Source organism: Synechococcus sp. BO 8801, assembly GCF_002252675.1.
In the GTDB taxonomy this organism is placed as follows: Bacteria; Cyanobacteriota; Cyanobacteriia; order PCC-6307; family Cyanobiaceae; genus Cyanobium.
This window is the reverse complement of record NZ_NQKY01000001.1, coordinates 79,315-135,578: the sequence shown is the minus strand read 5'-3', so window position 1 is coordinate 135,578 and position 56,264 is coordinate 79,315. Positions and strand designations below refer to the sequence as shown.

Genomic DNA, 56,264 nt, shown 5'->3' with positions numbered 1-56,264 from the left:
GCCGCCAGCAGGCACGCGAGCCTTCCCTGACGGCCCTGCCCCTGCCGCCGCTGAGCGCCCTGCCGCCGCCTCCGCCGATGGATCTGCCGGCGCAACCACGCCGCGGGGTCGCCGGCCCCCGGCGCGGCGATGGCGGCACGGCAGGGAACCGGGAGCGGGCGGCGGCGGCCACCCCGGCGCCACCGGGAGCCCCCCAGGAGCGCGCCGGCTCCGGGCCGGGCGCGGAGCTGGCAACCCGGATGCTCGCCCTGGCCCTGCAGGCCCGGCCGCTCGAGGCGGCCGAGGCCACTGCCGTTGCGGCCCTCTGGGAGCAGGCGACGCCCACCCGCGAGGTCCCCTCCGGGATGGTCCCCGCTCCGGACGGGATGGAACTGCGGCGGTTGCCGCTGGCCAGGGTCCGCAGCGCCGGCCTGCCGTTCAGCGATCCCCTCGCCGTGCTGGCGGGCGGCAAGATGCTGCTGCTGTGGCCCGACGGGAGCACGCTCTGGATGCTGGCGGCCGCCGGGGACAGCCGTGCCGCCAGCGACAGCCGTACCTCCAGCGCCAGGCCCTGAGCGGGGGCAGGGCTCAGTCGCCGCTGGCCTGCAGCACCGCCAGCGCCTCGAACAGGCGCCCCAGGGCCTCCGCCAGGGCGGTGGCGTCGAGCATGCCGTAGCTGAGCCGCAGCAGGGCCTGGCCGCCGGCCGGCGGCAGGCCGAAGCTGTCACCCGGCAGGGCGGCCACCCCGTGCCCCAGCACCAGATGGCGCATCAGCGGCTCACCCCCCAGAGCGCAGGGGAACCGCAGCAGGCCATAGAAGGCGCCGTCGGGGGGGCCCAGCAGCTCCAGCGCCTGGCCGCCGGCACGGGCCGCCGCCACCGCCTCGAACAGCTGCCGGCGCCGCTCGCCCAGGGCAGCGATGTGGGGCCGGCACCAGGCCGGACCGGCCTCCAGGGCCGCCAGAGCCGCCTGCTGGCTCACCTGGGGCGGACAGATCAGCACCGTGTCCTGCACCTTGGCCAGGGCCCCCATCAGCTGGCGGGGAACCGCCGCGTAGCCCACCCGCCAGCCGGCCATGCCGTAGGCCTTTGAGAGGGAGAACAGGGACACCGTGTGCCCGCCGCTGCCTGGCAGCCGACCGGGGCTTCCGTGGGGCACCGTCCCATGGATGAAATCGGCATAGGCCTCGTCGCTCACGTGCACCAGCCCGTGGCGGTGGCACAGGGTGTTGATGGCCGCCAGCACCTCCGGCGGCGCCACCAGGCCGCTGGGATTGCTGGGGGAGATCGTCACGATGGCGCGGGTGCGGGGGGTGATCGCCGCCGCCAGCCGCTCGGGGTCGGGCACCAGCCCCGCCGCCACCGGCACGGGCACGCCACCGGCCAGGCGGATCGCCATGGCGTGGTTGAAATAGAAGGGCAGCGGCAGCAGCACCTCGTCGCCCGGGTCGCAGAGCACCTGGGCGATGGCGTGGAAGGCCATGTTGCTGCCGGCGGTCACCAGCAGGTCGCTGCCCTCCAGATCCAGCCCCCGCACCTCGGTGAGCTCCCGCCGGACCGCCTCCAGCAGGGCCTCCTCGCCCTGCACCGGCCCGTAGCGGTCGAGCCGCCGGTCGGCCTCCAGCAGCGACCGGCCGACGGCCTGGCGCACCGCCTCCGGTGGCCCCCAGCTGACCATGCCCTGCGCCAGGGAGAGGGCGTCCGGGCGCTGGCGCATCAGGGCCCCCACCTGGGCGATCACCGGGTCGGCCACCGCCGCCATCCGGCCCGCGGCTCCGGGAGCTGTCCTTCCCATCTCAGGCCACCCCATCTCAGGCCACCGCAGGGAGCAGCAGTTCCATCAACGCCCCGCCCCCGGGATGGTTGGACGCCTGGATGCGGCCGCCATGGGTGACGGCGATCTGCTGGACGATCGCCAGACCCAGCCCGCTGCCGCCCCGGTCGCTGCGCACCCGGGACGGATCACCGCGGTAGAAGCGCTCGAACATGTGCTCGAGGTCGTCCTCACTGAGCCCGGGGCCTTCGTCGCGCACCGACAGCAGGCACCAGCCCGCCGTCGCTTCGATCTCCACCCACACGGTGCCCTCCTCCGGGCTGTAGCGCAGGGCATTGTCCAGCAGGTTGAGGACGGCCCGGTGCAGCCGGGAGCCATCCCCCAGCACCGCCAGTTCGCCCTCGGCAATGAGCTCCAGGCGGATGGAACGCCGCTCGGCCAGGGGCCGCAGACCGAGCCAGACCTGCTGCACCAGCTGGGGCAGATCGACACGGCTGCGCAGGCGCACCCCCTCGGGCAGGGTGTTCTCCAGCCGGGAGAGCTCCATCAGGTCGCCCACGAGCCGCTGCAGCCGCAGCAGCTCCCGCTGCAGCCGTTCCACCAGCACCACATTGGCGTCGTTGACGTGGGCGGCCAGGCTGTCACCCACCAGCAGCAGGGCCGTCAGGGGCGTCTTGAGCTCGTGGGCCACATCGCTCACCCAGCGCTCCTGCTGCTCCAGCTGGGCTTCGAGGGAACGACGACTCTGGAGCAGCAGCGCCACCCAGCCATCGTCCCCGGGCAGGACGAACACGGCCAGCTGCTGCTCGCCAAGCTCCCAGTCGAGGCGCTGGGGACGCTCCCGCCGGCGGGCGTTGCGGACCACCTCCAGCAGCTCGGGCGAGCTGCAGACCCGATCGAGGGGTTCCTGGCGCCGCAGTCCCGCTCCGGGGGCCTCCAGCAGCCGTTCGGCCCGCTGGTTGATGAGCTGGATGCGGTCGCCGCTGTCGAGGATCAGCCAGCCATCGGGGGCCTCCCCGATCCAGCGCAGCAGCTGGCGGTGCCACAGGCCGGAACGGGCCCGGCCGGGCCGGCTGGTGCGGCGCGCCAGCAGCCAACCCAGGGCCAGCCCCAGCAGCCCCGCCAGCAGAACCCCCATTCAGCCGAAGCGGTAGCCGAAGCCCCGGACGGTGATCAGGTGCTCGGGCGCCGAAGGGTTGGCCTCCAGCTTCTCCCGCAGCCAGCGGATGTGGACGTCGACGGTCTTGCTGTCGCCGAAATAGTCGTAGCCCCAGACCCGCTCCAGCAGCTTGTCGCGGCTCCAGACGCGGCGGGGGTGCTGCATGAACAGCTCCAGGAGCCGGTATTCCTTGGGCGAGAGGTTGACCTCGAGGCCGTCGCGGGTGACGCGGCATTCCTCGGGGTACAGGCTGAGGTTGGCGTGCTGGAGCACCTTGGCGGCCACCTCCACCGAACGGCTGCGGCGCATCAGGGCGCGGCAGCGGGCCACCAGCTCCCGCAGGCCGAAGGGCTTGATGAGGTAGTCGTCGGCCCCCACCTCCAGCCCCAGCACCCGGTCGGTCTCGCTGTCGCGGGCGCTGACCACCAGAATGGGGGTCTGGTTGCCGGCGGAGCGCAGCTGGCGGCAGAGATCCAGGCCCCCCAGCCCGGGCAGCATCAGATCAAGCACCACCAGGGAGAATTCCTCCCCCGGAGGGCATTCCTGGAGGGTGCGCAGGGCCTCCCGGCCGTTTCCGCAGGCCGTGACCGAAAACCCCTCCAGAACGAGGACGTCGCGAATGGTCTCGCGGATCGTGTCGTCGTCCTCGACGACCAGGAGAGGGGGGTGCATGACGGCATTATCGGCGTCCGCAGCGGGCAGACCCCAGAACTGTCTCAACGCCGTGGCAGATAGCTGACCACCAGACGCCGCTGGCTGTCGAGCTGCAACCAGCCCTCGTCGCGCAGGGTGCCGATCACGCGCGTGACGGTGACCCGTGTGGTCGCCAGGGCGCTGGCCACCTCCTGGTGGGTGAGGCGCAGGTTGAGGCGCAGGCCCGATTCGCAGGGCTGGCCGTACTCGCTGGCCAGCAGTTCGAGGAAGCCACGCACCCGTTCATCGACGCGTTTGAGACCCATCAGGGCGAGCAGGGCCTGGCTCTGCTGGATGCGCTGGCCGAGGGCCTCCAGCATGGCCACGGCCAGGGTGCCGTCCTGGCGGATCTCGCTGCAGCTGAGGCAGAGCAGGTCGGTGTCGGCCAGGGTGGTGGCGGCGTAGGCCTCGACGCCATTGAGGGGATCGCCGAACGGCTCGTTGGGGCCGGCCAGACCGAGCAGCATGTCGTCGCCGTGAATGGTGATGGCGCTGAGCTTCACCATGCCGCGAACGACGAGCCAGACGTTGTTCTTCAGCAGCGGTACATGGCTCCCGGCGCTGACATGAACCAGACTGCGTTTCTGGTAGTTCGCTTCAAGAAGTTCTCGGAATCCATCCTTGCTGCCGGATTCACGGGAGGGCGTGAATACCATCGGGGAAAGCGCATCGGATGCAGCGAACTGTATGCAGCGACACCCGCCGGACGGGCAAAGGGCTGGTAGTGCTTTGGTTAAGAGCTCGGTAAGGCGAGGGCCAGCGGGGGCGCTTCCGGGTGGCTGTCGGAACGACGTTCGAGCCAGAGCGCCATCGAGAGGCTGCGCCGGCGTTCGGGGAGGATCAACCCATCGGCTCGCTGCCGCCACTGGTCCCAGCAGACCTGGGCCCTCCGGCGCAACAGGGCCTCCAGATCCGGCAGGCTCCTGGCCAGTCCGGCCGGCAACTGATCATCGATCGCCCTCTCCAGGACATGGAGATCGTTGAGTTCTCCGAGCAGTTCCTGCAGCTCCCTCAGTTCAGCCACCCACTGCCGGCAGCGTGAGCCGGTGACGGCCCCGAGATTCTCGAGTCCGTAACGGGCGGTCTTGAGTCGTTTGCGCAGGTCGTGGACCCGCTCCATGTCCCCCTCCTGTTTGAGGATGAACCAACCCGGATGCTGGAACAGCCCGGCGATCATCGGGGCCTGCCACTCCAGGGTCCAGGCCAGCAGCGGCAGCTCCCCCAGCCGCGTGAACTCGGGATGGCGCAGCCAACCCTGCAGCTGGGACAGCAGCTTCAGGTAGCCGCTGCTCTGGAGGGTGGTGACCACCTGCTCATAGGCCAGGGCCCGTTCACGCCGGAGTTGCTTCAACACGGGCTTGAGAGCCCGTTGTTCCGTCTCGGGAAGCTCGGGCATCAGATCCTTCTCCAGCCGATCCCTGAGCACATCCAGGTCCCGCGCCATGCCGAGCCGGCGCACGGTCTTGGCCAGGCGGGGGTCAGCGACGGCCTTGGGCAGCTGCAGGGCGGGGCCGAACTGGTGCAGGCAGGTGCGCAGCCGCCGCAGCGCCACCCGCATCTGATGCAGGGGTTCGGGATCGTTGTCGGCGAGCACGGGCCCCTGCAGCGACGCGAGCTTGTGGGTGAAGCGCCCGATCAGATCGACGGCAAACGCTCCATTGCTGAACGGGTGATCATCGTGCGGGCTGGCCATGGGAGGGGCCGGAGGCCTCAGCGGGGTGTTTTCGAACGGATCTGCTGGAAGCTGCGCCGGATCGCTTCGTTGATCGAGAGCCCGACGGGCAGATCGCCCCCGAAGGAGGTGCCGATCAAGTGGCGATAAAGCTTGGATTCAACAACACGATAGGTGTCCGGAGGCAGGGGGATCACACCGGCCCGCTCGCTGAAACGCAACCCACCCTGGACCGTGAAGGTGATGAAGCGACGCACCTCGGGCCGATCCCTCAGATCCTTGTCGTTGATGTAGACGAACAAGGGTCGCGAGAGAGGCACGTAGCGCTCCTGCTGCACGTTGTCGACGGTCGGCGGCCAGGTTCCCTTGGGACCCGTGATAGCGAGCGCCTTCAACCTGGCAGCCTGAGCACGATAATAGGAAAAGCCGAAATAGCCCAGCGCCAGAGGATTCTTCTCAACACAACTTACCAGAACGTTATCATCTTCACTGGCGGTGTAATCGGTGCGGGAATTGCGAGAATCCCCATTGATGGCCTTGTTGAAGTAATCAAACGTTCCTGAGTCAGCCCCCGGGCCACACAGATTGATCGGCCGATCCGGCCAGGAGGCGTTCACCTGCTTCCACCGCTTGATGCGTCCCTGGGCCTTGCGGTTCCACAGGGTGGAGAGCTCGGCCGTGCTGATGCGGCTGGCCCAGCTGTTGCTGGGATGGACCACCACCGAAATGGCATCGAAGGCCAGCGGCAGTTCAATGAAGGTGACCCCCTTGGCGGCACAGGCCTTCAGCTCCCTGGAGCTGATCGGACGGGAGGAGTTGCTGATCGGAATCTCGCCGCGGCAGAACCTGCGCATGCCAGCCGAGCTGCCCGTCTCCTTCAGGGCGATGGACACCGGCGAACCCTGGCGTTTCTGGAAGGCCTTGGCGGCCTCCTCCAGGATGGGGAACACCGTGCTGGAGCCCTCGATGCGCACCACCGGAGCCGTCCCCGTCTGGGCCTCGGCGGGCACCAGGGCCAGCCATGGCGTCAGCCCGACGCCGAGGAGGGCACCCAGTCCACTGAAAGCCATCACGCCCCTCGACCGGACTGTCGCAGGAAGCTTCAGGACCATGGTTCGAGACCAGCGAAGAAAGGACGCTGCGCCGATCCTGCACCAGCAAGCCGAGGGGTTGGGTTAAGGACAGATTGTGGGCGCCAGCTCAGCCCTGGCCCGTCCAGTCCTGGAACCAGCCCCGCCGCCACAACCACCAGGCCTGCACCGTGGCGATCAGGAGCATCAGCAACATGACAAACGCGTAACCATGGCGCCATTTCAGCTCGGGCATGAACTCGAAGTTCATGCCGTAGACGCCAACGATGAACGTGAGCGGCGCGAAGATGCTGGTGAGGATGGTGAGGGTCTTCATCACCTGGTTCATCCTGTTGCCCACACTGGCCGCATAGGACTGGGTGATGGCATCGCACTGACCCCGCAGCGACCCGCAGGCCTCGAACAGCTGATCCACCAGTTCGGCCATATCCCGGAAGCCCTCCAGGGCCTCGGTGCCCAGCAGCCGCTGGCGCTGGCGGAGCAGCAGCCTGATCTGATGGCGCAACGGCCAGATCAAGGTGCGGATGATGCGCAGATTGCTCCTGAATTCGTAGGAACGGCGCAGGATCAGGGGGCGGGGATTGCGCAGGGAGGATTCCTCCAGCGCATCCAGCCGCTGGGACATCGCCTCCAGCATCGGGAACAGATCATCGAGCAGGTCATCGATGACGAAGTGCAGGATGTCGTCCAGGTCCCGGTCGGCCAGGGACCCCGACTTGGACAACAGCCATTCGGTGAGATCCGGGAAGGGATCCCCGCCGCAGCCCTCCTCCAGGGTGATCAGCAGGCCGGGCAGCAGCACCAGACCCACCTGCTCACTGACCAGATGGGCCGGGTCCTTGGCGAAGCTGAGCCGGTGCAGCACCACCAGCAGCACATCCTCCAGTCCGTTCACCTGGGGGCGCTGGGGCACCTCCAGCAGGGGGGCCAGCAAGACCGCCGGCACCTCGAGGCGATCGAGCAGCTGCTGGATGTAACGGCGATCACCAAGCCCCTGCAGGCGCAGCCACAGGGGGGTGCCGGCCTGGCGCAGGCTGGCCAGCCGCTCGATGGCGGGGGAGGGGGTGCGCACCGGCCCGGAATCCAGGAACAGCACCGCATCGGCCCGGGTGGGCCCGAGCCCGCCATGGACATAGAGATGGGTGGGCAGACCGGCCGGACGCTGCTCCAGGCGCTGGGAATTCAGCGCCCCTGGGGTGAGTCGCACCACGGGACTTCCGGTTGTTGCCACGATTCAACCGCAACGGCCCGATGGTGGGTATGGCAGGCGTGGCTGGGGTTTTGGGGCTGGCCCCTGGCCTTTACGGAGTCTTAAGGCTGGCTGGCTAGGTTAAGCCATTGCTCTTGACGATTCGTTGACCAACCAGCCCTCCACGGGATCATCCAACCCCGAACTCGGCCGGCAGGAACGGGATGTCCAGTCGCCCATGGAAGCCCATGGCAGCTACCGCGGCAGCGACTGGAGCCCGGAGCGGCTGATGTTTCATCAGAATCTGGAGTCCTTCGCCGACCAGGTGGGGTTGATCGTCGGCCTGCAGGCCAACGGCAAGATGAGCCAGGACGAGGCCTACGCGAAAATCAAGAAGATCTGGAAAGGCCTCAAATTCACCCGCAGTTCCCTCTTCGACGAATCCACGGACTGAATCCTTTCCGCTGATTCCCAGGGGCAGGCTTCCCAGGGGCAGGCTCACGGCAGCGGGTTGCCCCCTTCACAGTTGCTCCGGAACGCCAGGCAGGTGAGCAGGGGCTGGCTGGGGTCGCCGGTTGTGCGGGCCCCGATCCCCTCCAGCACCGTCAGGGTGGTCCAGAGGCAGGGCACGTGCGCCGCGCCGCAGATCCGCAGGATCTCCTCCTGAATCGGAGCCAGGGACTCCCAGCCGCACTCGATCGCCAGATCGCTCCGGGCGATCATCACGGCCACCGGGGCGCCGTGGGCCATGGCCGCCAGCAGCAGACCGGGCAAGTTGAGAAAGGCCTGGCGGGTTTCGATCCTGAGCATCACCGCCAGATCACCCCGGCCACGGTCCTCCAGGCACTGGCGCAGGGTCTGGATGTCGGACTCCCGGTGCACGAAGGACGAGTTGACCATGTCGGCGTGCCGTGTCACGAACGCCAGATCCTCGATGTCCTTGGCGGTGAGGGCCGGCGTGCGCAGGTCACTGTCGGGGAAATGGATCCTGTTGTCGGAACGGAGCCGGCTGCCCCTGGCCCGGGCCGTGGTGACCTTGAGCCGCACCTCCCGGGCTGACACCCTCCGGACCACGGCGCCGATGCGGCCATCGTCGAAGAGCACCCGCTCACCGCGGCGCAGATCGACGAACACCTCCGGCAGGGTGCAGGGGAGCGTGCCGGCGCCCTGGTCCGGCTCAGGCGTCAGACGGATGGCATCGCCCGGGCGCAGCAGCCGTTCGCCGCTCACCGGCGCCAGCGGACCGACCCGCAGCCGGGCTTTGCCATGCCGCTGGCGGAACACCAGGCCGGAGGTGAAGTGGCAGGTCTTGTCGGCCTGCAGCAGCAGAACCCCATCGGGGCCACGTCGAACCACCTGGAGGGTGCGGCGGCGGCCGGAGGCATCCCGCCCCTGCAGGCGATTCCCCTGCTTCAGCCGCTTCGCCTTCGACAGTCGCGCCGGCAGCAGCACGGCGTCCGTGTCCTGCAGCCGGGGCAAGGCTCCCGGCGACACCGCCAGGATCCGCACCGGTTGGGTGGGGCGCCCCATCCGGTCGCGGGGGGGACGGGCGCGGATCACCGCGGGCTGGAGGGCCAGCTGGCCGGTGCGCAGCTTCGGGCCCGCCAGATCCATGGCGATCGCACAGGGGCGGCCGCTGGCCGCCCGGGCCGCTCTGAGCGCGTCCACCATCCGGCCCCAGACCACGGGGTCGTCATGGGCGCAATCGATGCGGGCGATGGTCATCCCCGCCGCCAGCAGATCGGCGACCAGGGCAGGGCGCTTGGCCGCCTCCGCCGGCAGGGTGACCATGGTTCCAGCGCCGCCCGCCGCGGCCAGGGCTCCGAACAACCGGTCGCAGCGCCGCCCCAGCAGATCGGGACCGCCCAGGCCAGGGGGGCCGCCCGGCTGGTCCTGCGCCGCCGCCGCCGAGGGGCCCAGACCTTCGAGCGCTTCGAGGGCGGTGATCACCGCCTCCAGGCTGGCCAGCAGGGGGGCATCGCCATCGGTGAGGGGAGACAGGCCCCTGTGCCGCAGCGCCTTCGGCAGGCCCGGATGGGCATGGCGATGGAAGGCCATGGCGTGCAGCAGGTTGCGGGCACTGGCCCGGTGGTCGGGGTGAATGGCCTCCAGGCAGGCGGCCTCCTCCACTTCGATGCGCTCAAGGGTGGCCCTGAGGTCCCGCAACGTCTCAAGCAGCCAGGGGGCCGGGGCAGCCGTGGGGTCCTTCACGGCCGCAGGCCCTCGCTGGCCACAGCGTCACCCACGGCAACCGCTTCCACAGCGCAGTGCAGGCCCTGGCGGCGCAGGTCCTCCGCCAGCTGTTCGGCCAGCTCCCTGTCGAGGGCCGGGGTGAGGTGCTCCCCACCGTCCAGCAGCGGGGCCATCGCCCCGGGGGCGCCCCCCAGGTGCCGGGCCAGGGACTGGAGCGCGGTGAAATGGCCCTCCGGCCGGGGGGAGCCCTGGAGGCGCAGGCGCCATCGGGGCGGATCCGGGCAGCCCAGCTCGATCCGCCGCAGCTGGCGCAGGGTGGCCAGCACCACCAGTTCATCCCCCGCCGCCAGGACCAGATCGAGGGACGGCAGCACCAGGGGGGATCGGCGGCCGCGACGCAGCAGGTGGATGGTGGTGACGCCGTAGCCCTGCTCGACCCGGCTGAGGTTCAGCCCCAGCAGGCCATCGCCCTGGCGGATCCGGTACCGCACCAGCAGATGGTTGGCCCCATCAATCCGGCAGATCTCCTCCACCCGTTCGCCGAACGCCGTGGCCACGACCGCATCGGCCACCAGGTCCATGCTGGAGATCACCGCCACGCCGCCCAGCAGGTCCCCGAGACGCTCGGCCGCCTCGACCGCATGGGAGAGGATCGCGTAACGGGCGTCGGGCCAGGACTTCTGCAGCTGGAAGGTCTCCTGCAGGTTGGCCAGCAGATCGACGGAGAGCAGGCCGATCCCCTCCAGCCGGCAGTGCTGCAGCGCGGCGAGGGCCGCCTCCCAGCGCTGGACGATCACCAGGCCCGGCCGCTGCAGCGCCGGCCCGGGTCGCGGATCGATCCGCAGCACCTGCAGGCCATCCCTGACCAGGTTGTCGGCCACCCGCGCGGCAAGTTCCTCCCCCTCCGCCAGCAGGATCCAGCGGCTGCCCCGCCGGAAGCGTCCGGGACGGCCCAGGCCGAAGCGCTCCCGCAGCAGCCGTTCCAGGATCACGGCCACCAGGGCGGAGGTGAGCAGCGTCCCGATCAGGGAATACAGCAGGGTGACGCCGATCAGCCAGGGGGCCGCTGCGGCGATGCCGTCCCCCGGGGGCAGCATCACGTTGACCGGATCGACGAACTCCCCCAGCAACAGCGCCAGGGTGACAAACACCCCCTGCCTCCAGCCGCCACCAGCAGAGAACAGGGCCAGCCCCAGGGCCATCAGGGCCAGGATCACCAGCAGCCCCGCCTGCTGGAGCGGGCTGCACTGCCGCCACCGCCGCAGCGGGGCCCCCAGGCTGCGCCCCAGGGCCAGCCAGCGGCCCTGGACCCGGGCGGCGGGAACGGCCTCGGCGGCACGGTGGTGGTGCGAGGCCATCGGCACCACCTGCAGGGGCCGGACCGGATCCGCGCCGTCCTGGCGCAGGCTGCGCCGCTGCCGGCGGGCCGGGTCGTTTCCCTCCACCACCAGATAGGACTCACCATCCACCCGGAAGCAGGCCTCCTGGTCGCCGGGCCGGAGGGCCTCGGTGATGGCCCCGGCCGTGAGCAGCAGGGGATCGACCACGGCCACCCCCGGCAGGCGCTCCTCAAGCAGGGCCCCGAGGCTGGCCAGCTGGCCGGAGGAGCGCACCACCAGGTCCGCCGTGGGATTCAGCAGCCTCACCTGCAGGGCCGCCTCCACGTTCACCGTGCTCTCGGTGCTCAGCAGCAGCACGGCGCGGGCCGACGCGACCCCGGCCTGCGCGAGCACGTGGGGCAGGCGCATGTCACCCAGCACCAGGGTGGAGCCGAAGCGTTCCTCCAGGCGCGGATCGCGCCAGTCCGGTCGCTCACGATCCAGACACCGCAACGGCACATCGAAGGGCAGCAGGCGCAGCAGGCAGGCCTGGCCCAGGGATCCGAGGCCACAGATCAGCACCGACCCCTCCCGCTGGCTGGACGCCCCGGGAGCGGACAGCGGCGCGGGGGCCACCCCGGACTGGGCTGCAGGGTCGGAAATGGGAGCTGGGCAGGCCCCCCCATCTTCCCAAGGTGAGGGGATTCCTGCGTTCCCCGGGTCTTAACCCTCCCTGGTGATGGTCGAGGGGTGCCGTGACCATCCAGCATGACAAGCACCCTGGCCAACGTGATGGGTCTCCCCGAAGCTGGCGCCTACACCGATCCCCAGCGCAACGGCCTGACGGCGCAGGATCTGCTCGACGGCCTGATCGAGCACCTGCTCTATTCCCTCGGCCGGCGGGTGCAGAAAGCCGACCGCCACGACCTCTACATGGCGCTCAGCTACGCCGTGCGGGACCGGCTGATGACCCGCTACCTGGCCGGTACCGAGGCCATCGACGCCCACCCCAGGCGGATCGTCGCCTACCTCTCGGCCGAGTTCCTGATCGGCCCCCAGCTCGGCAACAACCTGCTGATGCTCGGCATCCAGCAGGAGGCCGCCGAGGCCCTGCGCCAGTTCGGCATCGACGACATCGAAGCGATCCTCGATGTGGAAGAAGAACCCGGCCTGGGCAATGGCGGCCTCGGCCGTCTGGCCGCCTGCTTCCTCGAATCCCTCGCCACCCTCGAGGTCCCCGCCACCGGTTACGGCATCCGCTACGAGTTCGGCATCTTCGACCAGATCATCCGCGACGGCCGCCAGGTGGAGATCACCGACAAGTGGCTCAAGGGGGGCTGGCCCTGGGAAATCGTCCAGCCCGGGAAATCCTGTGTGGTGGGCTTCGGTGGCCGCACCGAGAGCCAACGTGACGAAAACGGCGCCTACCGGGTGCGCTGGATCCCCGCCGAGCTCGCCATCGGCGTCCCCCACGACGTGCCGGTGCTGGGCTACCGGGTCAACACCTGCAACCGGCTGCGCCTCTGGCGCGCCGATGCCACCGAATCCTTCGACTTCCAGACCTTCAACAGCGGCGATTTCTACGGCGCCGTGGAACAGAAGGTGGGCTCGGAGACCCTCTCGAAAGTGCTCTATCCCAACGACGGCACCGATGCTGGGCGGCGCCTGCGGCTGATGCAGCAGCACTTCTTCGTCAGCTGCTCGCTGCAGGACATGATCCGCAGCCTCGAGGCCCGTGGCATTCCCGTCCAGGAGTTCCCCGAGCACTGGGCCATCCAGCTCAACGACACCCACCCCTCGATCGCCGTCGCCGAGCTGATGCGGCTGCTCCTCGACGACAAGCACCTGGAGTGGGACACCGCCTGGGCCATCACCACCGCCTGCCTCTCCTACACCAACCACACCCTCCTGCCCGAGGCCCTCGAAAAGTGGGGCCTCGATCTCTTCGGGTCCCTGCTGCCCCGCCACCTCGAGCTGATCTTCGAGATCAACCGCCGCTTCCTCCAGCAGGTGCGCCTCAAGTACCCCGGCAACGACGCCGTGCTGCGCCGCCTCTCGATCATCGATGAATCGGGCGAGCGGGCCGTCCGCATGGCCCACCTCGCCACCGTCGGCTCCCACCAAGTCAACGGCGTCGCCGCCCTCCACAGCGCCCTGGTCAAGCAGGACCTCTTCCCCGAATTCGCCGCCCTCTGGCCCGAGAAGTTCACCAACGTCACCAACGGCGTCACCCCCAGGCGCTGGGTCGCCCTGGCCCATCCCTCCCTGCACGCCCTGCTCTGCGAGGCCATCGGCCCCGACTGGCCCGCCTGGCCCCAGTCGCTCCGTCGCCTGGAGGAGCTGCAGCACGACGGGGCCTTCCTGGAACGCTGGGGCCAGTGCAAGCGGACCGCCAAGCAACGCCTGGCCGGCTACATCCAGCGGGAGCTGGAGCTGGCCGTCGACCCGGACAGCCTCTTCGACGTGCAGGTGAAGCGCATCCACGAGTACAAGCGCCAGCACCTCAATGCCCTCCAGGTGATCGCCCAGTACCTGCGCATCAAGAACGGCCTCGCGGGCGGCATGGCCCCCCGCACCGTGATCTTCGGCGGCAAGGCGGCCCCCGGCTATGCCATGGCCAAGCTGATCATCCGCTTCATCAACGGCATCGCCGACGTCGTCAACGCCGATCCCGACATGGACGGCCGCCTGCGGGTCATCTTCCTCGCCGACTACAACGTCAAGCTCGGGGAGCGCGTCTACCCCGCCGCCGACCTCTCCGAGCAGATCTCCACCGCCGGCCTCGAGGCCTCCGGCACCGGCAACATGAAATTCATGATGAACGGCGCCCTCACCATCGGCACCCTCGATGGCGCCAACGTCGAGATCCGCGAGCAGGTCGGCGACGACAACTTCTTCCTCTTCGGGCGCACCACCGAAGGGATCGCCCAGCTGCACGGCCACTACAGGCCCTGGGAATGGATCGCGGCCGATCCCCTGCTGGCGGAGGTGTTCGACCTGATCGGCCGGGGGCACTTCAGCCAGGGGGACACGGACCGCTTCCGGCCCCTGACGGACCAGCTGCAGGGGAGCGACCCGTTCTTCGTGCTGGCCGACTTCGCCTCCTACCTGCAGGCCCAGGCCAGCGTCAGCGCCACCTGGGCGGACCGCAGCCGCTGGAATCAGATGGCCCTGCTGAACACCGCCCGCAGCGGCTTCTTCTCCTCCGATCGGGCCATCGGTGAGTACGCCCGCAGAATCTGGGACGTGACGCCCTCCCCGGTGGCCATGGCGGGCAGCGCCCATGCCAACGGATCCTTAACCGTCCGTCAGCATGGTGGATGACTCCCGGAGTCCCCCATGACCTCCCCCTCCTCAGGCGCCCTCACCACCATGCGGCTCCTGGCCCAGGACAGGGAGCTGAGGACCATCGCCGCCGGGGAGGTGATCTTCCGGGCCGGTGAGGCGGGCGACTCCGTTTTCGGCATCGTCGATGGCGCGGTACGGATCGACTGGGCCGGTGGCAGGGACAGTGAAATCCTGGGGCCCGGCAGCAGCTTCGGGGTGGGGGCGCTGGTGGGCACCGAGCATCAGCGCTTCGGCACAGCCACCGCCATGCAGGACACGCAACTGCTGGAGATGAACCGGGAGGAATTCCTGTTCGCGCTCCAGGAGCTGCCGATGTTCGCCCTGGAGATGCTCCACGGCCTGGAGGAACGGCTGGGTCACCTGAAGCCTTCCGGCAGCCCCCTCAGCCCGCCGCCCCCGGCATGAAGCGCCGCTCGTGGGGGGCTCCCTTGAGCATGCGGTTCCAGTAGATCCAGGGCAGCACGTCCTTCTTGACCACCCACATGCTCCAGCGCTCCTGGGTGGGATCGAGGGGGAAGGAGGGAACGGGCTGGGCGTCGTAGTTGAACTCGGCCATGATCACGCGCCCGTAGCCGGTGATCAGCGGGCAGCAGGCGTAGCCGTCGTAGCGGGCCGCCAGGGGCTGGCCATCAAGGTGGGCCAGCAGGTTGGCCACCAGCACCGGCGCCTGGCCCCGCACCGCCGCGGCGGTCTTGGAGTTGGGCAGCGAGGAGACGTCGCCGAGGGAGAAGACGTTGGGATGGCGCACGTGCTGGGTGGTGAACTTGTCCACATCCACCCAGCCGCCCGGACCCGCCACCGCCAGGGGGCTGGTGGCCACCACATCGGGGGCCGCCATCGGCGGGGTGACGTGCAGCATCCCGAAGGGAAGCACCTCTTCGCGCACCGTGTCCCCGTCCTTGACGGCGAAGACCGCCTCCTTGCTGGCGGCACGCACCTCCTTGAGGGTGTGCTGATAGTGGGGCTCGATGCCGCGGCGGGCCACCACCTGGCGCAGGGGTTCGGCGAAGGTGGGGATGGCGAAGATTCCCGGTGTGGCGGTGGCGTAGATCACCCGGGTGGCCGCCGCGACCTCTGGCGAGCGCTTGAAGACGTCGTCGGCCAGATACATGATCTTCTGGGGCGCCCCGGCGCACTTGATCGGCGTGTCGGGGAAGGTGAAGATCGCGTTGCCGCCGCGGAAGGCCTGGATCGTCTGCCAGGTGTAATCGACCAGATCCTTGGAATAGTTGCTGGTGACGCCGCCCGTGCCGAGGGCCTCCGGCAGACCCTTGATCCGATCCCAGCAGAGCTTGATGCCGGTGGCCACCACCAGCGCGTCGTAATGGAGCGTTTCGCCGTCGCTGCTGGTGACGGTGCCGGCCACCGGGTCGAAGCCGGCGGCGGCGGCGCGGATCCAGCGCACCCCCTCGGGGATCAGATCGGCCTCGGCGCGGCGCGTCTGCTCGAGGGTGAAGACGCCGGCGCCCACCAGGGTCCAGCCGGGTTGGTAGTAGTGGTCGGGGGAGGGCTCCAGGATGGCGATCTCCAGACCGGGCCGGGCCCGCTTGAGCTGGCTGGCCACGGTGAGGCCCGCAGCCCCCCCGCCGACGATCAGGATCTGGTGATGGGCCATGGAACGGAGATCAGACGCGGAGGGCCCGGCAGCGGCGAGGGAGAAATGTCACGCTCGCTACCTTCGCCGGCACCGTGGCACCAGACTGAAGGTATCGAGATCCGGAGCAGGGCGATGTTCTTGAAAGTACGCCACAACGATGACGCCAGCCTTGTGGAGGTGATGAACGTCAAGCAGTTGTTCAACCCCTTCGACACCCTGGTCGAGGCCCGTCTCCACGGCGGCGAGGAGATGCAGGATCCCCAGGAGTACGCCAAGGCCGACCTGTTCTTTCCCTCCGGGGAGGCCCTGCCCCGCTGCTGGCTCGATTCCCATTACCAGAGCTGAAGGCCAGCCGAGGCCAGCGCTGCTAAGACGCCTCCATGGCGTCCCATTCCCACCAGCACGAACACGGGCACCCGCACGGGCATCCGCACCGGCAGGGTTCACCCCGGGCCTTCTTCTGGGGTGTGCTGCTGAACAGCGCCCTCTCGGGGCTGCAGCTGGCGATCGGCATCGGCTTCGGGTCCCTGGCCCTGATCGGCGATGCCATCCACAACCTCGGTGACGTGGCGGGCCTGCTGTTCGGCTGGGGGGCCGAACGGCTCAGCGCCCGGCCGGCCACGGCCCGTTTCACCTACGGCTTCGGCCGCAGCACCCAGCTGGCCTCGCTGATGAACGCGGCCCTGATCCTGATGGCGGCCGGGGTGGTGATCGTCGAAGGGGTGCAGCGGCTGCTGGATCCGGTGCCGGTGGTGAGCGGCCCGGTGGCCTGGGCGGCGGCGGCCGGCATCGTGGTCAACCTGGTCTCGGCCCGGCTGTTCGGCACCGGCCACCACCACGATCTGAACCGGCGGGCGGCGGTGGTGCACCTGCTCACCGATGCCGCCGTCTCGGCCGCGGTGCTGGTCAGCGCCGTGCTGGTGGGGCTGGTGGGCTGGAACTGGCTGGATGCGGCCACCGCCATCGGCGTGGGGCTGGCGGTGGCCTGGAGCGGCTGGGAACTGCTGGGGGAAGCCCTCAGCGCCAGCCTCGACGCCGTGCCGCGGGGCATCGACCTGGCCGCGGTGGAGGCAGCCCTGCGAGCCCTTCCCGGCGTGGAGAACGTCCACCATCTGCACGTCTGGGGCATGAGCACCTCCCGCACCGCCCTCACGGCCCATCTCGTCGGCCGCGGCGATGGCCCGCTGGATGGAGAGCTGCTGTCGCTCGCCCAGCAGCGGCTCGCCCAGCTGGGCATCACCCACAGCACGCTCCAGATCGAGGCGCCGGGGAGCTGTGTGGAGGACGGGGCCCACAAGCCTCGATAGGCTGCTGCAGATCCGCTGCAGCGGCCGCCTTGCTGATCTCGCCTTCGCTGCTGCCGAGCCACCTGGTGCCCCGGCTGAAAGGACGGGCCCGACGGGGGCTGGAGCGGGGGCTGGCCGCTGCCGGCCTCGGCCTGGTCAAGCTCGATCCCCCAGACTCCGCCGCCCACCGGGCCGCCGAGCGCCAGCGGACCCTGCAACGGCAGATCCTGGATCGCCATGACCAGCAGTCGATCGCCGATGTGGGGGCCCTCAACGACCGGTATCGGACGCCGGTCTTCGGCAGCCTCCGCCCGATGGATCTGTTCCGGATGCTGGGGGAGTGCCTGGATCCGACCGACAATCTGCTGGGCTGCGCCAGCCAGCTGACCCACAGCCTGCAGATGATCGAGGCGATGGTCAGCGATGGCGTCCACGACGACGATCTGCTGCTGCTGGCCCTCCTCCATGACCTCGGCAAGCTGCTGCTGCTCGCCGGTGAGGACCCGGCCAACGTGGTGGGCACCAATTCCATCCTCACGCCCAAGGCCAGAACCGGCCTCGACCAGCACATCTGCCAGTGGAACCACTGTGAATTCGGCTACCTGCGGTTCCGCTCCTTTCTGCCGCCCCATCTCAGCTGGACGATCCGCTACCACGGCCTCAAGAACGCCAACCCCATCGACTACATGGATGCCAGCGATGAACAGCACTTCAACGGCATCATGAAGCGCTTCCGCCACTACGACACGGCCTCCAAATCCATCGACATCCGACCCGAAACCCGCCTGGACGACTACCGAGATTTCATCGAATCGAGACTTCCCGATCGCATAGTTTTCTGATCCGTCCGCAGGCTTTTCATCATGCGTTTTCTTGTGGTTGGATCCGGCTTCGCCGGCGCCGTTCTGGCCAGGGAACTTGCCGATCACACCGACCACCACATCGATATTGTCGAAGCCAGGGATCACATCGGCGGCAACTGCCACACCCACAAGGAACAGGAAACAGGCATCACCGTGCATACCTACGGTGCCCATATCTTTCACACCAGCGATCTTGGCGTCTGGAACTACGTGCAGCGCTTCACGGAGATGATGCCGTTCATCAACCGCCCCAAGGCCAGCATCGACAAGGGAATCTTCAGTCTGCCCGTCAATCTTCATACCATCAACCAGTTTTTCGGCAAGAAGTTCTCACCATCGGAAGCCCGGCAGTTCGTCGACTCCATCCGACGCCACGACATCGAACAGCCCCGGAACTTCGAAGAGCAGGCCCTGCACTTCATGGGCGATGAGCTCTACCATGCGTTCTTCCATGGCTACACGAAGAAACACTGGGGCTGCGAGCCGCAGCAGATCCCGGCCTCCGTGCTGAAGCGGTTGCCGTTGCGTTTCAACTACAACGACAACTACTACTCCTCGATTTACCAGGGCATTCCCAGAGATGGATACACCGCCGTCTTCGAGCGGCTCATCGACCATCCCCGCATCTCCCTAAGCCTCAACCACCGCTGGCAACCCTCCGATGGCCAGCCCTATGACCATGTGTTCTACTCAGGCCCCCTCGATGGCTTCTTCGGCCACCGGCGGGGCCGGCTCGGCTATCGCACAGTCTTCTGGGAGCGGCAGATCGAAAAAGGGGATACCCTGGGCCATCCCGGGATCAACTATCCCTCGCTGGATGTGGGCTTCACCCGCCGCAGGGAGCACAAGCATTACGAATACTGGAAACAGCACGACAAAACAATCGTGTTCACGGAATACAGCAAAGAAACGGGCCTCGAGGATGAGCCCTACTACCCCAAGCGCCTAGCGGCCGACAAGGCCCTGATGCACGGTTACCTGGGCGATTGCCTACAGACGGACAAGACCAGCTTCATGGGCCGACTGGGGCTGTACAAATACATGGACATGCACCAGGTGATCGCCGAGTCCCTTTCCCTGGCAAGGGAGTTCATCGCATCGATCACTTCAGGGCAGCCCAGGCCCATCTTCCCCGAGGCCTTTCGCCTCAGCCTCTCATAGCTTGTCTCCCACCACCCCCGGGCCTTCCTCCTCCAACTGGAACACCAGCCCCCGATTGCGTCGGGTGATGGCGGGATCGGTGCCGCGGCAGGCCGGGTCGGGACACAACCGCAGGCTGTTCCAGGCGTACCACTTCAGCGGGAAGGAGCTGACGCGCGGGGAGTTCCGCATGCCGTCACAGATCATGAAGTCATACCCGTAGACCACCGGCTGACCGGTGAGCCAGGCGTACAGCTGACGGCATCCGGCCAGGGTGAGGGTATAGGCGTGGGTGCAGAAGAGCGGGCAGGTCACGATGTCCTGCAGGATCGGCGTCGGCCTTGGGACCAGGCGGCGGGAGACCGACCTCAGGCGGGGATGGCGATCGATGAAGCGGAAGGGACTGGGCCAGGGGAGTTCCTCGTAGAGGATCTGGGAACCGAGAAACAGCAGGTCCCAATCCGCAGGGGTGGCGTCATGGAAGGCCCTGGCATGGGTCGCCCAGATGGGCGGGAAAAAGACGTCGTCTTCGAAGATGTGCAGCAAGGGCAGGTCCCGCTCGATGGCATGGGCCAGCAGGCCCAGGTGGGAGAGCAGGGACCCCTGGGAGCCGCGACGGGCCGGGAAGCGATCGACATCCATTGGCCTGCCCAGGCCGTGGCGCTCGAACAGCGCCTCGAGATTCTCCGATCGGGCATCCACGGCGGGCCAGATCGAGACCCGGGTGAAGCCGGCTTCCCCCAGGCGCTCGAGCAGCCCATCGCGCCGATCGGGACGACGCTCCAGATTGATGCAGAAGGCTGGGGCCTCCAGTAACGCCTGCCAATGCCCCATGGCTGTCCCGTCGTGCCGACGCGAACGTTAGGGAACCGGCTCGGGCCCGACCCGAAGCGGGCCGTTGCCGGTCACGGCTCGGTCCTGGCCGCCTTCTTGTCCTGCTCCAGAAGCTGCTCCACCAGGAGCTTGAGCAGCAGCGACACGATCGCCACGCCCCCCAGCACCATCGCCGCCCCGAAGGCCAGCTCGGTCTGGTAGTTCTTGTAGGCGTCCTCCACGAACAGGGGCAGGGTCTGGGTGAGGCCCTCGATGTTGCCGCTGACCACCGCGACGGCTCCGAATTCCCCCAGGGCCCGGGCCGTGGTGAGGATCAGGCCGTAGAGGGCGGCCCAGCGCACCGAGGGGAGCGTCACCTTCCAGAACACCTGCCAGTTGGTGGCCCCCAGGGTGCGGGCGGCCTCCTCCTGCTCCCAGCCCTCCTCCTCCAGCAGGGGGATCACCTCCCGGGCCATGAAAGGGAAGGTGACGATGATCGTGGCCAGCACGATTCCGGGCCAGGAGAAGATGATCTTCCAGCCCAGGCTCTCGATGACACCCCCCAGCAGGCCATGGGTGGGGCTGTAGAGCAGCACCAGCATCAGGCCCACCACCACCGGTGAGATCGAGAAGGGCAGATCGATGACGCTCAGCAGCAGGGCCTTGCCCCGGAACTGGCGGCGGGCGATGGCGGTGGCCGCGGCCAGGCCGAAGATGACGTTGCAGGGCACCGCCACGGCGGTGGCGAACAGGGTGAGGCGCAGGGCCGAGATCAGTTCGTGGGACTGGAAGTTCTCCAGGAAGGGGCCCAGCCCCTTGGCAAAGGCGGAGGCCACCACGCTCAGGGCTGGCAGCAGGATCACCACCCCCACGTAGACGCAGGCGACCAGGGGAATCAGGATCGCCGGCAGATCCAGGCCCTGGCGGCGGGATCGCTTGCCTGGAGCGGGCGTGGGCCTGGGGCTCTCCAGGGTGGGAACAACGATGGTCATGGCGGAAAGCCGGTGGCGGGAACGGAAGGCGGACAGGACAGGGGGTGAAGGCTGGGGCAGGCGGCAGGATCAGGCCGCATCGCCCTGGTAGCGCTGGCCCCACACCTGCAGCAGGTTGATCACCAGCAGGCTCAACAGGGAGAAGATCAGCATCACCGCGCCGATCACGGTGGCGGCATCGAAGTCGTATTCCTCCAGCTTCTGGATGATCAACGTGGGGGTGATCAGGTCCCGGAAGGGCACGTTGCTGGAGATCATCACCACCGAGCCGTACTCCCCCACGGCCCGGCTGTAGCCCTGGGCCACGCCGCCGAGGATCGCCGGCAGGAGCTGGGGCAGCACCACCCGCAGGGTGGTCTGGAGCGGTGTGGCCCCCAGGCACCAGGAGGCCTCCTCCTGCTCCTTCTCGAGGGAACGCAGCACGGGCTCCACGGTGCGCACCACGAAGGGCAGGGAGATGAACACCATCGCCACGGTCACCCCCGGGGCGGCGAAGGCCACCTTGATGCCGAAGGCCTCATGGAGCGGCTGGCCCAGCCAGCCGTTGGTGCTGTACACGGCCGTGAGGGCAAGACCGGCGACGGCGGTGGGAAGGGCGAAGGGCAGATCGATCAGGGCATCAAGCAGGCGCTGGCCCGGAAAGCGGCAGCGCACCAGCGCCCAGGCCACCACCAGCCCGAAGACGCCGTTGATCACGCTGGCCACCAGGGCCAGACCGAAGCTGACCTTGTAGGTGGCGATGGCCTCCGGCGTGGTGGCCATCTCCCAGAAACCGGCGGGTCCCACTTCGGCGGCCCTGAGCAGCATGGCCCCCAGGGGCAGGAACAGGATCAGGCCCAGGTAGGTCCAGGTGATGCGCCAAGGCCAGCTGGGCAGCGCCAGGGCCGGCGGGCGCCAGCGACGCAGGAGGGCGGGGGTCATCGGGGCAGGGGGATGGCGCGCTTCAACGGCGTCAGGCTAAAGGACGGTTTAGCGGTGCGCTTACCGGTATAGTCGGATCCTCCCAGCCACCCAGACCGTTTCGATGGGCATCCGCGTCGCCAACGTCAGCAAGAACTTCGGCGATTTCCGCGCCGTCGACGACGTCAGCGTCGACGTGGACAGCGGCTCCCTGGTGGCCCTGCTCGGACCCTCCGGGTCGGGCAAGAGCACCCTGCTGCGACTGATCGCCGGGCTGGAGGAGGCCGATGCCGGCCGCATCTGGATCACCGGCGAGGAGGCGACCGAGCGGTCGGTGCAGGAGCGCCAGGTGGGCTTCGTCTTCCAGCATTTCGCCCTGTTCAAGCACCGCAACGTGCGCCGCAACGTGGCCTTCGGCCTCGAACTGCGCCGCTGGAAGCCTGAGGCGATCCGCCGGCGGGTCGACGAGCTGCTCGACCTCGTGCACCTGCGGGGCTACGGCAACCGCTACCCCTCCCAGCTGTCCGGCGGACAGCGCCAGCGGGTGGCCCTGGCCCGCGCCCTGGCGGTGCAGCCCCGGGTGCTGCTGCTGGATGAACCCTTCAGCGCCCTCGATGCCAAGGTGCGCAAGGAACTGCGGGCCTGGCTGCGCAATCTCCACGACGAGATGCACGTCACCACCGTGATCGTCACCCACGACCAGGAGGAGGCCATGGAGGTGGCCGATCGGATCGTGGTCATGAACGAAGGCCGGGTGGAGCAGATCGGTTCCCCGGCGGAGATCTACGACCATCCCGCCTCCCCGTTCGTGATGAGCTTCGTGGGCGCGGTCAACGAGCTGCCCAGCGGCTCCCTGCCCGTGCGGCGCGATGCGGTCCCGCCGCTGCCGACGGAGGGCCGGATCTTCGTGCGCCCCCACCATGTGCAGGTGCATGCCACCCCCCAGCCGGGCACCGTGCCGGCCCGCCTGCGGCGCCTCACCCACATGGGCCGCGACCTGCAGGCGGAACTGGTGCTCGACTCAGAAGAAGTGGTGGTGGCCCAGTTCCCCCGGGAAGAGGTGGACTACGCCAACCTCAAGCCCGGCGACCGACTGCATGTGATCAGCCGCCAGGCCCACGCTTTTCAACCGGATTTTTCGATCTGATCAGTCGCTTACCGCAGTGGCGGCACGGCGCCGTGGAGGTTCGGAATGAACCTCCGCCAGGCGGGCATCGGCGAGGTACTGGGCGACGGCCAGGGGATCCTGGTGGCGCAGCAGCTCACCGTTGCGGAAGACGAGGGTGAAGCGCTGGGGTTGGGGCTCATTGAGCCTGGAGCGGAAGTACTGGGCGGCCATGACGGTGGATGTTGATGTGTGGGTGTTGATGAACAGAAAGGACGCTGAAAATGGGGCGCTGAAACGCGTCGGCGCACTCAGGGGATGCTGACCATCAGGTCGGTGTCGCTCACCTGATGCAGCAGACCGAGGCGCTTGAAATGGTTGAGGGTCTTGGTGACCGTCACCCGGGTGAGGCCGCAGATCTCCGCCAGGGCCTGATGGGTGAGGTTCATGTCCCGCAGGGAGAGGCGGTAGCCGCGGCTGCTCACCTGCCCGAAGCGGAGGCCGATCCAGCGCAGCAGCCGCAGCAGCCGTGAGTCGGCGCCGCGGACCCGGTTGATCTCGAACAGCTCTTCGGTGTTGCGGATCTGGTGATGCAGGAAGGCCAGGATCTCGGCCTCGCTGGGATGGCCCTGCTCCACCACCACCGTGGACAGGCACTGGATCTCCACCGGACGCAGGGTGGAATAGGCGTTGGTCACCCAGTCACCCGGGCCCCAGAGGCCGAGGGCGAAGGATTCGCCCTCCTCGTCGTGGGAGGCGGTGCGGATGTAGCCGTCCTGGATCTTCCAATGAAGTCCGTCGGGCAGGACGTCATGGGGCAGGAGCGTGAGGCGGAGGGTCTGGGGCGTACGTGAGGTGGTCATGGCCGCAGGCGGACAGCGATGGGGTGGGGGGGTTCAGGGCAGAGCGGACGGCCAGCCTTCGGCTGGCGACAGGCATTCGCCGACAACAGCACATGGGGAGCCTGCGGGGACCCCAGAACCATACCTCACATTCCCCATCGGCAATGTGGTCTATTTAACGATCCAGCGCGGTCCGGCCGGATTCAGGGCCGGTCCGCTCAGATGAAGTACATCGCCTGGGCCTGGGCCAGGTGATCCCGCTGGTCCAGCAGGTCCTGCAGGGTGGTGCCCGAGAGGATGGCGCGACGCGCCTCTTCGAGCCGTTCCTCCAGCCGGCCCAGCACCTCGAATTCAGGGGTGGCGCTCTCGCCGCCGCCCCGCGGCGTGACGTCCCCCTCCAGACAGCTCACCACGTCATCGACCCGGATCTCGGCCGGCGGCCGGGCCAGCTGGTAGCCCCCCTTCGGCCCGCGGATGCTGCGCAGGATCTGACCCCGGCGCAGGCTGGCGAGCATCTGCTCCAGGTAGCGGTCAGGGATGCCCTGGCGCTGGGCGATCTCCGCCACCTGCAGCACGCCGCCGCGGGAATGGATGGCGGCCAGCTCGATGAGCGAGACGAGGCCGTATCCGGTTTTCGCGCTGAAGGCCAAGGGAATCCACGGTTGTCTTACGAGGATTGTGGCAGCCACCACCCCCGGACCAGCCAACGGCCAGGCACCGGGGGGATGTGATCCGCCCTACATCGCCGCGGCGGCGCGACGGATAGGTTTCACCAGTTCACCCATCGGACAACCGTGCTTCATTCCTTCTCCTCGCCGGTCCCGCCAGCCGCTCGCCGCCCCTGGCATCCCGGCCTGGTGGCCGCCCCCCTGGCCGTCGCCGTCGCCCTGGGGGGTTCCGGCACCCTGCTGCCCCTGAACGCCCAGGCCCAGCAACCGGCGCCACGGCAGGAACTGCTGCTCGTGTCCTATGCCGTCACCAAGGCGGCCTACGACAAGATCATTCCCCGGTTCACGGCCGACTGGAAGAAGCGGACCGGCCAGACCGTCGTCGTCCGCACCAGCTACGGCGGTTCCGGCTCCCAGACCCGGGCGGTGATCGACGGCCTTGCGGCGGATGTGGTGGGCCTGGCCCTGGCGGCCGACACCCTGAAGCTCGAGGAGGCCGGCCTGATCCGTCCCGGCTGGGAGAAGGAGAACCCCAACAACAGCATCATCACCAACTCGGTGGTCGCCTTCTTCGTGCGTCCCGGCAACCCGAAGAAGATCCGCACCTGGAACGATCTCGACAACAAGAACGTGGAGGTGATCACCGCCAATCCCAAGACCTCCGGCGGCGCCCGCTGGAACTTCCTGGGCCTGTGGGGTTCGGTGACGGAGACCGGCGGCAATGAGGCCAAGGCCCGCGCCTTCGTGACCAACGTGTACCGCAACGTGGACACCCTGCCCAAGGATGCCCGCGAGGCGACCGACGTGTTCGTCAAACGCAACCAGGGTGATGTGCTGCTGAACTATGAGAACGAGGCGATCCTGGCCAGGAAGAGCGGCACCTGGAAAACCCCCTACATCGTGCCCACCACCAACATCCTGATCGAGGGGCCGATCGCCGTGGTCGACAGGAACGTGGACCGCAAGGGAACACGCCGGGTGGCCGAGGCTTTCGCCAGGTACCTGTACAGCGAACCGGCCCAGCGGGCCTTTGCCGAGGAGGGATTCCGACCCGTCAACGCCAAGGTGAAGGCCGAGACGAGATCCCGATTCGCTCCGGTCTCGAAGCTGTTCACCGCCCGGGACTTCGGCGGCTGGGACACCATCAACAAGCGGTTCTTCGGCAAGGGAGGGCTCTGGGATTCGATCTTCTCGAAGTCCCGCTGAGCCAGCAGCCGGCCCCCTGAGCGGGGGAGCCGCAGACCAGAGAGAGGGGGAGGGGGCAGGCCAGGGGCAAAGGGGGACTGGATAGCCGATCGGGATACCGGTGTATGCTCTGCCGGATTGTCGATCAGTGAACCGTGGTTTTCCCTTTCGCCCGCTCCGCCGCCCCCCTCGCCATCACCGGCCTCCTGCTGGGGGGCCTGACCCTGACCGGCTGCGGCGCCCAGCCCGAGGGTGGCGGCGGTGCCGGTGCCGATGCTGATGCCGGCGGCGCTCCCCAGGAGCTGCTGCTGGTGAGCTACGCCGTGACCAAGGGGGCCTACGACCGGATCCTGCCCAAGTTCGAAGCCGACTGGAAGGCCAGAACCGGCCAGGCCATCAACGTCAAGACCAGCTACGGCGGCTCCGGCTCCCAGACCCGGGCGATCATCGACGGGCTCGATGCCGACGTGGCCACCCTCGCCCTGGCCGGTGACGTGCTCAAGCTCCAGGAAGCGGGCCTGGTGCAGCCGGGGTGGGAAAAGGACCTGCCCGGCGGCGCGATCATCACCCATTCGGTGGTGGCCTTCATCACCCGTGACGGCAACCCCAAAGGGGTCCGGACCTGGGCCGACCTGGCCAAGCCGGGCGTCACCGTTCTGACGGCCAATCCCAAGACCTCCGGCGGCGCCCGATGGAACTTCCTGGGGCTGTGGGGCTCGATCAGCCAGACCGGCGGCAGCGAGGCCCAGGCCAAGGCCTACGTCAGTTCGGTCTACCGCAACGTGGAGAACCTGCCAAGGGACGCCCGCGAGGCCAGTGACGCGTTCCTCAAGCGCGGCCAGGGCGACGTGCTGCTCAACTACGAGAACGAGGCGATCCTGGCCAAGCGCAGCGGCGACCTCAAGACCCCCTTCATCGTGCCCGAGGTCAACATCCGCATCGAGGGCCCCGTGACCGTCGTGGACCGCAACGTGGATCGCAAGGGCACCCGCAAGGCCGCCGAGGCCCTGGCCGCCTACCTGCAGAGTGAGCCAGCCCAGGAGATCTTTGCCGAGGAGGGCTTCCGTCCGGCCAGCCCGGGGGTCTGGAGCCGGGTGCAGGGCCACTTCGCACCGGTGAAGCAGCTGTTCTCGGCCGGCGACTTCGGCGGCTGGAAGCAGATCAACGCCACCTTCTTCGGCAAGAACGGGGTCTGGGACCAGCTGTTCAGCAGCTCCCGCTGATCCACAGTCGCCAGGACGGGGACAATGGGGGCCTCGGTGGACCTCGGGTGATGTGTGAACTGCTGGCCCTCAGCGCCAACACCCCCACCGACATGCGCTTCTCCTTCCATGGCCTCACCTGCCGGGGGGGCGCCACCGGCTGCCACGGGGATGGCTGGGGGGTGGCCAGCTTCGACCCCGATGGCCGCGGGGTGCATCTGTACCGGGAGGACGCCCCGGCCGCCTTCTCGCCGATCGCCGCCCAGGTGGCCAGCCTGGATCTGCGCTCCCACTGCTCGATCGCCCACATCCGCAAGGCGACCCAGGGGGTGGTGGCCCTGGAGAACTGCCACCCCTTCCACCGGCGCTGGCAAGGGCGGGAATGGGTGTTCGCCCACAACGGCAACCTGCTGGGGCCTCTGCCGCGGACGCAGCTGTTCGTTCCGGAGGGATCCACCGACAGCGAAGTGGCCTTCTGCTGGATCCTGGAGCAACTGAACGCCGCCGGTGCCGATCCGGCGGACCTGGACGCCATCTTCGGCACGCTGGTGTCGTGCGCCCGGCAGCTGGAGCAGCAGGGCACCTTCAACTGCCTGATCAGCAACGGCAGCTGGCTGTTCGCCCACGCCAGCAGCCGACTGCACCGCATCACCCGCCGGGCCCCGTTCGGCCGGGCCACCCTGGCCGATGACGACCTGAGCGTGGACTTTTCCGAGCTGGCCGGCGTCGACGACGTCGTGACGATCGTCAGCACCGAACCGCTGACCAGGGATGAGGAATGGCTGGCGCTTCAGGCCGGCGAAGCCGTCCTGCTGGTGGGGGGCGAAGTGGTGCGGCACCAGCCCCCTGGAGCGCCTGTCGCCCCCATCCCCTAAGCCAGGCAACATCCTCGGACCCTGCAATCATCGAGCGGAACGTCACTCGCACCCCGGCAGGATGTGGGCCTGGATCAGCGATCGAACAGCCAGCCACAAAGCAGACAGAACGCCGCGATGAGAACGAACAACTGGGGGGAAAAGCCGATCACCTGGCCGAGGAGAACACCCGCCAGCATCACCATCCAGGCCCGCCAGTTCGTCCACGGACTGAAAAAGGAGCCCCCACGGACTGGCTCGGCCGGCGGCTTCTGCGGCTTCCTTCCGCCAGTCGCTTCGCCAGCCCTTGCGTCAGCCCTCTCGCTGGGACCATCGCTCCCTGCCATCGCCAAACCTTTCCGTCCATCCTGCTGCCCATCGATGGGCGGGATGTAAGTGGAAACACATCCGCTCAGTGACGCCGGGGATATCCCGCTGACTACGTTGTGAGCCTTCGCGGTGCCGATCGGTGCTGAAGGATCCGTTCAGCCTCGCCACGGCCGCCCGCTTCTGGCTGCGGCTGGGACTGGTCAGCTTCGGCGGGCCGGCCGGCCAGATCGCCCTGCTCCATTCCGAACTGGTGGAGCGCCGGCGCTGGCTGTCGGAGCGGCGCTTTCTGCACGCGCTGAACTACTGCATGCTGCTGCCGGGGCCGGAGGCCACCCAGCTGGCCACCTACCTGGGCTGGCTGATGCACGGTCTGGGCGGCGCCCTGATCGCTGGCGGCCTGTTCCTGCTGCCCTCGGTGGTGGTGCTGCTGAGCCTTTCGGCGATCTACGCCCTCTGGGGCCAGCTGCCTTTGCTGGCGGCGGTGTTCTGGGCCCTCAAGCCGGCGGTGCTCGGGATCGTGCTCCAGGCGGCCTGGCGGCTGGGGCGGCGCACGCTGCACAACCCCGCCCTGGTGCTGATCGCGGCGGCGGCCTGTCTGGCCCTGGCCGTGGGCCGGGTGCCCTACCCCGCCCTGATCATCGCCACGGCCCTGGTGGGTTGGATCGGCGGTCGGCTGCGGCCGGCCCTGTTCCGGGGCCCCTCACCCCATACCGCCGCCGAGGTCGGGGGCGCCACCCCACCGGAGGCCGCCCTCCACGGCGACGACACCCCCACCCCCACCCACGCCCGCTTCCACTGGCGCCGCCTCGCCCTCACCCTGCTCGGGGGCGGGGTGGCCCTCGGCCTGCCCCTGACCCTGCTGACGCTGGCGGGGGGCTGGGACGGCCAGCTGGCCACCATGGCCCGGTTCTTCACCAAGGTGGCCCTGGTCAGTTTCGGGGGCGCCTATGCGGTGCTCCCCTTTGTGGCCCAGGGGGCGGTGGACACCTACGGCTGGCTGGACGCCGCCCAGATGGTGGACGGCCTGGCCCTGGGCGAGACCACACCGGGGCCCCTGATCATGGTGGTGGCTTTCGTGGGCTTCATGGGCGGCTGGAACGGCAGCGGCACCCTGTCGGCCGGCGTGGTGGCCGCCCTGGTGGTGGTGTGGTTCACCTTCCTGCCCTCCTTCCTGTTCATCCTCGCCGGCGGCCCCCTGGTGGAGGCGAGCCGCGAGGACCTGCGCGTCGGCGCCCCCCTCACCGCCATCACCGCCGCGGTGGTGGGGGTGATCCTGAGCCTGGCGCTCTACCTGGCCGGACCGGCCCTGGCCCCCGGCGGCAGCCACGACGGCGGCGCCGTGCTGGTGCTGCTGGCGGCGGTGGTGCTGCTGGGTCGGGGACTGGGGGCCCTGCCCGTGATCGGCGCCGCCACCGCGGTGGGCCTGGGGCGCTGGTGGCTCAGTGGGGGCGGCTGAAGCCGGCGATCAGGGGATCATCCCGCAGACGAACAGCTTGTTCACCACCGGGCCGGCGACCTGGTCGATGAAGCCCTGACGCAGCTGGGGATCGTCGTTGAGCATGTCGAGCACGCGCTGCTCCTGGGACCCACGCCGCTCGCTGCGGGCGGCCCAGAGCTGCTCGCAGCTGGATTTCTGGTAGCGCTCGATCACCTTCTTGGCCACCAGGTTGACGACCGGGGACTGGGCCTGGGCGGGGGTGGCAGCAGCCAGCACGGCCGCCACACCCAGGCTGGCTATCCGACGGATCTTCATGGATTGGGGGAGGTGGAGTGCCCTGCAACGTAGGTCCGCCGCCCCGCTCAGAAGACGTCGAGGGGCTCCAGGCTCGGCGACTCCACGCCACCGGCGGGGAGGGCATCGAGATGCACGGTGAGGGACGACGCCTGGCGCCGGGCCGATTCGCCGCAGCTGCGCGGGGTGGGGAAGATCTTGCCGGGGTTGGCCAGGCCTGCCGGGTCGAAGGCCTCACGCACCAGGCGCATGGTGGCCAGGTCGTCGGGGGCGAACATCCAGTCGAGGTAACAGCGCTTGTCGCTGCCCACCCCGTGCTCGCCGGTGATGCTGCCGCCCGCGTCGATGCAGAGGCGCAGGATGTCGGCCCCCAGCGCCTGCACCCGGTCGGTCACGCCGGGCTCATCGGCCCGGTACAGGATCAGGGGGTGGAGATTGCCGTCGCCGGCATGGAAGACGTTGGCCACCGGCAGCTCATAGCGGCGGCTGAGCTCCTCGATCGCCGCCAGCACCGAAGGCAGGGCGCTGCGGGGCACCACGCCGTCCTGCACGTAATAGGTGGGGGTGATGCGGCCGACGGCGGCGAAGGCGGACTTGCGCCCCTTCCACAGCAGGGCGCGGTCGGCCTCGCTGGAGGCGCGCCGGATCGTGCGGGCCCCGGCCTGGCGGCAGAGCTCACCGGCGATCTCCACAGCCGCCGTCACCTCCCGCTCCTGGCCGTCCAGTTCGATCAGCAGCACGGCGGCCGCATCGCGAGGGTACTCATCGCGGCCGAAGAGATCGTCGACGGCGTTGATCGTGAAGTTGTCCATGATCTCCATCCCCGCGGGCAGCACCCCGGCCGCCGTCACCAGGCGCACCGCCTCACCGGCGGCCTCCATGGCGGTGAAATCGGCCAGCAGCACCGCCACGCTCTGGGGCGCCCGCAGCAGCCGCAGGGTGATGGCGGTGGCGATGCCGAGGGTGCCCTCGCTGCCGATGAACACCCCGCGCAGGTCCAGCTCGGGGGTCTCGGCCAGGCCGCTGCCCAGGGTGGTGACCGTGCCATCGGGAAGCACCACCTCCATCTCGAGCACGTGGTTGCTGGTGACGCCGTACTTGAGGCAGTGCACGCCGCCGGAGTTCTCGGCCACGTTGCCGCCGATCGAGCAGACCACCTGGCTGGAGGGATCCGGGGCGTAATAGAAACCGTCGCCGGCCACCGCCCGGGTGACCCAGCCGTTGATCACCCCCGGCTGGACGGTGATGCGGCGGTTGGCCAGATCGACATCGAGGATCGAGCGCATCCGGCTGGTGGCGATCACCAGCGCTCCGTTCTCCGCCAGGGCGCCGCCCGAAAGGCCGGTGCCGCTGCCGCGGGCCAGGAAGGGCACGCCGCGGCGGTGGCAGAGCCGCAGGATGGCGGCCACCTGCTCGGTGGTTTCCGGCAGCACCACCAGGGGGGGCTGGGCCCGGTGCAGGGTGAGGCCGTCGCAGTCGTAGGCCAGCAGCTCCTGGGGCGCCGCCACCACGGCCCGCGCCGGCAGCAGGGCGCGGCAGTCACGCTCCATCGCGGCCCAGTCGATCGTCACGGAAGGGGTCCGGCGGGCCGGTGAAGGGGGTGCCATTGCTTCCGAACTTACCGACGCCCGGCACCCCGGCACCCTTCTGGGTCAGGATGGGAAACGAATGCGTCCACCTTCCGCGGATCCCGCCTTGAGTTCGGCCACCCCTTCAGCGCCCGCCTCGGCCCCTTCCCTCCTCACCACCCGATCCGAGGAGATCTTCGCCGCCGCCCAGACACTCATGCCCGGGGGCGTCAGTTCCCCCGTGCGGGCCTTCAAGTCGGTGGGCGGCCAGCCGATCGTCTTCGACCGCGTCAAGGGGGCCTACGCCTGGGACGTCGACGGCAACCGCTACATCGACTACGTCGGCAGCTGGGGGCCCGCCATCTGCGGCCACAGCCACCCGGAGGTGATCGCCGCCCTCCACCAGGCCCTGGAGAAGGGCACCAGCTTCGGCGCCCCCTGCGTGCTCGAGAACGAGCTGGCCGAGCTGGTCATCGCCGCCGTGCCGTCGGTGGAGATGGTGCGCTTCGTGAACTCCGGCACCGAGGCCTGCATGGCGGTGCTGCGGCTGATGCGCGCCTTCACCGGCCGGGAGAAGGTGATCAAGTTCGAGGGCTGCTACCACGGCCACGCCGACATGTTCCTGGTCAAGGCGGGCTCCGGGGTGGCCACCCTCGGCCTGCCCGACTCCCCCGGTGTGCCCCGCGCCGTCACCGCCGGCACCCTCACCGCCCCCTACAACTGCCTGGAGTCGGTCAAGCAGCTGTTCGCCAACAACCCCGGTGAGATCGCCGGGGTGATCCTGGAGCCGGTGGTGGGCAATGCGGGCTTCATCACCCCCGAGCCCGGCTTCCTCGAAGGCCTGCGCGAACTGACCAAGGAGAACGGCGCCCTGCTGGTGTTCGACGAAGTCATGACCGGCTTCCGCATCAGCTACGGCGGTGCCCAGGCCCGCTTCGGCGTCACCCCGGACCTCACCACCATGGGCAAGGTGATCGGCGGCGGCCTGCCGGTGGGGGCCTACGGCGGCCGGGCCGACATCATGGCGATGGTGGCCCCCGCCGGCCCCATGTACCAGGCGGGCACCCTGAGCGGCAATCCCCTGGCCATGACCGCCGGCATCAAGACCCTGCAGCTGCTCAGCCAGCCCGGCACCTACGAGCGGCTGGAGACGATCACCAAACGGCTCATCAACGGCATCCGCGCCGCCGCCGCCGAGGCGGGCATCCCCTTCTGCGGCGGCAGCATCAGCGCCATGTTCGGCTTCTTCCTCTGCGAGGGGCCGGTGCACAACTTCGAGCAGGCCAAGGCCGCCGACACGGTCCGCTTCGGCCGCCTGCACCGCGGCATGCTTGAGCGCGGCGTCTACCTGGCACCGAGCGCCTTCGAGGCCGGCTTCACCTCCCTGGCCCACAGCGACGCCGACATCGACGCCACCATCGACGCCTTCCGCGACGTCTTCCTGTCGCTGGCGTGAGCGTCGGTCGTCTCCTGGGGGTCGGCACCGGGCTGCTGACCCTGACCCTGCTGGCGGGCTGCGCCGCTGACCCCGGCAGCAAGCCCGTCGACGTGGCCGGCGGCGTGCCGGTGGGGGCGGTGCTGGCCCTGACGGGCAACGCCAACGTCTACGGCCAGGACCAGAAGATCGGCCTCGAGCTGGCGCTCCAGCACCGCAACGGCGCCGGTGGCATCAACGGCAACCCCCTGAAGCTGGCCCTGGAGGACAGCGGCAGCGACGAACCGGGGGCCAACGCGGCCTTCACCCTGCAGATCAACCGGGGCGTGCTGGCCCTGATCGGCCCCACCCTCTCCCAGCAGGCCTTCTCCGCCGATCCGATCGCCCAGCGTCGCGGCGTGCCGGTGGTGGCCCCCTCCAACACCGCCACCGGCATCCCGGAGATCGGTTTCTTCATCAGCCGGGTCTCGGCCCAGAGCTCGGTGATCGCACCCCTGGCCATCGAGCGGGCCCTGAAGATCCAGCCGGGCCTGAAGCGGGCGGCGGTGTTCTACGCCCAGGACGACGCCTACAGCACCGCCGAGACCACCATCTTCCAGAAGGCCCTCAAGGAGAAGGGCCTCGATCCGGTGACGGTGCAGCGCACCCAGCTCAACGACCAGGACTTCCAGAACCAGATCAGCGCCGCCCTGCGGGAGAAGCCCGACCTGATCGTGCTGTCGCTCCAGGCGGTGGACGGCGGCAACCTGATCCGCCAGCTGCGGGAGCTGGGTTACAAGGGCCTGATCGTGGCCGGCAACGGCATGAACACCCCCAACATCTATCCGATCTGCCAGAAGTACTGCGACGGTCTGCTGATCGCCCAGGCCTACAGCCCCGAACTCGACACCCCCGCCAACACGGCCTTCCTCAAGGCCTTCCAGGCGGCTAAGGGCGGCGCCATCCCGCCCCAGCTCACGGCCCAGGCCTACACGGCCCTGCAGGTGATCGGCGACGCCCTGGTGCGGCTGGACAAACGCCAGCCCCTGAAAGGCGCCACCCTGACGGCGGCGCGCAAGGCCCTGATGGAGGAGATCCTGGCCGGCACCTACGCCACCCCCCTCGGGGAGATCCGCTTCACCCCGGAGGGTGAGGTGATCCAGAGCCAGTTCTTCGTGGCCCAGGTGCGCATGGATCCGGGCGGGCGCAGCGGTCGCTTCGCCCTGCTGAAGTGATCGCCGGGTGGACCTGCTCCAGATCCTGGTCAACGGTCTGTCGGTGGGGGCGGTCTACGGGCTGTTCGCCCTCGGCTACACCCTGGTGTTCTCGGTCCTGGGGGTGATCAACTTCGCCCATGGGGCGGTGTTCACCCTGGGGGCCTACTTCACCTACCTGCTGATCGGCGGCGCGGTGGGGGCCAACGGTCTGTTGGCCGGCTTCCAGCTGCCCTTCGCCCTGCCCTTCTGGGGCGCCCTGCCCCTGGCGGGGCTGGGGGCGGCCCTGGTGGCCCTGCTGGTGGAGCGGGTGGCCTTCCGCCCCCTGCGCCGCCGCCGGGCCGATCCGCTGCTGGCCCTGATCACCAGCCTGGGGGCCGGGGTGATCCTGGTGAACCTGATCCAGCTGCTGGTGGGGGCGGAGAGCTACGCCATCCCCACCGGCGCCCTCGGCGGCCTGCCGGCCTCCTTCCCCCTGCTGGGCGCCCGGGTGCGCACGGTCCAGGCCCTGCTGCTGGGGATCGCGGTGCTGCTGCTGGCCCTGCTCACCCTGTGGCTGGAGGGCAGCCGCAACGGCAAGGGGCTGCAGGCGGTGGCGGAGGACGCCGAAACCGCCCAGCTCCTCGGCATCGACAGCACAGCCATGGTGCGCCTGGCCTTCGGACTCAGCGGCTTCCTGGCCGGGGTGGCCGGCGGCCTGGTGGGGCTGAGCGTCAGCATCGCCGGGCCCTACTTCGGCATCGGCTACGGCCTCAAGGGGCTGGCGGTGCTGGTGCTGGGCGGGCTGGGCAGCGTGCCGGGGGCGGTGCTGGGCGGCCTGATCGTCGGGCTGGCGGAGGCGTTCGTCCCGGCTGACTGGTCGGGCTACAAGGATGCGGTCAGCTACGGCTTCCTGTTCCTGGTGCTGCTGCTGCGGCCCCGGGGGCTGCTGGGCCGGCCGCTGCCCACCAAGGTGTGAGGGCCATGGACGCCGCCCTGCTCGAACAGATGCTCCTCGGCGCCCTGCTGGCGCTCTCGGTGTATCTGCCGCTGCGCTGCGGACAGCTGTCGCTGGCCACCCCGGGCTTCTATGCGGTGGGGGGCTACGTGGCCGCCCTGCTCTCCACCGGCGTCCCCGCCTTCGCCGGCAGCGGCGCCACCTCACCGTTGCCGGCCCTGCTGGCGGAGATGGTGCTGGGCGGGGCCCTGGCGGGGCTGATCGCCCTGGCGATCGGCGGGCCGGTGCTGCGCTTGCGGGGGATCTACCTGGCCATCGCCACCATCGCCCTGGTGGAGATCCTGCGGGTGCTCAACCTCAACCTGCCCTTCACCGGTGGAGCCATGGGGATCTTCGGCATCCCCCAGCCCTTCGCCCATGCCGAGGGCTACGTGCTGTTCACCCTGGCGCTGCTGGCCCTGGCCTGCTGGCTGTGTCAGCGGCTGGAGGCCCTGCGGCTGGGGCGGGCGATGGCCGCCATCCGCGACGACGAACTGGCGGCCGCCTGCGTCGGCATCGACACCCCCCGCACCAAGCTGATCGCCTTCGTGGCCAGCGCCGTGCTCGCCGGCGTCACCGGCGCCCTGGCGGCCCATTTCTTCAACTCCTGGAACGCCCGGGCCGGCAGCTTCGACGCCAGCATCACCACCCTGGCCTTCGTGGTCTTCGGCGGTTCCCGCCTGTGGCCGGGGCCAGTGCTGGGGGGGCTGGTGCTCACCGCCCTGCCGGAGTTGCTGCGGCCGGTGGGGGACCTGCGCCTGATCCTGTTCGGCGCGGTGATCCTGCTGGGTCCGCTGTTCTTCCCCCAGGGGCTCGTCACGGCGGAGCGGCTGCACTGGCTGGCCGCCCGGCTGGGACGAGGGCGCCACCGGGGCCGTCAGGCTCCCCAGGCTCCATGAACCAGACCCCAGACAGCACCGGCCCCGTTCCCCTGCTGCAGGTGGAGGCGGTCAGCTGCCGCTTCGGTGGCCTGCTGGCCCTCGATCAGGTGAGCCTGGAGCTGGAGGAGGGGGAGATCTTCGGCCTGATCGGCCCCAACGGCGCCGGCAAGACCACCCTGTTCAACGTGATCTCCGGCCTCACCCCCCCCAGCGGCGGCCGCTGCCTGTGGCGGGGCGCGCCCACCGCGGGCCTGGGGGCCAGCGGCCTCAACCGCCTCGGCATCGCCCGCACCTTCCAGAACCTGCGCCTGTTCGAGAGTCTCTCGGTGCGGGAGAACGTGCTGGTGGGCCTGCACCACGCCGCCCGTGCCCCCCTGCTGGGGTCCCTGCTCGGCAGCGGCGCCTTCCGCCGGCAGCAGGGGCAGCTGCAGGAGCGGGCGATGGAGCTGCTGACCCTGCTGGAGCTGGAGGCCCTGGCGGAGCAGCGGGCCGGGGACCTGCCCTACGGCGACCGCCGCCGGCTGGAGATCGCCCGGGCCCTGGCGACGGCGCCGCGACTGCTGCTGCTGGATGAACCCGCCGCCGGCATGAACCCGGCCGAAAAGGACGACCTGCGGCGGCTGATCGGCACGATCCGCCAACACTTCACCCTGACGGTGCTGATCATCGAGCACCACGTGCCGCTGATGATGCAGCTCTGCGACCGGCTGGCGGTGCTCAACTTCGGAAGGCGCATCGCCCTGGGCAGCCCCGCCGCGGTGCGCACCGATCCACGGGTGATCGAGGCCTATCTGGGCAGTTCGGGCGGCAGTTCGGGTGGCAGTTCGGGCGGTGCCGGCGGAGACGGCCGATGAGCGCGCCGCTGCTGGAGCTGCGTTGCCTCACCGTGCGCTACGGCGCCCTCACCGCCCTGCGGGGCCTCGATCTGCAGGTGAGGGAGGGGGAACTGGTGGCCCTGCTGGGGGCCAACGGCGCCGGCAAGAGCACCACCCTGCGGGCCATCTCCCGGCTGGTGGGCGCCGCCGCCGGCCAGGTGCTGTGGCGCGGCGCCGACCTGGCGGGGGTGAGCACCCACCGCACGGTGCGCCTCGGCATCGGCCACTGCCCGGAGGGCCGCCGGGTGCTGGCCCGCCAGACCGTGGCCACCAACCTGGAGCTGGGGGCCTGGCTGCGCCGCGACAGGGCCGGCATCGCCGCCGACCTGGAGCGCTGCTACGGCCTGTTCCCTCGCCTGGCGGAACGGCGCCGCCAGCTGGCCGGCAACCTCTCGGGCGGCGAGCAGCAGATGCTGGCGATCGCCCGGGCCCTGATGGGCCGGCCCAGCCTGCTGCTGCTGGATGAGCCGAGCCTGGGCCTTGCACCGAAGCTGGTGGCCGAGGTGATGGCCGCCCTGGCGGCGCTGCACGCAGGCGGCCTGTCGATACTGCTGGTGGAACAGAACGCCACCGCTGCTCTGGAGATCGCCGACCGCGGCGTGGTGCTGGAGGGCGGCGCCATCGGCCTGGAGGGCAGCGCCGACGCCCTGCTGGCCGATGCGGGGCTGCGGGCCTCCTACCTGGGGAGCGGCTAACAATGCTGCAGGTGCCGCTGCTGGAGCCCCTGCTGGTGCCGCTCCTGCTGGGCGGCCTGGCCGTCGTGGCCCTGGCCCTGGTGCGGCTGGTCGAGCGCCCCTGGCTGGAGCGCACCATCCTCGAGACGGACACCCCCTCCGGCAAGGCCTTCGACGCCCTGCTGATGCTGGCCATCGCCCTCAGCGTGCTGGCGGTGGTGCTGGAGAGCGATCCGCTGCTGCGGCAGCGCTGGGCCACCGCCTTCCTGGGGCTGGAGTGGGGCTTCACCCTGCTGTTCAGCCTCGAGTACCTGCTGCGGCTGCTGCTGGTGGCCGAGCCGCGGCGCTACGCCACCAGCTTCTTCGGGCTGGTGGACCTGCTGGCGATCCTGCCCACTTACCTGGGGCTGCTGATCGGCGGCGGCCAGCTGTTCCTGGTGGTGCGGGTGCTGCGGCTGCTGCGGGTGTTCCGGGTGCTGAAGCTGGGGGCCTACCTGCAGGAGGCCGAACTCCTCTGGAGCGCCCTGATCGCCGCCCGCCGCAAGATCACCGTGTTCCTGCTGGCGATGGTGACGCTGGTGATCCTGATCGGCGCCTTCATGTACGTGATCGAGGCCGGCAACGACGGCTTCCGCAGCATCCCGGTGGCCATCTACTGGGCCTGCGTCACCATCACCACGGTGGGCTACGGCGACGTGGCCCCGGTGACGCCGCTGGGGCGCTTCATGGCCTCGGTGGTGATGCTGATCGGCTACAGCATCATCGCCGTGCCCACGGGCATCCTCAGCGCCGAGATCGGCCTGTCGGTGCTGCGGCCGCCGCAGGAGGACCAGACCAGCCCGGTGGTGTGCGGGGCCTGCCTCGAGGGCGGGCATGACCCGGATGCGCGCCACTGCAAGTTCTGCGGCGCCGAACTCTGAGTGACGGCGTGGTGATGGCGCCGTGATGGTGCCAGGCCATTGTTATGGTGTGATGTCGTGGTAAACGCCGCATTCCGTTGCCGTCCATCCGTCCACCCCAGCTCACGCCAGCGGAAGGGCTGGCGTGAGCGATCATCCTTTCTCCCTGTGGCTGAAGCGCCTGGGACAATCCCGGAGCCAAGGCCGATCAAGCCAGCGCCCTGAGCCTCAACCGCGCCGGAACGACCGCAAGGCCCGGCGCCCGCGCAAAGGGAGCCCCCGAAGCCAGGGGACACCGCGATGGCGCCTGGCCGTGCTCGGCGCTTCGGGGTTGATCCTCGTCGTCACCATCGGACTGCTCGGCAAGCTGGCCTTCTCAAACGAACCCTCCCCCGAGCTGGCCATGAAGGACCGGCGGCCGGAGCAACAGGCGGATTGCGAGCAACTGGTGAAGAACAAGCTGCTGCATCCAGCCAGCTACAAACTGACCAGCCCGTTTACGAAAACCGGCGATGACGGCGCGCAGCGCACCTTCGCATGGACGTTCACCAGCCGGAGCAAGGACGGCGGCACGGGCAGGGGTTCCGCCGTCTGCAAAGCCAGCAACCACCTGCCGATCGCGACCATCGAAGTCCGGCAGGTCGAGTAGGCGGGGCGGATCGGCTTCCTGGAGCGGCTGAAGAGGCTGCTGGTGCCGCTGCTGCTGGGCGGCAACCGGGCCAACGCCCGCCACGGAAAGCACTGCAGGGCATCCCTGGGGCAAGCCCATCCAGAGACCGCCGCATCCTGAGCCCCGGGCCCGGCCATCACCGCCGACGGCTGCTGGAGGGCAGCCAACCACAACCTGCGTTTTCGTTACATCTTGAGCAGCAAGAGATCAACAAAGATCACATCGAACAGGCGAGAGTTGTGAACAACTCGCACCCCGATACGATGCCGGAAGCGGCCAACGGCGGATGAGAAAGGCAGGGAATCAGAGACAGATGGCCAGCGTTCAGGATGAACAACTCGGTCAGCCCATCGGCCAACGCATCGAGCACCCCGGTGCCAGTCATGACAACCGGAGGGCTCCGGATCGACGGCGGGGCTGGCAGGTGCTGATCAAGGACACGGCCCCCGGCGCCCTGGCCCTGCTGGTGGCTTCGGCGTTCCTCAGCCCGGTCGAGCCGGCCGCTGCCGCACCGCTGGAAGTGAAGTTCAACGGCACGATCTACACCGTCGATCTCTCCCAGTGTTTCGCCCCTGGCACGATCCTGAGCGGCTGCAATGGATCCACGGACTTCCGGCAGAGTTCCTGGTTCGGCAATGCTCAGCTGGCCCAGAGTCTTTCGGCAGCCACAGGAGACCAGCTGGGACTTCCCAATTCTTCCCTGGGAACTGGCCTGGGGCCCAATTTTGTCTGGCAGTCAGGGAGTGCTGCCCAGTTCAACGAAAGCGCGCTTCCTTTTGATGGATTTGTGTGGGATCCGATCCTGAACTTGTCCTATGCCCGAGGGGGAAGCTGGAACAGCCTCACCGGCACGTCCAACTTCAGCACCACGTGGCTGGCCAAGGAAGTGGTGGCTCCGCGGCCCCTGGCCGGTCCCATCCTGCCGGGTAACAACGGCACCAGCATCAACACCACCTCCAGCCTGCTCGCCGGCAGGCTTCTGCCCCAGTTCAAGGGCGGCACCCTGGCGGTGTCGGCCTCCGGCACGACGGTGGCCAACAATTTCAGCCTGGATGACTCCAGCACCAACGCCATTGATGCCGCTGGCAACAACGCCACCTTCAGTGGTGTGTTCGCGGATCAGGCCGGCCTCCAGGGCAGCATCAACTTCAGAAACTCGGGTGCCAACGGAGCTGTTGTGCTTCTCAGCGGCCAAAGCACCTATCAGGGCCTCACGTCCATCTGGGACAACGCCACCGTGGACATCGGCATCACCAATGCCCTGCCCACGAGCACCGAGCTGATCCTCTTTGGCAATGGACGCCTCCGCCTCAGGGACAACAACCAGACCATTGAGGCCCTCGGTGGTGCCGGTGCCATCGAACTGGGAGCCGGCAACCTCACGCTGAACCTGAATGCCCCGTTCACGCGGAACTCCAGTGTGGACATCAGCGGCAGCGGCAACCTGATCAAGGACGGCAGCTACACCCAGGTGTTCAGTGGCGCCTTGGGCCACACCGGACAGACGCTCATCAATGGCGGAAGCCTGATCCTCAACGGCACCAGCACCTCGGATGTGCTGATCCAACCCAATGCGCTGCTGGGAGGCAACGGCGTCATCAGCGCCAATGTCCTCAACTTCGGCACGGTGTCTCCGGGTCAGCAGAGCATCGGCACCCTGACCATCAACGGAGGCTCCTATCTCCAGGACACGTCCGCCACCCTGGCCATCGATGTGGCCGGATCCGGCCAGAGCGATCTGCTGCAACTGACGGGCTCCGGTGTCGGGCAGTTTCTGCTTCTGGAGGGAAACCTGCGTCTGACGAGCTTTCAGGGAGCCCCCATCACCCCCGGGATGGTCTACACCGCCGTGACCGTTCCACTTGGCACGGTCGGCGGGGACCCGGGCCTTTTTGCCGATACCGGCGGTGTGGTGGGAACCAGCGGCTTCCGGTTCGTGCGTGATGAGGACGCGGCCTTCACCTTGCTCGCCAATGGCACGGCCGTCGCCGATCCCGACAAACTTCAATTTGGCTGGCTGCAGCTCAGCCCGACGGGCTCGGTGATCCCCACCAACACCCCGCCTGGAATCGCCACGATCGCCGCCGTGAAGCCGACGGGTGGCGCCCTGACCCAGGCCATCACCGGAAGCATCCCCACCCTGCTGCAGCAGTGCACGGCGAACACCGGCAATGCCGCTGCCTGTCAATACAACCTGACCGTGGGTGGTTCCTCAGGAGCCAACGGGCCCAATGGCAACAGCATCCCCACGGCCAAAGCCCTGGATGCCGGCATGTCTTCGGTGTACGCGGCCGCGAGCCAGGGCCTCCGGGGTGGTTTTGCCATCCCCACCATCAATGGCGGCTTCAGTGGCTACAGCAGCAACCAGGCCCTGGCGGCTGCTGTCACACCGGATTTCATCGCGGTCTACGGAGCCCTCTACAGCCTCCCCAACCGGGCCCAGCTGAACCAGGCCCTCCACTCCATCACCGCCGAGCCCTATGCCTCGATGCAGACGGTGGCCCTGGCGGCGCTGGAGCAGTTTCGCCGCCAGACCCTCTCCCTGGGCGACAGCACCCAGGCCATCCGGCTGTTCACCGAAGCGGAGGTGTGCCGGGCCGCGGACGGCACCTTGATCCCCGCCGACCGCGATCCACGGCCCCTGGACTGCCAGCCCCTGAAGATCCCCCAGGCCAGCCGCTGGTCGCTGCTGATCGATGCCACCAACACCCAGGCGAGCATGACCGGCACCAACGATCTGTCCTCCCTCGACTACAACATCTTCCAGAGCAGCTACGGCCTCCAGTACGACGTCTCCAGGCAATGGAGCGTGGGAGCCAACTTCGGCTATGGCCAGGCGAATCTCTACAACATTCAGTATGCCAACGCCTCCATCAGCTCGGACACCTACAGCGGCAGCCTCTGGGGCCTCTACCGACCATCCAAACCCTGGAAGATCAAGGGAATGGTCGGTTACACCAACTTCCAGTCCAGCGCCAACCGCAGCATCAACTTCGGCAGCCTTGACCGCATCGCCACCGCCAGCTTTGGCGGTACGGGCTTCACCACGGCCCTGCAGGCCGAATACGACTGGATCCTCTCGGCGGACAAGGCCGATCGCAACGCCGTCCGGCTCAGGCCTAACGCCACGGTGGCCTACAGCCGTTACAACCAGGGGGGCTTCTCCGAATCGGGCGCCCAGTCGCTCAATCTGAGCGTCGATGGTCACAGCGCCGATTCCCTTGTCTTCGGCATCGGCTTCACCCTGGAAACCCCGCTGCAGCTGAGCAGCAGCACCCGCCTGATCCCACGGCTCTCGCTGGGCTACGCGTATGACACCTACGGGGGCACCCATCCCGATCAGGAGCAGCAGCTGACGGCCTCCTTCGCGGAGGTCCCGGCCCTGGGAGCGATCGAGGTGCTGGGCCAGAACCGCGGTGCCGACGACCTGACCGTCGGTCTGAACGTGGAACTGGAAACCTCCGACCAGTTCTCCCTCTACGCCGGGGTGGCCGGCTCCTTCCGAAGCAACGTCGATGAACTCAGCTACGGCGCCGGACTGCGCTGGCGCTTCGGTGGGCCGCCCCGGGCGGCCGTCGCCAAGGGCGGGACCGTTGCCGCACCGGCCCTGGAGACACCCGTACCTGTGCCATCCGAACCCGTCGCTCCGACCAGTCGCGGCCTTCAGTGAGCAGGATCGGGAGAACTCCGCCCGTCATGCCGATGGAGAACCCGTGCCGCAGCGAAGAACTCCGAGAGGCGGGCTGGGCCGAGCAGGATGTGCGTCGCTACAAACGACTGTGGGCCTACCGCAGCCGTTGGGGTGCCGCGAACCTTGACCGCGACGAGCGGCGCTTTCTGCGCAGCGCCGAAGCCGCCCTGTCCCGATACCGGCCCACTGCCGCGCCGGCGATCGGCGCTGGCCTGGTGGATGGTCCCCAGGGTTGCTTCGTGGCGCTGGATTTCGAGACGGCTGATCAGGGCCGCGACAGTGCCTGCTCGATCGCCCTGGTGCGGGTGGAGGGGCGCCAGATCGTGCGCCGCGAGCACCACCTGATCCGGCCGCCGCGCCGAACGTTCCTGTTCACGTCCATCCACGGGATCAGCTGGTCGCAGGTGGCCGATGCGCCCAGCTTCGCCGAGCTCTGGCCCCAGCTGGCGGCCTGCCTGGATGGGGCGCAGTTCATCGCCGCCCACAACGCCAGCTTCGATGCCGGTGTGCTGCGGGCCTGCTGCGAGCAGGCCGGCCTGCGCCCCCCGGCCCAGCCCTTCGTCTGCACCGTGCAGGTGGCCCGGCAGGCCTGGAATCTGCGGCCCACCAGGCTGCCGGATGTGTGCCGGCATCTGGGTCTGCCGCTCCAGCACCACGATGCCCTCTCCGATGCCGAGGCCTGCGCCGGCATCGTGCTGGCGGCCGGTCAGGAGGTGACGGCCGGCTTGGCCCGCAGCCGCTGAGGCCGCCCCCTCAGGCTCCAGAGCAGGGCCAGCAGGAATCCGAAGAACTGCACGATCACCACGCAGGGGCCCGACGGCAGGTTGGTGAGGCCCGAGCCGAGCAGCCCCAGCACCGCGCAGCCGCCGCCGATCACCGAAGAGAGCACCAGGTAGGTGCCGAAGCGGCGGCTCACCAGCCGGGAGGCACAGGCGGGGATCACCACGAAGGCGCTGATCAGCAGCACCCCCACCGCCTTGATCGACACCGCCACCACCACGGCGAGCAGCAGGATGAAGGCGATCCGGTGCCACTGGCTGCCCACCCCGAAGGCCCCGGCCAGATCGGCATGCAGGGTGACCAGCACCTGGGCCCGCAGGCTCACCAGCAGGTAGGCCACCGCCGCCATCAGCAGCACGGCGATCAGGGCAAGGTCCAGCCAGGAGATGCCGAGGATGTCGCCGAACAGCAGTTGCTGGATGCCGCCCTTGTAGGTCGTCACCAGGCTGAGGGCCACCACGGCGAAGGCCAGGGAGGTGGAGTAGACGATGTTCAGCAGGGCATCGGTGGGGAGCTGGCTGCGCTGCACCAGCAGGTTCACCAGCAGGGCGAACAGCACCGCGAACGGGATCAGCACCAGGGTGGGGTTGAGCCCCAGCAGGATGCCCAGGCTGATGCCCAGCAGGGCGGAATGGCCCAGGGCATCGCTGAAGAAGGACAGCTGGCGCAGCACCGCGAAGCTGCCCAGCAGGCCGCCCAGGGCCCCGGTGAGCAGCCCGCCGACCAGGGCCCGCTGCATGAACGGCTGGCCGATCACGGCGCTGAACGGGGAGAACTCCGTCATCCGATCCGGGGACGGCCCATGGGTGCCTGGCGCCGGGGATGGCTGGGAAGGTCGGCCGGGTCGTAGAGGCGCTCCAGCTGGGCCCGGGACAGGGCCAGTTCGGGATGGCCGCTGCAGCGCAGCTGGCGGTTGAGGCACAGCACCTGGTCGCAGCTGCGCCGCACCATGTCCAGGTCGTGGGAGACCTGCAGGACGGTCCAGCCCTCACTGCGGCGCAGGTCGAACAGCAGGCTGTGGAACTGCTCGGTGGAGGGGGCGTCCAGGCCGGCCTGGGCCTCATCCAGCACCAGCAGCCGCCGCGGCCGCACAACACAGAACGCCAGCAGCACCCGCTTCAGCTGCCCCCCCGAGAGCTCGCTCAGCAGGCGCTCGGCCAGGGGACCGCAGCCCGTCTTGGCCAGGGCGGAGTGCACGGCGGAGCGGCGCGCGCCACCGCCGCTCCAGGGCAGACGCGGGCCGGGCGGATCCCAGCCGAAGCCGACGAACTCGGCCACGGTGAGGGGCAGGCGCCCCTGAAGCGGCAGGGCCTGGGGCAGGAAGGCCAGCTGGGCGCGGACCTGGGCCGGCAGCTGGCCGGCGGGGCCCAGCCGGTGGCCGAGGATCCGCACCTCCCCGGCCTGGCGGGGGATCAGGCCCAGAATCGCCCCCACCAGGGAACTCTTGCCGGCCCCGTTCGGCCCCACCAGGGCCGTGTCGCTCTCGGCCGCGAGCTGGAAGCTGACGTCGTCCACCGCCAGCACCCCATCGCGCACCACCCGCAGGCCCTCGACCTCCAGCACGGCCATCAGCGGAAGGCGCTCACCAGGTCGGTGACATTGCGGCGCATCACTTCGGCGTAGGTGGCCGGGTTGCGGGAGGACTCCTCGGTGCCCGTCTCCATCGGATCGAAGACGCTGATGCGGATCCCCAGATCCCCGGCCAGGGCGTTGAAGGAGCGGTTGCCCTCCTGGGGTTCACTGAGCAGGGCCCGCAGCTGGGTGCGCTTCACCGTCTCCGCCACCCGGGCCAGATCCGCCGGCGAGGGGTTCTGCTCCGGCACATCCACCAGGTAAGCGGCCTTGAGGCCGTAGCGGTCGGCGAAGTAGGGGGCGAAGTCGTGCAGGACCACGAAGGTCTTGCCCCGGAACGGCGCCAGCTGCTTCTCGAATTCCGTGTTGAGCTGGCGCAGCTGGCCGCTGAAGGCGGCGGCGTTGCGGCGGTAGCCGTCGGCGCAGGCGGGATCGGCGGCGATCAGGCCGTCACGGATGTTGTCCACCTGCTGGGCGGCCCGCACCGGATCGAGCCAGATGTGGGGATTGATCGGGCCATGGTCATGGCCGTGGCCGTGACCGTGGTCGTCGTGGCCGTGGTCGTCGTGGGCCTCGGCCTTGGCCTCACCGCTCGCCTCCGGGTTCTCCAGGGTGGCGATGCCGCGGCTGGAGTCGATCACCTTGAGGTCGGGGTTCTCGGCCCCCTTGACCAGCTTGTCGAGGAAGGACTCCATCTCCAGACCGTTCTTGACCAGCACCCGGGCGTTCTTCAGGGCCGCCACATCCCCAGGCCTGGCCTGGAAATCGTGGGGGCCGCTGGCGGCTGGGATCAGGGCGGTCACCTCGGCGCAGTCGCCGGCCACGGCCCGGGTGAACAGGGTGATCGGCAGGAAGGTGGTCACCACCCGGGGGCGATCGGCCCGGCCGGCCTGGGCTTCCGGCGCCTGCACGGCGGGGCGGCAGCCCAGCAGCAGGGCGGACAGCCCCGCGGCCAGGGCCAGGACGGGACGACGGACGGGGGGCTGGGTCATGGGGCGAAACCTCCGGAACGGGGTGGGCGGGAAGGCTGGGGGCGGGAAGGCTGGGGGCGAGAACGGGCGGATGGGGGCAGGCTGACGGGCCAGAGCCACCACTGCCCCTGGTCGCCGCCGGCGACGAGGTGGCGGCCATCGGGTCGCCAGCTCAGGCAGGTGATCCCCTGGCCGTCGCCCTCCAGCAGTTGCTGCAGGCGGCCGCGGCCATCCCAGAGCGCCACGGTGCCATCGCTGGAGGCGCTGGCCAGCAGGCTGCTGCCGGGGGCGAAGGCCACGGCGTTGACGCGGCCCTCGTGCAGCACCAGGGGCTCCGGCTTCCAGCCCTTGGCGCCTCGATCCTGCTGGCTCCAGAGCACGGCGATGTCGGTGGAGGCCACGGCCAGCAGGGGGGCCAGGCGCCCCGGCTGATCGCACCAGGCCAGGGAGCGCACCTTGCCGGGGAAGCCGCTGAACTGCCAGCCGCGGCCGGCGGCGCCGTCGGGCCAGAGCATCAGCGAGCCGTCGAGCTGGCCACTGGCCAGCAGGGTCCCCTGGTCGGACCAGCCCAGGGCCACGCCGGCCGAGCCGGTGGCGCAGCGCTGGGGCAGGTCCCCGGGATCGTCCGGCCGCCAGAGGAGCACCTCGCCATGGCAGGCGGCCGCCAGCCGCTGGCCATCGCGGCTCCAGGCCACCGACAGCACCGTGCGCTCCAGCTCCTGACTCTCCTCCCGCAGCGCGCGGGCTTCCCCGTCCCAGAGCCGCACCCGCCGGCCGGCCCCCAACGCCAGCAGGGCGCCGTGGGGCCGCCAGGCGGCCGCATCCAGCCAGCCGGCCTGCAGCGGCACCGGATCGAAGGCCATCGGCCGCACCCCCGTGCCGCCCATCTCCCAGAGCAGCAACTCGCCGCTCTGGCCAGCCGCCATCAGAAAACGGCCGTCGGGACTGAAGCCGAGCACATCGAGGCTGCTGTCCCGCTCGCCGCGCAGCAGCTCCTCGCAGCCCGCCCGGAAGTCGAGCAGCAGCAGCTCCCCGCCGGCGGTGGCCATCGCCAGGAACTCGCCATCGGCCGACCAGGCCTGGGTGGTGATGGCGTTGCCGCAGGTGCCACAGAGACGTTCCTGCACCAGGGCCTGGGGGGGCGCCATGGCCGGATCAGGCGACACAGGCCTCAAAACCGGCCCGCAGGGCGGGTTCATCGAGATCGCGGCCGATGATCACGAAATCGGTTCTGGGGGTTTCATCCGCCCGCCAGGGACGATCCCGGGCGCTGTCGATGAGCATGTGCACCGACTGGAAGACATAGCGGTGGCTCTCGCCATCGATCTGGAGGATGCCCTTCATGCGGAACAGATCGGGACCCCGCTCGCTCACCAGCCCATCGATCCAGCGTTCCAGCTTCCTGTAACTCATCGGCCGCTCTTCGATGAAGGCCACCGAGCTCACGGCATCGTCATGTTCGTGGTCATGGTCGGAGGCAAGGAACTCCGGATCGATCTCCAGGGCCCGCTCGAGCTCGAAGGCCCCCACGCCCAGGATCTGGTCCATGGCCGCATCGGCCCGGCAGGTGGCAATCACCCGGGCCAGGGGATTGATGGCCCGGGTGCGCTGGCGAATGGCCTCGAGCGCCTCCGCCTCCACCAGATCGGTCTTGTTGAGCAGCAGCACATCGGCGAAGGCCAGCTGTTCCTGCACCTCCTCGCTCTCCCAGTGCTGCTCCACATGCCGGAGATCGACCAGGGTGACGACGGCGTCGAGCCGAAGCTGGTCCCGCAGGTCCTCATCGACGAAGAACGTCTGGATCACGGGGGCCGGATCGGCCAGGCCGGTGGTCTCGATCACCAGGTGATCGAAGCGGTCGCGGCGCTTCATCAGGTTGCCGATGATGCGGATCAGATCGCCGCGAACGGTGCAGCAGATGCAGCCATTGTTCATCTCGAAGATCTCCTCATCGGCATCGATCACCAGCTGGTTGTCGATGCCCACCTCACCGAATTCATTGACGATCACCGCCACCTTGAGGCCGTGCTCGTGGGTGAGGATGCGGTTGAGCAGGGTCGTCTTGCCGGAGCCGAGATAGCCGGTGAGGACGGTGACGGGGAGGCGATCCCGATCAGGGGCCGTGGAAGGGGCCGAGCGCATCGGAGCAGAACCCAAAGGGCCGGTCATGGGAATCATTTTCAACCTAGCAGCCCCGGCCTCTCCTGGCCGCCGTGGTGGACTGCCTACGGCTCCGTCCTGAGGTTCAGCCCCAGGGCGCCATGGCCGAATCGCCCCACGTGGTGATCGTGGGCGGTGGCTTCGCCGGGCTCAAGGCCTGCCATGTGCTGGCGGGCCGGCCGGTGCGCGTGACCCTGATCGACAGGCGCAACTTCAACCTCTTCCAGCCCCTGCTCTACCAGGTGGCCTCCGGTCTGGTGTCGGAGGCGGATGTGGCGCCTCTCAGCTCGGGTCCCTGCTGGTGGAGCATGGACTGGTCGATGCCGATCCCTGAAGGGGTCCCTGGTACGCCAGGCCGCCTGGGGTGATGATCTTCGCTGGCCAACCCCGCACCGCCAACAGCTCAGACAGATCATCCAGCCGATCGAAGCCTGTCGCTGTGCCCCCTTCACCGCCATCGGCAAGCCCTGAACGCTGGGGGGCAACCTGGCGGGCTGTTGGTCACCCATCCTCAACCACAGCCCCAGGCTCGTTGATCACATCGATAGGAAGTCAAGAAGGAGCTGTTCTTGATATGGCTGGAGAAGCCAGATGGTGTTGCCAGATGACAGGAGTAAAGAGGGCCTGGATAGATGAGGGTCTAGACATCTTTGGTGTCTTTGGATGCCGCTTTGGCCAAAGCCTGCTCTCGTTCACGCGCAAGTTTTCTGGCTCGGGCGCCAGCGAGATCCATACCAAGAAGAACGATCACACTTGCCACTAGCCCGACAGCAACCATCCAATTCAGGGCGCTGCCAACATTGATCACATGCCCGCCGACGAGGGCGGGAGCAAACCAGATGGCGATAAAGACTGGAGCCACAGCCATCGCAAAGAAAAACCACATGTCATTCAGAGTTTTTGTGTCGGCCGAAGTCGGATTGAAACGCCGAATCCAGGAGGAGACCGGTGCACCTGACTCAACACCTGGACGAACTCCGAAAAAGTTACTCAGCTCATGAGAACCCCACCGCTCCCATAGCCACCGCAACACACGACTTGATGCGTAGATCGTGATAAGGGAACCGCAGGTTGCGAACCAGACTTCTCTGCTAGGCGGCACTGGGGTCGTATGTCGAATCACGCCCGGAAACAGGACATTGACTCCGCTGGTCATCTGCGCAAAAGTCCACATGCACAATCCTCTCCAGGCCCCGGCATGGGACCAAACCACGGCCAGAGCAGAGCCTGTCGCAAGCAAGTTCGCTGCGGACAAGGACCTCACACGCCATCTCCGCCGAACCTTCCCGGTAACATAGGAACCCGTAGGCAGAGCACTCAGTGACTTCCACGGCTCACCAATAACATGCACAAGAGCCCAAGATACAAGGGAAACAAATTCTTCTGTATTCCGCCAATAGGTCGTGTGATCTCTTGCCAGAGAGCGTTCATTCACGATTTCAATTGACTCTGGCCCAATCACGTCAGACTCATGATCCATCAACGAACCATTGGAAACCGGGTCGTCGGTGGCATAGAGATCCACCCACCATAGGCCCTGCGCCCTGAATTGAGACCCGTACCAGTTAATCGCGTGAGCTGGGTACTCGAAGAGATACATGAACACCAAGAAAACAAAAATGCTGATGCCTGCCATTCCAGCAACCATGGCTCCAAACGTCCCAAGGATCTTCGCTCCAGTCAGCGAGAATCCAATCATCAGAACAGCCGCAAAAGTAAGATAGATACGGCCGAAGAAACCATCATTCTCCTTGGACATCTGCTCCAGTTCCTCAAGCTTTCGCAATCCCGATCCGAACGTCAAAAGCAAAGCAACTTCAGGTGGACGAGCATGGCGCAGCGCTCGGTGGGCCACCGCGCCACCTTGGGAGTGCGCAATCACGGCCACACGCTTGCATCGCTCCGAAAGCCAAACCAGATCACGATGCACCTGAGCGATCATGGCGGCCTGCTGCATCGGACTCGCCACCAACACCAGACTGTCACCGAGAAAACTTGCCAGCAGACCTTCCATCGCGAGCAGCACTCGGCTCAGACCAGGAATGGGCAGCAAACCAAACATCACGACAGCAGCAATGCATAACTCGAGCAATACAGCTAATGGCAAGGAAAACAACAGCATCAAAAAGTTCTTCAGCAGCGACAGCACTGCAGGAACTCGCGCAAGTCCAGATTGAGCTCTGAAAGCCCTGACCGACCGCCTGACACGAACACCGAAGTGCGACCCCATCGTCCAAGGCACGATGGCGATGAGCCAGGTGGCCAGCGTACGAAACCTAGGTGCGGCAAACGACTCAGCCCACCACGACTCGGCCATCAGCCATCGCGACTCATGCAGAGTGCCCTCCCTGTCCAACGCATGGAGCTCAAGAAGGGCATGGGATGGCGCATCATTAAACGTGGTGGTTACCTGGGCATCACGCAGGACGGCACGTGCACATACGAAGTTACCGGCGGCATCATTCACCACCTCCTCCAACGGTTTCAACGGACCTTGTGGCGTATCCATCGACAGGCCAGTGATGAGGCAATTCAGGGTCTCGAAGTGTTTGGTGGTATCAATAGAATTCCCTGGTCCGCTCCAACTCGGCGCCTTACGGGCAAGCCAGTCACGCTCCTGGGAAAAGGTAAGGCCAGTAAACGACCAACTGCGAGCAATTCCATCGAAGCGCTCCTGGAACCAGCGATAAAGTGGCTCCCCAAAGCTGACGAGTGTTGATCCCCGTTTCTGCTGTCCAATGCCATGAACGAACAGCACGCCAAGATCTTGCCTTTCGTCCGAGCTTCCCATCGTTGGAGGGGCAACGACCACAGCAGGCCTGTGCAACGAAAGTGCACGGATTCAGGACACGAGTCCCATCCTATGCCCGTCGCGACGTCCAGCCGAGAAGTCGGTTCAGGTGTTGGCTGGATTGGAGTGGTGTGACAAGGTCGGTGCGTAGCTATTCAAGGTACGTCAAAGGCCCCGTGGAGCCAATGACCTCCAGAGATGAACTCCACTCCTTGCATTCCCGCAGAATGGGACTGACCTGGCAGGAGAGATCAACTGAAGATTAACGACTCTACCCACAACTTTTCTTGCATCATCAGACAGCTGGCGTAGCCAGGCCAGAGTAAAAAACAGCGCGTCGCAGCCACGGACCCATGGGAACGGGTTAACCAGGGACATGGCGAGGCAGGGGACGTGATTTTTTTCACGATTCGAAGCAACTTCCTGCAGACCACACCTTCCCTTACCAGTCAAACCGCTGCCATTACTACAACCCCTACCCCAGTGATCTGGATACGTTGAGAGACCCTGGAGGCGTGCGATGGCCCCGGAACGCTTCTTCCTCGAGCTGGATCCGCCCCACGGCGCCATGGCCGACTGGCCCCACGTGGTGATCGTGGGCGGTGGCTTCGCCGGGCTAAAGGCCTGTCATGTGCTGGCGGGACAGCCGGTGCGCGTGACCCTGATCGACAAGCGCAACTTCAACCTCTTCCAGCCCCTGCTGTACCAGGTGGCCTCCGGCCTGGTGTCGGAGGCGGATGTGGCGTCCCCCCTGCGCCAGATGGTGGGCCAGGCCCCCAACATCCAGATCCTGCTGGGCGAGGTGATCGACATCGACACCGAGGCCAGGGAGGTGGTGTTCAACGACCACCGCTACGCCTACGACCACCTGGTCCTCGCCAGTGGATCCGGCAGCACCTACTTCGGCCACGAGGAGTGGCGGCCCCTGGCGCCGCCGATGAAGATCCTCGAGCACGCCGATGAGATCCGCCGCCGGCTGCTGATGGCCCTCGAAGAGGCCGAGCAGACCAGGGATCCCGAACGGCGCCGCTTCCTGCAGTCGGTGGTGGTGGTGGGGGCCGGGCCGGCGGGCTGCGAGCTGGCCGGCTCCCTGATCGAGCTGATGCACCGCGCCGTGGAGCGGGACTTCAAGCAGCTCGACCGGGCCCAGTGCCGGGTGATCCTGCTGGATGCGGTGGATCGGGTGCTGCCGGCGATGGCCGCCAATCTCTCCGCCGACGCCGCGGCCTACCTGGAGCGGGCCGGCGTCGAGCTGCGCCTGAACACCATGGTGGCCGCCATCGAACCGGGCCGGGTGCTCCTGCGGCGCCCCCCGGATGCCACCGGCGAGGCGGACACCGGCGACGATGGCCTCGGCGACCTGGAGGCCGCCACGATCTGCTGGACCGCCGGGGTGCGCGCCTCCCGCCTGGGCCGGCTGCTGGCCGAACGCACCGGCGCCCCCGTCGACCGGGGCGGACGGCTGCAGGTGGAGGCCGACTTCTCGCTGCCGGGGCACCCGGAGATCCGGGCGGTGGGCGACCTTTGCCACTACGCCCACACCGGCGACGGCCGGGTGCTGCCGGGCATGGCGGGGCCGGCGGTGCAGATGGGCGGCTGGGTGGCGCGCGACATCCTGGCGGGTCTGGAGGGGCGCCGCAGCGCCCCGTTCCGCTGGTTCGACCTCGGCAGCATGGCCGTGATCGGCCCCTGGTACGCGGTCGCGGATCTGCGCGGGCTGCACGTGAGCGGGCTGGCGGGCTGGATCCTGTGGGCCCTGGCCCATCTGGCCTTCATCCCCGACACCGAGAACCGCATCGCCCTGTTCAGCAAGTGGATGTGGCAGATCGCCACCCGCCAGCGCACGGCCCTGCTGATCACCGGCCGTCCCGACCAGCACCTCGGTGTGGATGTGGGGCTGGAGCGGGCCGTGCCGCCCGATGGCCTTTCTCAGTTGCCGGGGGCGCCCCCTTCCGGCCCCTTGAACCGGTTGATCAGCACCCCCAGGATCACGGCGATGTAGAGCGGCCCGGCAATGCCCAGCACCACGCTGGCCATGCGGGCCGGCGGCTTGGCCGGAGTGATGTCGCCGTAGCCGGTGGTGGTCAGGCTGACGAAGGCGAAGTAATTGATGCGGGCGAAATCCAGCTCCCAGACGCTGTGGGCGCGCCCCCCCGCCTGGGGGCGAACGATGGCGGCCTGGCCATCGGCGGTGTTGGCCAGGAAGCTGCCGGGCTGGATCGTCTCCAGCACGCTCAGCACCAGGCCACCACTGAGGCCGAGCAGGAGATAGCCGGCCACCGCCCCGACCACCACCGACCGGGTGGCCCGGGGCTCCCGGCCCAGGCTCCGCACCAGCCGCACCAGGCTCCAGCCGATGAACAGCGTGGTGATCAGCAGCAGGGGCACCCCGGACAGCCGCCGGGACTCGGGGGTCAGCAGCCAGTACAGCTGGAGAAAGGGGTTGGTGCATCCCAGCGCCAGGAACAGACGGTCGCTCCAGGAACGCCCGACCCCGCCGGCCAGGCAGCCGCTCAGTTCCACGGTGGTGAGGACCGTGATCAGGAGGTAGCTCACCGATCCGACCAGGCTCAACGTCTGGGGAAACGCCAGGCTGAGCATCACCAGCACACACAGCACCAGCAGCCGGCGGTAGAAGCGATGCCGCCGGCGCACCAGAACCTCCGGCGTCGCCGGCGCTGCCGAAGGTCGGATCACGGAGGCGATGGATCGGAACCGACAACGTACGTCGGAAGTCTGCGGCGGCCAGCGGCCCCGAGGCGCGGATCCGCCCAGCGCATCGATACTGGAAACACCCGCAAGGAGCCCCATGGCCTTCCGTTTCCGGCCCGCCGCCCGCCTGCTGCCCGCCGCCGCCGGGCTCCTGCTGGCGGTGGCGCCCCTGGCCCCGGTCCTGGCCCAGGGGATCCCCTTCAACGAGATCCGGGCCCTCAACCTGGCCCGCAACGCGGCCGTGCTCAGCAACGGCGGGCTGACGGTCTACACCCCGGCCAACTGCATGTTCAGCACCTCGGCGGCCAGCAATCCCTGCCTGGTGCGCAACGACGCCGACGGTTTCGTCTACCGCTTCCTCGGAGGCCCCCCCGGCTGGGAGGCCAAGGGGCTGCCGGCCACCACGGAAACGGAGATCAGGATCGCCCCGGACGGTCGCACGGTGGTGGCGATCCTCTACAACGGCCCGCCCCGCACCCGCTGAGCCCGGCGGTCGGCCCGGGGAAAGCGGCCTAACCTCCAGCCAGCCTCTCCAAGCCCTTGTCCGTCCCCGCTTCCCCCACCCTGCGCTGGGTCACCGCCGGCCTGCTGCTGGTGGCGGCCGTCCTCTGCCTGGCGCTTCCCTTCGTGTCGGCCACCCTGCTGACCATCGCCCTGGGCGGGGTGGCAGCGGCGGCGGGCGTCTCCCAGCTGCTGCGGCTCACCTCGGCCGATGACACCCGCAGCAAGGTGTTCCGCGCCATCTCCGGGGTGCTCTACGTGGTCGGCGGCATCGGTCTGGTGGCCTTCCCGGTGGCCAGCACCGTGAGCCTCACCCTGTTCATCGGCGTGCTGCTGGCCGTCGAGGGGGTGATGGAGCTGGCGGGCGCCGCCGCCGGCGCCGGGCCGGCCCGGGGCCTGGTGCTGCTGGATGGCATCGTCACGGTGGTGCTGGGGGGGATGCTGATCGCCGAGTGGCCCTCCGACAGCCTCTGGGCCATCGGCACCCTGTTCGGCTTCGGCCTGGCCTTCTCCGCCTTCAACCTGATCACCGCCCCCGCGGCTCCCCAGGCCTGAGGGCTGGGGCTCATTCCGCCACGGCCGGACCTTCGGCCCGGCGCGGATCCACCGTCCCAAGGCTGCCGCCCCCCGCCAGCACCTCGACGCTGTTGGCCGCCCCCATGGCCGGGGCCTGGCGGACGCCGTGGCCCATGGCTTCCAGCAGGCGGCGGCTGTCGGGGCTGAGACCTTCCTCCGCATCGATCCGGTCGGGCCAGAGCTGGCTGTGGATGCGGGGGGCGGCCACGGCACCGGCCAGGTTGAGGCCGTGCACCATCCGGTTGAGCAGCACCTGGAGGATGGTGGTGATGATGCGGCTGCCGCCGGGGCTGCCGGTGGCGAGCCAGGGGCGGCCATCGGGGCGGAACACCAGGGTGGGGGCCATGGAGCTGAGCGGGCGCTTGCCCGGTGCGATGGCGTTGGCCGTCCCCTGGCGCAGACCGAAGGCGTTGGCGCTGCCGGGCAGGGCGGTGAAGTCGTCCATCTCGTTGTTGAGCAGGAAGCCCATCCCCGGCACGCTGATGCCGTTGCCGTAGGGGAAGTTGAGGGTGGTGGTGAGGGCCGCCAGGCCGCCCTGCCGGTCGGCCACCGAGAGATGGGTGGTGTTGGTGCCTTCTGTGGCGGCGGCCGCCTCAAGGGCCGGAGCCGGGGTGTGGCGCTGCGGATCGATGCGGCGGCGCAGGCGATCGAGGTGGGCCGGCGACAGCAGCCGTTCCACCGGAACCGGCACCTGGTCGGGGTCGCCGAGCAGGGCGTTGCGGTCGCGGTAGGCCAGGTTCATGGCCTCGGCCATGGGGTGGAGGCTGGCGGCGCTGTTCAGGCCGGTGGCGGCCAGGTCGAAGGGCTCAAGGATCCCCAGCAGCTGCAGCAGGGTGAGCCCGCCCCCGGGCGGCGGCATGGTGAGCACCGGATGGCCGCGGAACTCGCGGCGCAGGGGCCGCACCAGCTGGGCGCGGTAGGCGCGCAGATCGCCGTGGGTGATCAGGCCGCCACCCCGCTCCATGGCGCCCACCAGGGCGTCGGCCACCGGCCCTGTGTAGAAGCCCCGCTCCCCCTCGGCGGCGATGCGCCGCAGGCTGGCCGCCAGCTCGCCCTGGCGCAACACGGTGCCCGGGACCGGCGGCGGCAGGAACAGGCTTCGGGAGACAGGATCGGCCTGCAGCCGCGGGGCGGCGGCGGCCAGGGAATCGCCCAGCTCACGGCTCACCGGGAAGCCCTGGGCCGCCAGCCGGATCGCCGGCGCCATCACCTGGGCCAGGGGCAGACGGCCGTAGCAGCGCTGGGCCAGGGCCAGGCCGGCGACGCTGCCGGGCACGGCGGTGCTGAGCAGGCTGCGGGTGGCGCGGGACCGGTCCACCTGGCCGTCGGGGCCAAGGAACATCGTGGCCGAGGCGGCCGCCGGGGCCGTCTCGCGGAAGTTCACCGCCACCGCCGTGCCGCCGCCGATGGCCAG

52 protein-coding genes and 1 pseudogene (1 of these 53 running past the window's edge) are annotated in these 56,264 nt (G+C 68.7%); 27 read left to right on the top strand and 26 right to left on the bottom strand.

Translation table 11 applies throughout. From position 1 onward, the window contains the following. Nucleotides 1–554, top strand: the 3' portion of a protein-coding gene (locus CJZ86_RS00590; RefSeq protein ID WP_094584024.1) for a hypothetical protein. Its footprint begins 202 nt before the window's first position; only the last 554 of its 756 coding nucleotides appear in the window; the start codon falls outside the window, past its left edge; the stop codon is at nucleotides 552–554. A gap of 13 nt (nucleotides 555–567) precedes the next feature. Here CJZ86_RS00590 and CJZ86_RS00585 read toward each other — a convergent pair whose 3' ends face one another. The 7 genes from CJZ86_RS00585 to corA form a co-directional block, all read right to left on the bottom strand. Further along, entirely contained in the window at nucleotides 568–1,740 is a 1,173-nt protein-coding gene (locus CJZ86_RS00585) for an aminotransferase class I/II-fold pyridoxal phosphate-dependent enzyme (protein WP_094584023.1), read from the bottom strand. A 49-nt stretch (nucleotides 1,741–1,789) separates the two neighbouring features. Next, the gene (locus CJZ86_RS00580; protein ID WP_094584022.1) at nucleotides 1,790–2,890 is read right to left on the bottom strand and encodes a sensor histidine kinase; all 1,101 of its coding nucleotides are present in this window, start codon (nucleotides 2,888–2,890) and stop codon (nucleotides 1,790–1,792) included. Beyond that, entirely contained in the window at nucleotides 2,891–3,583 is a 693-nt protein-coding gene (locus CJZ86_RS00575; protein WP_094584021.1) for a response regulator transcription factor, read from the bottom strand. A gap of 44 nt (nucleotides 3,584–3,627) precedes the next feature. Then, nucleotides 3,628–4,260 (bottom strand): Crp/Fnr family transcriptional regulator PtrA, encoded by a 633-nt coding sequence (ptrA, locus tag CJZ86_RS00570; RefSeq protein WP_094584020.1) that lies wholly within the window; start codon nucleotides 4,258–4,260, stop codon nucleotides 3,628–3,630. 77 nt (nucleotides 4,261–4,337) lie between these two features. Continuing rightward, complete coding sequence (locus CJZ86_RS00565) at nucleotides 4,338–5,297, bottom strand: CHAD domain-containing protein (protein ID WP_094584019.1); 960 nt, start codon at nucleotides 5,295–5,297, stop codon at nucleotides 4,338–4,340. 17 nt (nucleotides 5,298–5,314) lie between these two features. Continuing rightward, entirely contained in the window at nucleotides 5,315–6,346 is a 1,032-nt protein-coding gene (locus CJZ86_RS00560) for a PstS family phosphate ABC transporter substrate-binding protein (protein ID WP_094584018.1), read from the bottom strand. A gap of 130 nt (nucleotides 6,347–6,476) precedes the next feature. After that, entirely contained in the window at nucleotides 6,477–7,574 is a 1,098-nt protein-coding gene (gene corA / locus CJZ86_RS00555; RefSeq protein WP_233133746.1) for a magnesium/cobalt transporter CorA, read from the bottom strand. A 148-nt stretch (nucleotides 7,575–7,722) separates the two neighbouring features. Here corA and CJZ86_RS00550 point away from each other — a divergent pair, with 148 nt between their 5' ends. Further along, nucleotides 7,723–8,010 carry a DUF7219 family protein gene (locus CJZ86_RS00550; protein ID WP_353615195.1) on the top strand — a complete coding sequence of 96 codons (288 nt, stop codon included), beginning with the start codon at nucleotides 7,723–7,725 and terminating at the stop codon, nucleotides 8,008–8,010. Between the two features lie 44 nt (nucleotides 8,011–8,054). Here the strand turns inward: CJZ86_RS00550 and CJZ86_RS00545 are convergent, their stop codons facing one another. Both CJZ86_RS00545 and CJZ86_RS00540 read right to left on the bottom strand, forming a co-directional pair. Continuing rightward, nucleotides 8,055–9,767 carry a pyruvate kinase gene (locus CJZ86_RS00545; protein WP_094584016.1) on the bottom strand — a complete coding sequence of 571 codons (1,713 nt, stop codon included), beginning with the start codon at nucleotides 9,765–9,767 and terminating at the stop codon, nucleotides 8,055–8,057. Beyond that, a complete protein-coding gene (locus tag CJZ86_RS00540) occupies nucleotides 9,764–11,704 on the bottom strand; it encodes an NAD-binding protein (RefSeq protein WP_094584015.1) in 1,941 nt (646 codons plus the stop codon). The genes CJZ86_RS00545 and CJZ86_RS00540 overlap by 4 nt, the downstream gene beginning before the upstream one ends. A 132-nt stretch (nucleotides 11,705–11,836) precedes the next feature. Here CJZ86_RS00540 and CJZ86_RS00535 point away from each other — a divergent pair, with 132 nt between their 5' ends. Both CJZ86_RS00535 and CJZ86_RS00530 read left to right on the top strand, forming a co-directional pair. Beyond that, entirely contained in the window at nucleotides 11,837–14,392 is a 2,556-nt protein-coding gene (locus CJZ86_RS00535) for a glycogen/starch/alpha-glucan phosphorylase (protein ID WP_094584014.1), read from the top strand. 15 nt (nucleotides 14,393–14,407) lie between these two features. After that, nucleotides 14,408–14,821 carry a Crp/Fnr family transcriptional regulator gene (locus CJZ86_RS00530; RefSeq protein ID WP_094584013.1) on the top strand — a complete coding sequence of 138 codons (414 nt, stop codon included), beginning with the start codon at nucleotides 14,408–14,410 and terminating at the stop codon, nucleotides 14,819–14,821. Here CJZ86_RS00530 and CJZ86_RS00525 read toward each other — a convergent pair. Continuing rightward, nucleotides 14,799–16,031 (bottom strand): NAD(P)/FAD-dependent oxidoreductase, encoded by a 1,233-nt coding sequence (locus CJZ86_RS00525; RefSeq protein ID WP_094584012.1) that lies wholly within the window; start codon nucleotides 16,029–16,031, stop codon nucleotides 14,799–14,801. The two genes, CJZ86_RS00530 and CJZ86_RS00525, sit on opposite strands and share 23 nt — an antisense overlap. A 114-nt stretch (nucleotides 16,032–16,145) precedes the next feature. On the opposite strand from CJZ86_RS00525, the gene CJZ86_RS00520 reads away from it, so the two are divergent. Genes CJZ86_RS00520 through CJZ86_RS00505 form a run of 4 tightly spaced genes read left to right on the top strand, consistent with a single transcriptional unit; the run spans nucleotide 16,146 to nucleotide 19,323 of the window. Beyond that, on the top strand, nucleotides 16,146–16,358 hold the full coding sequence (locus CJZ86_RS00520; RefSeq protein ID WP_094584011.1) for an acetyltransferase: 213 nt from the start codon (nucleotides 16,146–16,148) through the stop codon (nucleotides 16,356–16,358). A gap of 35 nt (nucleotides 16,359–16,393) precedes the next feature. Further along, nucleotides 16,394–17,320, top strand: coding sequence for a cation diffusion facilitator family transporter (locus CJZ86_RS00515; protein ID WP_094584010.1), 927 nt, complete (start codon nucleotides 16,394–16,396; stop codon nucleotides 17,318–17,320). A gap of 29 nt (nucleotides 17,321–17,349) precedes the next feature. Next, entirely contained in the window at nucleotides 17,350–18,141 is a 792-nt protein-coding gene (locus CJZ86_RS00510) for an inositol oxygenase family protein (RefSeq protein ID WP_158219472.1), read from the top strand. A gap of 21 nt (nucleotides 18,142–18,162) precedes the next feature. Continuing rightward, nucleotides 18,163–19,323, top strand: coding sequence for a UDP-galactopyranose/dTDP-fucopyranose mutase family protein (locus CJZ86_RS00505; RefSeq protein ID WP_198960037.1), 1,161 nt, complete (start codon nucleotides 18,163–18,165; stop codon nucleotides 19,321–19,323). Here CJZ86_RS00505 and CJZ86_RS00500 read toward each other — a convergent pair. From CJZ86_RS00500 to cysT, 3 genes are all read right to left on the bottom strand, one after another. Beyond that, entirely contained in the window at nucleotides 19,318–20,136 is an 819-nt protein-coding gene (locus tag CJZ86_RS00500) for a glycosyltransferase family 25 protein (RefSeq protein WP_094584007.1), read from the bottom strand. The genes CJZ86_RS00505 and CJZ86_RS00500 overlap by 6 nt on opposite strands. Nucleotides 20,137–20,207: 71 nt before the next feature. Further along, on the bottom strand, nucleotides 20,208–21,107 hold the full coding sequence (gene cysW, locus CJZ86_RS00495) for a sulfate ABC transporter permease subunit CysW (RefSeq protein ID WP_094584006.1): 900 nt from the start codon (nucleotides 21,105–21,107) through the stop codon (nucleotides 20,208–20,210). Nucleotides 21,108–21,176: 69 nt separating this feature from the next. Beyond that, entirely contained in the window at nucleotides 21,177–22,028 is an 852-nt protein-coding gene (cysT, locus tag CJZ86_RS00490; RefSeq protein WP_094584005.1) for a sulfate ABC transporter permease subunit CysT, read from the bottom strand. Nucleotides 22,029–22,131: 103 nt separating this feature from the next. On the opposite strand from cysT, the gene CJZ86_RS00485 reads away from it, so the two are divergent. Continuing rightward, nucleotides 22,132–23,154, top strand: a complete 1,023-nt coding sequence (locus CJZ86_RS00485) for a sulfate/molybdate ABC transporter ATP-binding protein (RefSeq protein WP_094584004.1) — start codon at nucleotides 22,132–22,134, stop codon at nucleotides 23,152–23,154. Here CJZ86_RS00485 and CJZ86_RS00480 read toward each other — a convergent pair whose 3' ends face one another. From CJZ86_RS00480 to CJZ86_RS00470, 3 genes are all read right to left on the bottom strand, one after another. After that, a complete protein-coding gene (locus CJZ86_RS00480) occupies nucleotides 23,155–23,346 on the bottom strand; it encodes a hypothetical protein (protein ID WP_094584003.1) in 192 nt (63 codons plus the stop codon). 77 nt (nucleotides 23,347–23,423) lie between these two features. Next, nucleotides 23,424–23,975: a Crp/Fnr family transcriptional regulator gene (locus CJZ86_RS00475; RefSeq protein WP_094584002.1), complete on the bottom strand. Its 552-nt coding sequence runs from the start codon at nucleotides 23,973–23,975 to the stop codon at nucleotides 23,424–23,426. A 197-nt stretch (nucleotides 23,976–24,172) separates the two neighbouring features. Next, nucleotides 24,173–24,604, bottom strand: coding sequence for an RrF2 family transcriptional regulator (locus CJZ86_RS00470; RefSeq protein WP_094584001.1), 432 nt, complete (start codon nucleotides 24,602–24,604; stop codon nucleotides 24,173–24,175). Nucleotides 24,605–24,811: 207 nt separating this feature from the next. Here CJZ86_RS00470 and CJZ86_RS00465 point away from each other — a divergent pair, with 207 nt between their 5' ends. The 4 genes from CJZ86_RS00465 (at nucleotide 24,812) to chrA (ending at nucleotide 29,649) form a co-directional block, all read left to right on the top strand. Continuing rightward, complete coding sequence (locus CJZ86_RS00465) at nucleotides 24,812–25,828, top strand: sulfate ABC transporter substrate-binding protein (protein ID WP_094584196.1); 1,017 nt, start codon at nucleotides 24,812–24,814, stop codon at nucleotides 25,826–25,828. A gap of 134 nt (nucleotides 25,829–25,962) precedes the next feature. Then, nucleotides 25,963–27,030 (top strand): sulfate ABC transporter substrate-binding protein, encoded by a 1,068-nt coding sequence (locus CJZ86_RS00460; protein WP_233133745.1) that lies wholly within the window; start codon nucleotides 25,963–25,965, stop codon nucleotides 27,028–27,030. 50 nt (nucleotides 27,031–27,080) lie between these two features. After that, nucleotides 27,081–27,884, top strand: coding sequence for a class II glutamine amidotransferase (locus CJZ86_RS00455; protein WP_094584000.1), 804 nt, complete (start codon nucleotides 27,081–27,083; stop codon nucleotides 27,882–27,884). 448 nt (nucleotides 27,885–28,332) lie between these two features. Further along, nucleotides 28,333–29,649, top strand: coding sequence for a chromate efflux transporter (gene chrA, locus CJZ86_RS00450; protein WP_233133744.1), 1,317 nt, complete (start codon nucleotides 28,333–28,335; stop codon nucleotides 29,647–29,649). A gap of 9 nt (nucleotides 29,650–29,658) precedes the next feature. Here chrA and CJZ86_RS00445 read toward each other — a convergent pair whose 3' ends face one another. After that, nucleotides 29,659–29,946 (bottom strand): hypothetical protein, encoded by a 288-nt coding sequence (locus CJZ86_RS00445; RefSeq protein ID WP_094583999.1) that lies wholly within the window; start codon nucleotides 29,944–29,946, stop codon nucleotides 29,659–29,661. 47 nt (nucleotides 29,947–29,993) lie between these two features. Further along, on the bottom strand, nucleotides 29,994–31,532 hold the full coding sequence (locus tag CJZ86_RS00440; protein ID WP_502690409.1) for an FAD-linked oxidase C-terminal domain-containing protein: 1,539 nt from the start codon (nucleotides 31,530–31,532) through the stop codon (nucleotides 29,994–29,996). Between the two features lie 88 nt (nucleotides 31,533–31,620). On the opposite strand from CJZ86_RS00440, the gene hemL reads away from it, so the two are divergent. From hemL to CJZ86_RS00390, 10 genes are all read left to right on the top strand, one after another. After that, a complete protein-coding gene (hemL, locus tag CJZ86_RS00435) occupies nucleotides 31,621–32,949 on the top strand; it encodes a glutamate-1-semialdehyde 2,1-aminomutase (protein WP_502690408.1) in 1,329 nt (442 codons plus the stop codon). Continuing rightward, complete coding sequence (locus CJZ86_RS00430) at nucleotides 32,946–34,142, top strand: ABC transporter substrate-binding protein (protein ID WP_094583996.1); 1,197 nt, start codon at nucleotides 32,946–32,948, stop codon at nucleotides 34,140–34,142. The genes hemL and CJZ86_RS00430 overlap by 4 nt, the downstream gene beginning before the upstream one ends. A gap of 7 nt (nucleotides 34,143–34,149) precedes the next feature. Beyond that, the gene (locus CJZ86_RS00425) at nucleotides 34,150–35,079 is read left to right on the top strand and encodes a branched-chain amino acid ABC transporter permease (protein WP_094583995.1); all 930 of its coding nucleotides are present in this window, start codon (nucleotides 34,150–34,152) and stop codon (nucleotides 35,077–35,079) included. A 5-nt stretch (nucleotides 35,080–35,084) separates the two neighbouring features. Continuing rightward, entirely contained in the window at nucleotides 35,085–35,996 is a 912-nt protein-coding gene (locus tag CJZ86_RS00420) for a branched-chain amino acid ABC transporter permease (RefSeq protein WP_094583994.1), read from the top strand. Then, a complete protein-coding gene (locus tag CJZ86_RS00415; RefSeq protein WP_094583993.1) occupies nucleotides 35,993–36,832 on the top strand; it encodes an ABC transporter ATP-binding protein in 840 nt (279 codons plus the stop codon). The genes CJZ86_RS00420 and CJZ86_RS00415 overlap by 4 nt, the downstream gene beginning before the upstream one ends. Continuing rightward, nucleotides 36,829–37,548, top strand: a complete 720-nt coding sequence (locus CJZ86_RS00410) for an ABC transporter ATP-binding protein (RefSeq protein WP_094583992.1) — start codon at nucleotides 36,829–36,831, stop codon at nucleotides 37,546–37,548. Before CJZ86_RS00415 ends, CJZ86_RS00410 begins: the two co-directional genes overlap by 4 nt. Before the next feature lie 2 nt (nucleotides 37,549–37,550). After that, complete coding sequence (locus CJZ86_RS00405; protein WP_198960036.1) at nucleotides 37,551–38,447, top strand: ion transporter; 897 nt, start codon at nucleotides 37,551–37,553, stop codon at nucleotides 38,445–38,447. A gap of 292 nt (nucleotides 38,448–38,739) precedes the next feature. Next, nucleotides 38,740–39,075 carry a hypothetical protein gene (locus CJZ86_RS00400; RefSeq protein ID WP_143593995.1) on the top strand — a complete coding sequence of 112 codons (336 nt, stop codon included), beginning with the start codon at nucleotides 38,740–38,742 and terminating at the stop codon, nucleotides 39,073–39,075. A 334-nt stretch (nucleotides 39,076–39,409) separates the two neighbouring features. Next, nucleotides 39,410–42,766, top strand: coding sequence for an autotransporter family protein (locus CJZ86_RS00395; RefSeq protein WP_158219471.1), 3,357 nt, complete (start codon nucleotides 39,410–39,412; stop codon nucleotides 42,764–42,766). Nucleotides 42,767–42,798: 32 nt separating this feature from the next. Then, on the top strand, nucleotides 42,799–43,530 hold the full coding sequence (locus tag CJZ86_RS00390; RefSeq protein ID WP_094583989.1) for a 3'-5' exonuclease: 732 nt from the start codon (nucleotides 42,799–42,801) through the stop codon (nucleotides 43,528–43,530). On the opposite strand, the gene CJZ86_RS00385 is transcribed toward CJZ86_RS00390, so the two are convergent. Genes CJZ86_RS00385 through CJZ86_RS00365 form a run of 5 tightly spaced genes read right to left on the bottom strand, consistent with a single transcriptional unit; the run spans nucleotide 43,494 to nucleotide 48,252 of the window. Beyond that, on the bottom strand, nucleotides 43,494–44,351 hold the full coding sequence (locus tag CJZ86_RS00385) for a metal ABC transporter permease (protein ID WP_094583988.1): 858 nt from the start codon (nucleotides 44,349–44,351) through the stop codon (nucleotides 43,494–43,496). The genes CJZ86_RS00390 and CJZ86_RS00385 overlap by 37 nt on opposite strands. Further along, nucleotides 44,348–45,136 carry a metal ABC transporter ATP-binding protein gene (locus CJZ86_RS00380; RefSeq protein WP_094583987.1) on the bottom strand — a complete coding sequence of 263 codons (789 nt, stop codon included), beginning with the start codon at nucleotides 45,134–45,136 and terminating at the stop codon, nucleotides 44,348–44,350. Before CJZ86_RS00380 ends, CJZ86_RS00385 begins: the two co-directional genes overlap by 4 nt. Then, nucleotides 45,136–46,131 carry a metal ABC transporter solute-binding protein, Zn/Mn family gene (locus CJZ86_RS00375; RefSeq protein WP_094583986.1) on the bottom strand — a complete coding sequence of 332 codons (996 nt, stop codon included), beginning with the start codon at nucleotides 46,129–46,131 and terminating at the stop codon, nucleotides 45,136–45,138. The genes CJZ86_RS00380 and CJZ86_RS00375 overlap by 1 nt, the downstream gene beginning before the upstream one ends. After that, nucleotides 46,128–47,258, bottom strand: coding sequence for a WD40 repeat domain-containing protein (locus CJZ86_RS00370; protein WP_143593994.1), 1,131 nt, complete (start codon nucleotides 47,256–47,258; stop codon nucleotides 46,128–46,130). Before CJZ86_RS00370 ends, CJZ86_RS00375 begins: the two co-directional genes overlap by 4 nt. Before the next feature lie 7 nt (nucleotides 47,259–47,265). Further along, nucleotides 47,266–48,252, bottom strand: coding sequence for a CobW family GTP-binding protein (locus tag CJZ86_RS00365; RefSeq protein ID WP_094583984.1), 987 nt, complete (start codon nucleotides 48,250–48,252; stop codon nucleotides 47,266–47,268). 119 nt (nucleotides 48,253–48,371) lie between these two features. Here CJZ86_RS00365 and CJZ86_RS00360 point away from each other — a divergent pair. Next, nucleotides 48,372–48,548, top strand: a pseudogene (locus CJZ86_RS00360) (FAD-dependent oxidoreductase); the annotation flags it as partial. Between the two features lie 362 nt (nucleotides 48,549–48,910). Here the strand turns inward: CJZ86_RS00360 and CJZ86_RS16395 are convergent. Further along, the gene (locus CJZ86_RS16395; RefSeq protein WP_233133743.1) at nucleotides 48,911–51,061 is read right to left on the bottom strand and encodes a hypothetical protein; all 2,151 of its coding nucleotides are present in this window, start codon (nucleotides 51,059–51,061) and stop codon (nucleotides 48,911–48,913) included. A gap of 520 nt (nucleotides 51,062–51,581) precedes the next feature. Between CJZ86_RS16395 and CJZ86_RS00355 the strand changes: the two genes are divergently transcribed. Further along, nucleotides 51,582–53,063 (top strand): NAD(P)/FAD-dependent oxidoreductase, encoded by a 1,482-nt coding sequence (locus tag CJZ86_RS00355; protein WP_094583982.1) that lies wholly within the window; start codon nucleotides 51,582–51,584, stop codon nucleotides 53,061–53,063. Here the strand turns inward: CJZ86_RS00355 and CJZ86_RS00350 are convergent. Next, nucleotides 52,991–53,758: a potassium channel family protein gene (locus tag CJZ86_RS00350; RefSeq protein WP_233133742.1), complete on the bottom strand. Its 768-nt coding sequence runs from the start codon at nucleotides 53,756–53,758 to the stop codon at nucleotides 52,991–52,993. The two genes, CJZ86_RS00355 and CJZ86_RS00350, sit on opposite strands and share 73 nt — an antisense overlap. Before the next feature lie 112 nt (nucleotides 53,759–53,870). On the opposite strand from CJZ86_RS00350, the gene CJZ86_RS00345 reads away from it, so the two are divergent. Continuing rightward, nucleotides 53,871–54,257 carry a hypothetical protein gene (locus tag CJZ86_RS00345; protein ID WP_198960035.1) on the top strand — a complete coding sequence of 129 codons (387 nt, stop codon included), beginning with the start codon at nucleotides 53,871–53,873 and terminating at the stop codon, nucleotides 54,255–54,257. A gap of 56 nt (nucleotides 54,258–54,313) precedes the next feature. Next, a complete protein-coding gene (locus tag CJZ86_RS00340; protein WP_094583980.1) occupies nucleotides 54,314–54,829 on the top strand; it encodes an HdeD family acid-resistance protein in 516 nt (171 codons plus the stop codon). A 10-nt stretch (nucleotides 54,830–54,839) separates the two neighbouring features. Here the strand turns inward: CJZ86_RS00340 and ggt are convergent. Then, the coding region (ggt, locus tag CJZ86_RS00335; RefSeq protein ID WP_233133741.1) for a gamma-glutamyltransferase at nucleotides 54,840–56,264 on the bottom strand (1,425 nt) is incomplete at its 5' end.

Excerpts from the sequence above, each read along its gene's own strand:
- CJZ86_RS00585 (WP_094584023.1), bottom strand. The coding sequence starts at position 1,740 with ATGGCGGCGGTGGCCGACCCGGTGATCGCCCAGGTGGGGGCCCTGATG.
- CJZ86_RS00580 (WP_094584022.1), bottom strand. The coding sequence starts at position 2,890 with ATGGGGGTTCTGCTGGCGGGGCTGCTGGGGCTGGCCCTGGGTTGGCTG.
- CJZ86_RS00575 (WP_094584021.1), bottom strand. The coding sequence starts at position 3,583 with ATGCACCCCCCTCTCCTGGTCGTCGAGGACGACGACACGATCCGCGAG.
- ptrA (WP_094584020.1), bottom strand. The coding sequence starts at position 4,260 with ATGGTATTCACGCCCTCCCGTGAATCCGGCAGCAAGGATGGATTCCGA.
- CJZ86_RS00565 (WP_094584019.1), bottom strand. The coding sequence starts at position 5,297 with ATGGCCAGCCCGCACGATGATCACCCGTTCAGCAATGGAGCGTTTGCC.
- CJZ86_RS00560 (WP_094584018.1), bottom strand. The coding sequence starts at position 6,346 with ATGGCTTTCAGTGGACTGGGTGCCCTCCTCGGCGTCGGGCTGACGCCA.
- CJZ86_RS00535 (WP_094584014.1), top strand. The coding sequence starts at position 11,837 with ATGACAAGCACCCTGGCCAACGTGATGGGTCTCCCCGAAGCTGGCGCC.
- CJZ86_RS00530 (WP_094584013.1), top strand. The coding sequence starts at position 14,408 with ATGACCTCCCCCTCCTCAGGCGCCCTCACCACCATGCGGCTCCTGGCC.
- CJZ86_RS00525 (WP_094584012.1), bottom strand. The coding sequence starts at position 16,031 with ATGGCCCATCACCAGATCCTGATCGTCGGCGGGGGGGCTGCGGGCCTC.
- CJZ86_RS00520 (WP_094584011.1), top strand. The coding sequence starts at position 16,146 with ATGTTCTTGAAAGTACGCCACAACGATGACGCCAGCCTTGTGGAGGTG.
- CJZ86_RS00515 (WP_094584010.1), top strand. The coding sequence starts at position 16,394 with ATGGCGTCCCATTCCCACCAGCACGAACACGGGCACCCGCACGGGCAT.
- CJZ86_RS00505 (WP_198960037.1), top strand. The coding sequence starts at position 18,163 with ATGCGTTTTCTTGTGGTTGGATCCGGCTTCGCCGGCGCCGTTCTGGCC.
- CJZ86_RS00500 (WP_094584007.1), bottom strand. The coding sequence starts at position 20,136 with ATGGGGCATTGGCAGGCGTTACTGGAGGCCCCAGCCTTCTGCATCAAT.
- cysW (WP_094584006.1), bottom strand. The coding sequence starts at position 21,107 with ATGACCATCGTTGTTCCCACCCTGGAGAGCCCCAGGCCCACGCCCGCT.
- cysT (WP_094584005.1), bottom strand. The coding sequence starts at position 22,028 with ATGACCCCCGCCCTCCTGCGTCGCTGGCGCCCGCCGGCCCTGGCGCTG.
- CJZ86_RS00485 (WP_094584004.1), top strand. The coding sequence starts at position 22,132 with ATGGGCATCCGCGTCGCCAACGTCAGCAAGAACTTCGGCGATTTCCGC.
- CJZ86_RS00480 (WP_094584003.1), bottom strand. The coding sequence starts at position 23,346 with ATGGCCGCCCAGTACTTCCGCTCCAGGCTCAATGAGCCCCAACCCCAG.
- CJZ86_RS00475 (WP_094584002.1), bottom strand. The coding sequence starts at position 23,975 with ATGACCACCTCACGTACGCCCCAGACCCTCCGCCTCACGCTCCTGCCC.
- CJZ86_RS00455 (WP_094584000.1), top strand. The coding sequence starts at position 27,081 with ATGTGTGAACTGCTGGCCCTCAGCGCCAACACCCCCACCGACATGCGC.
- CJZ86_RS00445 (WP_094583999.1), bottom strand. The coding sequence starts at position 29,946 with ATGAAGATCCGTCGGATAGCCAGCCTGGGTGTGGCGGCCGTGCTGGCT.
- CJZ86_RS00440 (WP_502690409.1), bottom strand. The coding sequence starts at position 31,532 with ATGGCACCCCCTTCACCGGCCCGCCGGACCCCTTCCGTGACGATCGAC.
- CJZ86_RS00420 (WP_094583994.1), top strand. The coding sequence starts at position 35,085 with ATGGACGCCGCCCTGCTCGAACAGATGCTCCTCGGCGCCCTGCTGGCG.
- CJZ86_RS00415 (WP_094583993.1), top strand. The coding sequence starts at position 35,993 with ATGAACCAGACCCCAGACAGCACCGGCCCCGTTCCCCTGCTGCAGGTG.
- CJZ86_RS00410 (WP_094583992.1), top strand. The coding sequence starts at position 36,829 with ATGAGCGCGCCGCTGCTGGAGCTGCGTTGCCTCACCGTGCGCTACGGC.
- CJZ86_RS00405 (WP_198960036.1), top strand. The coding sequence starts at position 37,551 with ATGCTGCAGGTGCCGCTGCTGGAGCCCCTGCTGGTGCCGCTCCTGCTG.
- CJZ86_RS00395 (WP_158219471.1), top strand. The coding sequence starts at position 39,410 with ATGGCCAGCGTTCAGGATGAACAACTCGGTCAGCCCATCGGCCAACGC.
- CJZ86_RS00390 (WP_094583989.1), top strand. The coding sequence starts at position 42,799 with ATGGAGAACCCGTGCCGCAGCGAAGAACTCCGAGAGGCGGGCTGGGCC.
- CJZ86_RS00385 (WP_094583988.1), bottom strand. The coding sequence starts at position 44,351 with ATGACGGAGTTCTCCCCGTTCAGCGCCGTGATCGGCCAGCCGTTCATG.
- CJZ86_RS00380 (WP_094583987.1), bottom strand. The coding sequence starts at position 45,136 with ATGGCCGTGCTGGAGGTCGAGGGCCTGCGGGTGGTGCGCGATGGGGTG.
- CJZ86_RS00375 (WP_094583986.1), bottom strand. The coding sequence starts at position 46,131 with ATGACCCAGCCCCCCGTCCGTCGTCCCGTCCTGGCCCTGGCCGCGGGG.
- CJZ86_RS00370 (WP_143593994.1), bottom strand. The coding sequence starts at position 47,258 with ATGGCGCCCCCCCAGGCCCTGGTGCAGGAACGTCTCTGTGGCACCTGC.
- CJZ86_RS00365 (WP_094583984.1), bottom strand. The coding sequence starts at position 48,252 with ATGCGCTCGGCCCCTTCCACGGCCCCTGATCGGGATCGCCTCCCCGTC.
- CJZ86_RS16395 (WP_233133743.1), bottom strand. The coding sequence starts at position 51,061 with ATGGGAAGCTCGGACGAAAGGCAAGATCTTGGCGTGCTGTTCGTTCAT.
- CJZ86_RS00355 (WP_094583982.1), top strand. The coding sequence starts at position 51,582 with ATGGCCCCGGAACGCTTCTTCCTCGAGCTGGATCCGCCCCACGGCGCC.
- CJZ86_RS00345 (WP_198960035.1), top strand. The coding sequence starts at position 53,871 with ATGGCCTTCCGTTTCCGGCCCGCCGCCCGCCTGCTGCCCGCCGCCGCC.